Raw genomic sequence first — 57671 nt, forward strand, 5'->3', positions numbered from 1 at the left:
ACCGTTGTGGTTAATTTTGACCAAACCAACAAACTTTATTATTAACTTTAAAACGATTTTGTACCATGAAAAAACACCGACTGAAAAACTATTTGAAACTCGGAATTCTGCTATTTGGAGTTCTTATTACAACTATAAGTTGTGATAAAGATGACACTATTGGCAATAACCAAGTTCCTGTATTAAGTAACAACACCAAATTCAAACTTCAAAGAATAACAAATCCACCTGTTTCTCAAAACAAAGAACTCTCGGAAAAACTCAGTTCGTTTAAATCTAAAAGTAACCTTAATGATTTAGATTACCAAGCAAGAGAAGTCTATAACGCTGAACTCGATTTTACCATAGATACTGACATCTCAAACTATATAGAATATGGTGCATATCATTCTTATACATTTCCAATTACTAGAATAGAAGATAACGGACTAGTAGAAAATCTATTATTGAGCCTACAAATTGACGGAACGTATAAGGCGTATCTAGTTACTTATGACCTCACGGAAGATGAAAAGCTACAAATACAAAATAACGAGAATATAGATTTATCAGATAAAACAACTTTTTCAACGTTACAAGACCAAGAATGGGCAAGCTCATTGTTTGCTCGTATTGGTGATAATGGCATCTGCCATGAATGGATTACCATTACACCAAGATGTACTTTTGACGGAGAACATTCAGCAGAAGATAGAGAAACTGGTAATAATGGTGGTTTTCAATGCGCAGCCAACTTTGTTGCAGAGCCATACACTATTTCCAGTTTTACAGAATGTCCCAAAAGTGGTGGTGGCGCATTTAACCCTACTGACCCAACAGGACCATTATATGATGATTATGGTAATCCTTACATTAATCTTGGAGGTGGAAATAATGATGGTTCAACTGGCTCAAATCCTAACTCGAATGACAATAATGATAATTCTAATGATGGCAATCAAGGTGAAAATACAGATTGTTTACAAACAGATGCAAATGGTAATTGCAATGGAGATATGACTGCTGTTATTATTCGTGGAAATGATGATAATGAACCTGATTGTGAAAATGAAATCTCAGGACTCTCAGAAATTGTAAATACACCTGAAATAAAAGCTGAGCTTAACCGTTTAAAATTTAATATGGGTTTTGCTACAGAAGAAGATGGTAAACGCTTTATATACACAGGTTCTAATATAAATGCCCCTTCAACCTATAACGATGCTAATTTTAATGAGCAATTAGCAATTGATTCTGATGGAAATAGTCTAGACTTCCCTGATTTACAAAACAATACATTAGTAGGTGCACATTTCCATCCTTTTGCTGATATTGATGGCGAACCTATACGCCAAGTACCTAGTGGTACAGATATTGCAGAGCATATAAATATGATTAAAAAAGTTTATGCTACTAATCCTAATGCAGCAAACCAAGTCACCAATTTTGTTATCTCTAAAGGTAATAGTGGACGTACTTACATCTTAAGAGCCAATAATGCCCAAAATATCGTAAATAATACTTTAGATTATACAAACGACGATAATCGTGATGATATTCGGGATAAAGTAGAAGAATTAATTAAACCTTTAAGATGGGATGCATTTAATGAACACGAAAAAGCATTTAACAGCTTCTTAACCGAAAATTTTCCTGACTTAGATGTATTAAAAGCCGAATATGATGCTAACGGAAACATAACTAAATTTTGTAAACTTAAAACACAACAATAAAATGAAACTATATATTTTAAACATACTACTTTTATTTTGTCTAATAGGATTTGGACAAACCATTAAACCTGTTGAATCAGAGGGAAATCAAGAAAATATTACCGTAAGGGGAGTCTATTTTAAAGACGTTAATAACGTGCTTGATAAATTTGTTGGTACTTGGAAATACGAAAACACACTAACAAATACAGTTTTCGAAATAACCTTTTCTAAAGTAATAAATCAAGAAAGAATTTTTGACAATTATGCTGACGAACTTTCAGCTCAGTTTAAATTAAGTATTAATGGTATAGAACAATACAATACTTATACGACATCTTGTGAAGATTGTTTTATAGCTTCTGGATTTAGAAGTTACGAAGAAGGCTTTGAAAATGATGAATTTGTTTATACAGAACCAAACTCTAATATGTATGTTGGTGCTATTGCAGAACCTAATATAGAACAATATGTTTTATCCTCTAGTTTAAAATTAGAATATCAGTTTTTCCTTGGTAATCCAGCTCAATTAATCTGGACAAATAAAGCTAGTCAAAAAAAGAGAATAGCTACAGGAGAGCATATGAATGTATATCAAATGCCAATGAATATGGTTTTAATTAAACAATAAAAAACTAACCACAACAATGTATATAAAAAATAGCAGTTAAGAGCTAAACCCAAAGTTATGTTCTTTTCTGCTTATTTTGTTTAAATCTGAAAATTAACTAATTTTTATCTGCTACTTCTCATATAGGGAGACGTTGTAGCCAATTTGAGAAAAATCGTGAATAAAATAATAAACATCTTGATTTTGACAATTGTCGTTCTGACTTTTGCTTCTTGCAACAAAACGAATGAGGATAAATTGAACGTTATTTTGAACTCGGAAAATATAGAAATACAAGTAAATGTTTACGGAGGTTTACCTGGATATTCTGAATATAATCTTTTTGTTAAAAAAAATGATTTTGAATCTTTAATTATTATTGACAAAGGAACTGACTATCAAACATTTGTTACAATTAGAGATGATAGAAAATTATTGAATGAGTTTTTTATGAAATCTGTGGAAACTAATAATCCTGAAAAACAATATAGAAGCTCTTGCATCGGACCAAATAATTACGAATATATTTTTAAAAGTGGAATGACCAAACTTAAAGTAAAACCAAGCAGAGAGTGCGACTCTATTTTTAGTATAATTATGAAAGAAAAATTTTGAATAAAAACTGGCTACAACAAAATACTGTGGTAAAAAACAAGTAAAAATGTATTAATTTTTCACTAAAGTACTTTTATAGTTTCCATCATATATTAACCCTGATTTAGCTAGTGCAAAAGCCTGTTTTAGTAGTTTATTACACACGGCAATTAATGCTAATTTTTTGCTCTTTCCTTTCGCTACTATTCGCTCATAAAGTTCCCGGCAAGCTTTGTTATATTTACACGCATTAAAACTGCACATAAATAATAAACTCCGAAGCTTTTGATTTCCCATTTTACTTATTCGTGGCCGCCCTTTTACACTACTTCCACTTTGCCGGATCATAGGTGTAAGGCCAGCGTAACTACAAAGTTCACTTGCGCTCGTAAAACGATCAAATCCACCTGTTAATACCACTAACATAATTGCTGTTTTTGGTCCTATACCTGGAATGGTTTTTAAACGGGTAAATAATTCTTGATGTGATTGTTTTACTAATATTAACAGCTTATCCTCCAAAGTTTTCATCTCTTTTGTTAGTTGTCTTAAACTACGTTTTAAAGACGTAACAACAAGCTTACTTGGATTTCCCAAAACCGCTTCTCCATGTAGTTTGTTTTTTAGCATAGTGCTTTGTTTTGTATATACAGAAAGGGTTCTGACGATTTGAAGACATTCTATTTCTTCCTTAGAATTTCCTTTCCATAGCTTTAATTCTACTTGCTCTGCGTAAGCACAAATAAGTTTTGAATCGCTCTTATCTGTCTTAACTTTTGATAGTCCCATCTGTATAAAGCGTTTTACTGACAATGGATTTTCAACCGATACTTTTATACCCGATTCTAGCAAATGATACGCTAACTGATAATGATAATAGCCTGTGGCTTCCATAACGCAATGGCTCTTATTATTTAAAAGTTTCGTAAACTTTTTAAAGCCAAATTCATTGTTTTTAAACTGATAGTAATGACCATCAGAATCTGTAACATCAAAAACCTTTTGGCTGATGTCAATTTATTCATCTTTTATTATTTTATTAATAGGAATTCATGATGTGCTTCGCAGTTCAAAATATTTAATATCTTTATTCATAAGTAAATGTTTTTTTGAAAGGACAATCTACGCGAGTTTCAACGACTTAAAATCGAGGTCTAAAAGCCTCATAGAACTGTACGAAATCTGTGTAGAAAAGAGAGGGGATTTTCAATGTTGACGAAGTCTAATGCTTCTGCGTGTATATTAACCTTACTCCTCTCTTTTGTTCTTTCTAATTTATCCTTAAATTTAATGAATTGTAAACTTAAGCCGTGTATAATTAATTGCTTTGTTCTTCCCTACTTGCGAATATTCTTGCGGAATATTCTATCTGTGATTTATTTGCTAAATTAGGTGCTTAACCACGCCACTAATCATACACGCAACTCTATAGAAAGACAGGACTCGTACGTGTAAGGGATCTCTAATCTAAAACACGTTATAGTTCTCCTCTTTTTCTAGTTAAAGATATTTAATAAAACTAAAGAAACTCGTTGTGTGCAAATTGGGGAATTTGGTAATTATACCAATTTTTGGTATATTTGATTTAAATTAGTAATCAAATGAATAAAAACACATCAATATCACTCGGAAATTATTTCGACCAATTTGTGCAAAGTAGCATAAGCGAAGGAAGATTTAAAAACGTTAGCGAAGTTATTCGTGCAGGATTAAGACTTTTAGAAGAAGAAGAAAGTAAAGTCATTGCATTGAAAAAAGCAATTCAAGAAGGAATTGACAGTGGAATAGCTCACGACTTTGACCAAAAAAAACATCTTGAATCTCTAAAAGCGAAAAAGCACTCAAATGGCTGAATATAAGTTGACCAATAAAGCTGTTGAGGATTTATCAAAGATTTGGGATTATACATTTGAGATTTGGTCGGAAAAACAAGCTGATAAATATTACGCTGATCTGATTTCTAATTGTCAAGAAATTGCAGAAAACCCAGACATAGGGAAATTCTACGATGGAATATCAAAGCAACTTCTCGGAATGAATACAAATCGACATATAATATTCTACAGAACTTTGAACGAAAATTATGTTGAAATAACGAGAATATTGCACGAAAGAATGTATTTAAAGAAGCGAATAGCTGAATAAAAACGACACCACAACAAAGTACTATAGCAAAAAACAAGTAAAAACTCATTAATTTTTTACAAAAGCACTTTTATAATTTCCATAATATATTAATCCCAATTTGGCTATAGCAAAAGCCTGTTTTAATAGTTTACTACCAGTCCGTTTATATTTATTAACTTTATCCCCAACTTATTAAACATATCATCATGTCTAATTAAGTTAATTTCAAGAACATGTATCAATTAAATTACCATTCTAAATCAAAATTAGGGCTAGAACTTGAAGATTTAGACAATATCCTTGCGAAAGCCAATATTGTAAACTCGGAAAGAAATATTACAGGCTGTCTTATTTACCATAATAAAAGTTTCGTTCAAATCCTTGAAGGACATAAAAACGATGTCCTACAAGTTTTTGAAAAAATTAAAAACGATCAACGCCATCATACAATAACTTTACTTTGGGAAAACAATGTCGAAGACCGATGTTTTTCAGAATGGAACATGGCTTACCACAAACCTAATAGTGAAAGTATCAAAGAATACATTAACAACTTATTACTACTTTCTATGCTTTCGGATAAATCTAAAGCCTCATTATTAAGTTTTTGGACCTCTGTAAGAAGAATTTTAAGTGACAAATAAATCAAACCATTCAATGGGTTTGATTTACTACATTCTACCTAACTTTCGTATTAATGTAAATTATCAACAAGTTCTTCAACTTTCATAGTTCCATTATTTTTTAATTGTGTGTGCCAGCTAAAGGCTTTTTCGAGAATATGTGGAGTTTGTCCGCCTAACGCATAAGCCTCTTCAAAATAGGCTAACAATTGATATTTATATTCTGGATGTACACAATTTTCAATAATAACTCGCGCTCTTTCAACAGGTGCCAAACCTCTAATATCTGCTAACCCTTGTTCAGTTACTAAAATATCAACGTCGTGCTCTGTATGGTCCGTATGAGAGACCATAGGAACAACATGAGATATACGACCTTCTTTAGAGATCGAAGGGCAAGCAAAAATACTTAGGTAACCATTTCTTGCAAAATCACCAGAACCTCCAATGCCATTCATCATTTTAGTACCAGCGATATGTGTAGAATTTACATTTCCGTATATATCTACTTCAATCGCTGTATTAATCCCAATTACCCCCAAACGACTAATAACTTCAGCTGCATTACTAATATTCTGTGGTCGTAATAGTAATTTTTCTTTATATTTTTCAAAATTACTGAAGATCTTATTTGAGCACGATTCGGTTACCGTAATTGATGAAGCTGACGCGAATAACAATTTACCAGAATCAAAAAGCTCGAATGTACTATCTTGAAGTACTTCAGAATACATTGTGAGATTTTTAAACTTACTATCAGTAAAACCCGATAGGATAGCATTAGCCGTCTTACCAATACCTGCCTGTAGAGGCAGCAATGATTCTGTGAGTCTCCCCGCTTCTACTTCATTTTCGAGAAACTTAAGAATATGATGAGAGATAGCCTTCGTTTTTTCATCGGGGTCAGCGATTACAGCAGGACTATCTGGCACTTCTGTAAAAACAATAGCTGCCACTTTATTTGGATCAATTTTTATATAAGGATCTCCTATTCTTTTATCGGAATTTAATACAGGAATAACCTCACGATTCGGTTGCTTTTTCAATAGCTTCACATCATGAATACCGGCAAGACTCTCTGGGAACGTCGTATTAATTTCAATGATAATCTGATCTGCATTATCTGCAAAAATGGGAGAATTCCCAACCGAAGTCGTAGGTACAATATAACCGTCTTCTGTAATAGACACGGCTTCAATAATAGCGATATCAATTTTAAATTTATCAATCTTTTGAAGCATATCTGCTGTTTGACCCAAATGTTGGTCGACATAAAGCACCTCATGACTATTAATACTTTTTCGCAATGTAGGATCTGCCTGAAACGGCATTCTTTTGTATAAGGCTCCATTTTTAGCTAAATCTGCATCTGTATCATACCCCAAAGAAGCTCCACTTAATACAGTAACTTTTAAATCCTCGTGCAATGCTCTTTTTGCAAATTGAGGGAGCACTGTTTTACTATCACCTGCCTTGGTAAAACCACTAACACCTAACACATCTTTATTTTTTATCAATAAAGCCGCCTGTTCTGGAGTTTGAATTTTATCTAAATAAGGGGAATATTTTATTCTTTGTTTATTATTGATCATTTTACAAAATTTTGCTAAAAAAATTACCTTTTATATTCTTATCGCTCATTTTATTATGTTTTTAATAAAACGAAGTTGCAATTTATAGAAGATATTTATTGTCTATTTATTGAAAAAAGACAATATTTTATTAATTTAGTGCAAATAAGTTCCTGTTTAGATATATTATGAATTCTAAGTATTATTTAACCGAAGTTGATAAGAATCCACAAAGCATATTTTGCTACCATAACTTAATGGGAGAAAAATTCATAGAAACGCATAGTCACGATAAAGGCCAATTTATATATGTTGAAGGTGGTGTGGTTCATATAAAAACCAATACTAGAATGTATTATCTACCAGCACGCCATTATATGTGGATTCCGTCTGGGGTAAGACACTCCATCTATCCTAGCTCTCCAAAAGTTGTAATGCGAAATCTTTATTTCCCAGTATCATCTATCTCCTCAGTATTTTATAGTAAAGAAGGTATTTACCCTATAAATAACTTACTTATGGAAATGTTACTTTTTACAAAAACTTGGAATGGTGATATTTTAAAATCGCAAAAAAACAAGCATCTCATTGTCAGTTCATTTAAGGTGCTTTTAGAGCAAACAGTTTCAAAATCCCTGCATTTAGAACTGCCTCACCCTACTGACAACCGATTAATTAATATTACGAATTATCTTAAAGATGAAATACACCAAGAACATTTATTGCCACAATTGGCTTCAAAATTTAGCATGACAGATAAATCCCTATACCGACTTTTTAAGAAAGATGTGGGCATGTCTTTTATTAAATATTATACGCAATTACGCATATTTAAGTCTTTAGAATATTTAATGAACTCCGATTATAATATATCTGAAATTGCCCATATGGTGGGCTATAGTAGTTTACCTACTTTTAGCAATACATTTAGTAACGTAATGGGGAAACGGCCTTCAGAATACAGAAAATCGAATGAAATTTATTTAGATGCTTAATCTAAATAAATCCTATTAATTCTTATACGTTCTCTTATTGAGTTAACTAAGAAGTATTCTTATTCTATCAACATTTTAAATTAGGTTTTAGATCGTTTTTAACGCTGAAAACGCCCAGAAACGTTCCCCTCTAAAATAGATATAACATCGTCTGCATTAGCATAATTAACATCACCTTCATACGTATGTTTTAATGCACAAGCCGCACTTGCAAATTGCATGGCTTTAAAATCATCGTATTGTTGTAAACCGTGAATTAAACCTGCGGCGAAAGCATCACCTGTGCCAATTCTATCTATAACATGAGTAATATCTAAATCTTCAGATTCTTTAAATTCAACACCATTCCACATTCTTGCTCTAATGCGATGCCATGATGAATTTAAAGAAGTTCTTATTTTATCGAACACCTTTTCAATAGATGGGAAAGTTTCCATCAATTGTTTACTCGCTTTTAAAAAATCTTCATTTGAATAGCTATAATCCGTATCTAAAACTTCATTAATTTCATTAATACCACCAATAAAAATATTAGAATAGTGCAGTAATTCTATTAAAGACGATTTAGCATCTTTTCCATATTGCCATAAACCATTACGGTATGTTGGATCCGCAGAAACGGTGATTCCCATTTCTTTAGCTAAAACAAGGCCTTCTTTTAAAGTATCAAAGGCACCTTGCGTTAATGCTGGAGTAATACCAGTCCAGTGCATCCAATTCGCTTTTTTTAACGCCTTTTCCCAATCTACCATCGAAGGAACTATTTCCGAAAAAGAAGAATGAGATCTATTATAGGAAATTTTACTAGGACGCATTACGGCACCTACTTCTAAAAAATAGACTCCTAATGGTCGTTTTGAATATTCTATTGAGGAGGTACTTACACCAAATTTTCTAATGTATGCTAAAGCTGTATCTCCAATAAAATCATCGGAAACAACACCTATATGTTTCACTTTACCACCAAAATTTGCTATAGAAATACCAACATTTAATTCTGTACCACCAAAATAGAATTCAGCGATATTAGATTGCATAAACTTTTTGTTACCTCTTGGTGAAATACGCATTAAAACTTCCCCGAATGTAATAATCTGATTCATATTAGTATGTTTTGACGTTCTCAAATAAATCTTTTAATTTACTAAAGATATGGCTAAAAATTATTTTGTGATAAAAGATACGGACTAAAACTTATTTGAATGAATTAATATTATACATTGTAAAAAATTTTACACACAGAAATTAAATATTTTAAATGGATTTCATTCCGATTGAAACTAAGCGTCTCATTTTAAGATCAATCACAGAAGCTGACACACTAGATTTTTATGAATTAGACTCTAACCCAGAAGTCCATCTCTTTCTTGGAAATGAACCTGTTGTAAAAATTGAAGAATCCCATTCCATGATTAACAAAATCTTGCAACAGTATAAAACTCATGGAGTAGGCCGTTTAGCCATTATAGAGAAATCAACAAACCATTTTGTAGGTTGGTCTGGTTTAAAATATGAGAAAGATTACAGAACTCAATTCAATTATTATGATTTAGGATCCAGAATTAAAGAACAATATTGGGGAAAAGGGTATGCAACGGAAGCCGCTATTTCTTCCTTAGAATACGGCTTTAAAACGTTAAAACTTGCAGAAATTGGTGCTGTTGCAAATATAAATAATAATGCATCTAACGTCATTTTAAAAAAAATAGGGATGCATCTTACCAGTACGTTTGAATATAACACTGAGGTATTAAATTGGTACATTATAAAAAACCCATATCTATAAAATATAATGAGCAAAAAATGCCATTATGAGCAGACTAGAAATACATTTTAAACTTAATTATTAGTATTTCTCACTAGTCTCATAATGACACTTCAATCAAATTAAACTTCGTATTAGTATTGTTTAAGCGGTTTATTATTGTTGTTGCAATTTAAAGTTAATCGGAATACTGTAAGGTACACTTACATTCATATCACGTTGTCTTCCTGGTTCCATTTTTGGTAATAAATTAATGATACGTTCTGCTTCTGTTTCTAAAAGTTGGTCTGGTCCTCTACTCTTAACTTTAGTAACATTTCCATTTTTATCAATTAAAAAGAACACATACACCTTACCATCAATATTAAGTTCTGCAGCCGCTTCGGGGTATCTAAAGTGTTTTTGCAGATGTTCTTGAATTTTTCGCTCAAAACACGCTCTTAATTCTTTATTGTTTCCTGTACAACCTGGGAATTGCGGCACCTTTTCAATCAATGCAAAAGGCACTTCAATATCTTCTTCTACTTCTTCTACAGCGACGTCTTCAATACCAACTTCACGCTCATCAATAGTATCGTCTTGCCCTATCTCTGTGCTTTGTATAACACTTTCTTCAACATCTTCAACATCTTCTACAATTGTAATAACTTCAGTGACTACTTGTTGTTGCGGAGGAGGAGGTGGTGGCAACATATTGATTACTGTGATCGGAATATCTTCATCAAATTGAGCCTCTAACATTAAGACGTCAATTTTAACGGCTTCTTTATCGTAAGTCTTATGTTCTAATCCTAAATACGTTAGGAGTAACATTACGTTTAAGCCAACAGCAAAAAATAAACTGCTGTTTCGACCTACATTTGCTTTTGGGTTTTTTTTGAGTTCCATGACGTTTAATTTTGTTATATAAAAGTAGGTATCATAAAGCTTAGAAATTATGACTTATATCATGTTTACCTTATTATCAACGTCTTAAGATTTATAAGTTATCTAATTGATTATCATTTCCGTTCTCACTAATTGTCCAAAAGAATCCAATAAAGAAGAATTGATCTGCAGCAGGAGTTAATGCTCTTCTATTAAATTGGCCATTTAAGTTTGGAGTGTCTGCGTACTGATAGCCATTTACATTTTTAATACCCAACACATTATTTACAGAGACATAAAGAATCTTTTGTTTATCTAACAAATAAGCCCAGTTTAAACTCAGATTACTAAATGGTTTTGTGCGTTCATTTAGAAAGTCATTTGTATTTGGATTGGTATATGGACGACCAGAAGAAAACCCATAATCAAATCCAACTTGACTTTTCCAGCTTTCTATCCAGTACTTTCCAACAATAGAAACATTATGATTGGTCGCATAACTTGGCTGTACAGCACTTGTATAATTTCTATAATCGCGTTCGGTATCTAAATAGGAATAACTGATCCAATAATCTATGTTTTTAATACTTGTGTTATCTCGCCAAAATAAATCGAGGCCTTGCGCATAACCATCACCTGTAGATTCAAAATTAGTCCCAAAGGTTTCAAACTCACCATCAAACTTTATCAGGTTATCATAATCTTTTCTATACGCTTCGGCTCTAAATATTTTTCCATCATTTACATATTGATAATTAACTATATAATGTGATGTTTTTTGCGCTTTTAAATCGTGTTCAAATTTTAAAATAGTACTATTTGGGTTTTGAAAAAAGTTGCCATAAGCCAAAGAAAACTGTCCATTTTTAGAATTTTTATAAGCTAATGCAGCTCTTGGTGCGATATCTGTTGCATTAAATATTGAACTATGGTCTGCTCTCACTCCAAATTTTAATGCCAAATCTTTAGAAAAAAGGACATCTGCTTCTGCAAATACTGCAGTTATATTATTATTAAAACCATAGGTTTCATTAATAGTATCTTCTTTATAATTCTCATCAAAATCGGTTACAAATTGTTCGACTCCAAAACTTAACTTGAGTCTGCTATTGAATCGTTTTTTTAATTTCAACTTTACATGTGCTGAATTTTCAGTATCATTAATCTGACTGGTTTGAACACCTATATTATTTTTAGCATAGGTATAACTCACACCTGAAGTTAAAGTCCAATTGCTTCCTAAACCACCTTTGTAAGATGTGTTGAGATAGAAATTATTGTTATTCAACTTAAAATCAATACCATCTTCATAATTGATATCTTCTTGATTCAATTCAAATTTTGTAGCATCAAAAGCGGCATAAAATTTCAACATGCCATTATTCAATTTTTGTCTAAAAACAATTTCACCTTGCGCACCAACGAAAGGAGTTTTCCATTCGTTTTTATCTTCAAAAATTGCTAGATAAGGTGCCAAATTAATATAGTTGGCGTTAAAACTTAAGGACGATTTTTTCCATTTCTGTGTATTTCCTAAACTAGCGCCGACACTCATAATACCAATATCAGTTTTCTCTTGGTCTGATTCGTCAATAGTATTTAAAAGCAGTATACTCGATAATGCTTGTCCGAATTCGGAAGAATAACCTCCAGTAGAAAACGTAATACCATCAAATAAAAATGGAGAGTACCGTCCGCGCGTCGGAATGTTATTAGTCGTTGGTGTGTAGGGAGTAAAAACACGAATACCATCGATAAAGATTTGTGTTTCATCTGCATTACCTCCGCGCACAAATAAACGTCCATCTTCTGCTACATTTGACGTTCCTGGCAAAGTCTGTAACGCGCCTACATAATCACCTAAAGCACTTGCCGTAGTAACCACATCTAAAGGTTTTAAAACAGAAACCTTAGAGTTATCACTCGCCTCAAATGTACCTGCGCTGATAATTACAGCATCTAAAGATTCTACATCTTCTCGCAATTTTATTTGAAGGTTCTGCAGTTTTGAAACATCCTCTACAATCGTTTTAGTTTCAAAAGACAAAAAGGAAATGATTAAGTTTTGTGTTCCTGTTTCAGCTGTTGAAAAAGCGAATTTTCCATGGTCATCTGAAGTAGCTCCATCATAAGTGCCCTCTAAATACACATTGGCACCAATAATAACCTCCCCTTTAGTATCTGTAATTTTTCCTGCAATAGTAGTTTGTGTAAAAGCAATTGTACTTATAAAGACCGTGATGATTGTGATTAGAGTTTTACTCACAATATTTCTATTCTTCTTTTTGTGTTCGTGAATCTCTGATTTCATGATGTGATTGGTGATTAAAGGTTCGTTTTTTGTTGATGAGACAAATTTGACCTATTTTTAAATCTGCATGAATTCTATTATACTGAACTGTATAATATCAATGACGAATTGAATATATTTGGTTCTATCCATAAAGCATCGTTACTAAAAACCAACAGACATGTTATCTCATACCGAAAAACTATTCAGCATTTTATTCTTTATAATTGTACTTATTGAACTTGTAACAGGAAGTGTAGCATCGCTAAACACAATACATTACATAGCAAAACCTGCTATTGTGATTAGTCTTAGTGTTTTGTTTTTAAAAACGTCTGAGTCACTGCCTAAAACGATAAAAAACTTAACGCTTTTAGCTTTGTTTTTTTCAGTTCTAGGAGATATATTACTGATGTTTGTAGATAAATCATCTCACTTTTTTACATTGGGATTGGTTGCTTTTTTAACAGCTCATGTGATGTATGTTTTTGTCTTTTTGAAACATAGAAACAAGCAAAAATCACCTTTAGGATTTATAGCAGTATTACTCGTTTATGCAGCGATCTTATTCTATTTTTTAAATGGAAATTTAGGAGATATGTTCATTCCTGTTGTCATTTATATGCTAGTTATATTAAGCATGGCCACTGCAGCTTATTTAAGAAAAGACAAGGTAAATATATTGAGTTATGGTCTCGTCTTTTTAGGAACTATATTATTTATGATTTCTGATAGTATTTTGGCACTTAATAAGTTCTATGCCTCTCTAAACTATTCTGATTATAGCATTATGATAACCTATGCTCTAGCCCAATATTTAATTGTGATTGGGATTTTAAAGCTCAAATATGAAGTGATTCTAAAATAACAGATCGCTTTGAAGATCATAACCTTTTAGTTCCTAATCATTTAAAAGACAGTCATTATCCTACGATGACATGGCCACCTACTTTTTAAATGGCCTGATAATAAGTCGTGCTGCTTTATCAAAATTGATGTAGTTATACGTCCAGTTAAACAGTACAATAACGCGATTTCTAAAACCTACTAAAGACATCAAGTGTACAAACATCCAAATAAACCAAGCAAAAAAACCACCAAATTTATAATGTTTTAAATCCACAACGGCTTTATTTCTTCCAATCGTTGCCATGGAGCCTTTGTCTTTATAAACAAAGGGTTTCAAGGGCTTATTTTCAATTAATCGCAATAAATTTTTCCCTAATAAATTACCTTGTTGTATGGCTGGCTGCGCAACTTGAGGATGCCCTTTAGGATACGCTTCAGAAGCCATTAAAGCAATATCTCCAACAGCAAAAATATTAGCGTAATCCTCAACTTGATTAAATTGATTCACTTTATAACGGTTTGCTCCTTCTATTATAGCCTCCGCATTTAATCCTTGTACGGGAGCACCTGTAACACCAGCAGCCCAAATTAAGGTTTCAGATTCTAATTTTAATTCAGAATTAGTTGTTACCGTTGTACCATCATAATGCTTTACAAACGTGTTACAATGTATTTTGACACCTAATTTATTTAAAAATTTTGTTGCCTTTTTTGAAGCATGTTCACTCATTGGTGGCAATACACGATCTGCACCTTCCAATAAATGAATGTGCATATCATCAGGATCTAAATCATGATAATCTCGCGGTAAAATATTATTCTTCAGTTCTGCTATTGCACCAGCGAGCTCTACTCCTGTTGGTCCTGCTCCAACTATCACAAAATTAAGAAATGCTTCACGCTCACTTTTTGAATCTGCAATGGCTGCTTTTTCAAAATTCTGTAAAATAAGACTTCTTATATCTAAAGCTTGTGGTACCGTTTTCATTGGCATGCTAGAGGATTGAATCGCCTTATTACCAAAATAATTAGTTTTTGTTCCTGTAGCAAGAACCAAGTAATCATAAGCTAAATGACCAATAGACGTAATGATTTCGTTCTTTTCTGGTAGAATTTGCTCAACCTCAGTTAAACGAAAAAATGTAGTATGATGCTTTTTTATAATCTTTCGAAGTGGATACGCAATAGAATCTGGCTCTAAACCAGAACTAGATACTTGGTATAATAAAGGTTGAAACGTATGGTAGTTACGTTTGTCTATTAAGACCACTTGAACATTTTTATTAGCCAAGGATTTTACTAAATTTATACCAGCAAAACCACCGCCTATGATGACGATTCTTGGTAGATTAGACTGTGGAATATTCATTAAATATCTATTGTAATTTCGGCTACAAAAATACGAATTATCAAACCTAAAATTGTCTTTTAAAACAATTGTTGAATAAATTTGTAACAAAATAGAAACTCTTACTACTAATTAGATAACCAACTAATTTCATCAATTGAACAAAGAACTAGAACATAGTTTTGTAGAACAGTTGCAAAAGCATCAAAACATTGTGCATAAGGTGTGTAGATTATACACCAACAATGCAGATGCGCATAACGATTTGTTTCAAGAAATCACCATACAATTATGGCGAGCCTTCCCTAAATTTAGAGGAGATGCTAAATTTAGCACTTGGATGTATCGTGTAGGGTTAAATACCGCAATTACGTTATACAGAAAATCGAAAAGAAGTATAAATACGCAGGAATTTGACTCCGTTGAGTTTAAAATAAAAGCGGAAGAATATGATGATACAGAAGAGCAGCAATTAAAGCTCTTGTACCAAGCTGTACATCAATTAAATGATATTGAAAAAGCTTTAGTTTTCTTGTATTTAGAAGACAAGGATTACAGAGAAATAAGCGCGACTTTGGGGATATCTGAAGTGAATGCACGAGTGAAAATGAATCGCGTTAAAAAGAAATTAAAAACCATACTTAATCCGTAACATTATGGATGAATTAGAATTATTAAAGAAGGATTGGAATAAATCCGAGAATCAATATAAATCATTTACAGATAGTGATATCTATAAAATGAGTCATAAAAAATCGTCTAGCATTGTAAAAACCTTATTTTATATAAGTGTTGCAGAGTTAGGGTTATGGATTCTTATAAATGTTTTACCTTATTTTTCGTCTGATACTTATAAAGAGAGTTTAGATAAGAGTTATCACAACCCTGTGTTTGTTGGTATTACAATCTTTGGATTTATTGTAATCTTTATGTTTATATATTTATTGTATAAATCCTATAAATCAATTTCTACCACAGACAGTGCAAAAAAATTGATGGAGAGTATTTTAAAAACACGTAAAATTATTAAATACTATGTGATTTATAATTTAGTCGTGATTTTTATTTCTGTACCATTAACATTCTATTTTGAGTTTAATCAAAATATAGAGTTTCACGATCAAGTTGAAGCCTTTAACTCTAAACAAATGCTATTCCTTTATGGATTTACTGTTTTATTAACAGGCGTATTCATATTAGTATTTTGGTTATTTTATAAGCTAATTTACGGGATACTTCTAAAACGATTAAACAGAAACTATAATGAATTAAAGAAGATGGAAGTTTAAGGTGTTTTAAGATTTACGAAGTAACTTTCTATAATAAAAAACTGAGTTCATAACCCATTGTGATTATGAACTCAGTTTTTCTCCACGCCTTAAAATCTAAAACGTATAGCTCAATTATAGTGCTCTATATATAAGATTTACATAACTCGTAATGCTCATTATGACGACTCAAAGATTACAAAGGATAAGTATCTATCCTAATTGAAAGCATTACACTTTTGAACCATAAGATGGAATTTTATGAAGACTAAAATCTACATATCGCGCAATTCCTTATTTAAACGCTCATTTTCCTCAAGTACGTCTTGCGGAATTACTTTTAAAAATGAAGGGTGTTGCTCAATAGCATATTCAATTTTTTCAACGATAGAATCAATAGATTCATTCTCGTAATCTATTTCTAAAGGAGCTTTTATTTCAAAAGATTGAAATATATTTTTCTTTTTAACGCGTAACCCTTTTTTATCAAACGAACGCCTAAAACCATCAATAACAATTGGTATAACAATAGGTTTGTAGCGTTTAATAATATGAGCAGTTCCTTTTCTAATCGGTTTAAATGGTGTAGTTGTTCCCTGCGGAAATGTTATAACCCAACCATCATCTAAAGCTTTCCCAATACTAGAAATATCACTCATTTTTACCTGGCGGTTAACATCCTTACCTTGTGATCTCCATGTACGTTCAATACTTATAGAACCTACATAAGCTAAAACTTTTGGTAAAAGTCCAGATTTCATAGTTTCCTTTGCAGCTACATAGTACACATTAAGCTTAGGATTCCATAGATATCCTATATTCTTAATAGAATCATCACGATTACTTAAACTAGCATTAAACACATGAAACATTGCAATTACATCTGCAAAATAGGTTTGATGATTAGAAATGAATAAGACGTTATTGTCTGGAAGATTTTTAATGATTTCTGAACCTTCGATCTGTAATTCATTAAATCCTCTAAAACGACGATGCGTTAAGGCACCTAAGATTCTAATCAACCATTTTTTAACCCAAAGTATATGTCCAAAAGGATTTCTTTTAAATAATCCCATAGTAAATTTTTCAAATTTTGTCAATTACAAATGTAACCATTAAGTTAAATTATAAAACTTGTTTTAACAAGTCTTTTATTTCTCCAAGCATCATTGCGGTTGCTCCCCAAACAATATGGCCATTAAATTTAAAAGCTGGCACATCAACCTCCTCATTAAAAGATGTTGGTACTCTTGTGTTTAACATTTTATTGTCACTTAAAAAATCACTCAACGATACTTCAATAATAGCTTCTACTTCTTCATCTTGTTTGGTAAAAATTAAATATTCTTTTGAAATACCAATATAAGGATGCACCATAAAATTACTTGGAGGAATGTATAATGGTGACATTTTTTTTAAAACATCTATATGTAATGGGTTTACACCAATCTCTTCCTCTGTTTCTCTAATTGCCGTAACCATTAAATCATTATCATCCTCATCTTCATATTTACCACCAGGAAAACCTACTTGGGCAGAATGCACTCCTTTATACGTTTTGCGAAGAATGAGAACGAGATAGGTTTCATCATTAGTATTTGGGTAAAATAACGCCATAACTCCAGCCTTTCTAGCAGTTTTAGACTTCTCTTTCATTTTTTTTGCCAAGTCCAGCCGATAAGGTGGAGACATTTTTGCATGAGAGTCTTCGCCTGAAAGCTCAAGATGTTTTATTTTTACTACAGATTCTAAAAACGTATTAAAAAGCATTTATGAGATTTCAATTAGTGTTTCCAATGATTATTGGATTTGGATTATTACTTCTGAGTTGTGAAGATAAACAAACTTCAAAAAAAACAAATACAACAGTTGTAAAAGATTCTATTAAATCGAAACCAAAAGTTGAATCAAAAAAGCCAGCCACATCAGAATTCCCGTTACTTACAGATAACAACGCGATGGAATTCTTTTTAAAATATGAAAAAGAAAACAAAGAAGATAAGGTAAGAATAACCACTGATTTTGGAATTATAGAAATTCAGCTGTATGATAAAACCAAATTCCATAGAGCCAATTTCGTTTACCTAACGAAACGCCAATATTTTAATGGCACACTGTTTTATAGAGTCGTCAAAAACTTTGTTATTCAAGGAGGCAGTAGTGACGATTATAATATTGCCGAAAGACAACAGAAAATTGGTAATTACTTGTTACCACCAGATACAAAAAGAGGTTATACTCATAAACGAGGCGCGATTTCTATGCCAAGTAGCGAAATTGAAAATGCTTATAAACTAGCCTCGCCTTTTCAGTTTTTTATAATTCAACGCGACGGTGGAGCAGATTATTTAGATGGTGATTACACTGTTTTTGGTGAAGTCACGTCTGGGATGGATGTCGTAGATAAAATTGCGAATGTAAAAACCGATGACGGAGATTGGCCTCTAAGTAATGTTTATATTAGAAAGGTGGAGTTGATTGAGTGATTTTATGGTAGAGTCATAAAGTTGAAAAGACACGAAGAGTCAAAGTTATAAAGTCATATGGAAGCGTGTATTTTTTAATATAACGATTTGTATAACCGGTGACAACCTTTTTCTCTGCGAGTCTCTGTGAGCACTCCGTGAATCTCAGTGTGATTTTATTTCACTAAGGCGTAAAAGGCGCAAAGTTGAAAATCAAAAAAAAGATTCAAAGTAAAAGATTACTAAATCGTATATTTTTATATGATATGTGAAACTGGTGGCAACCTTTTTCTCTGTGAGTCGCTGTGAATACTCCATGAATCTCAGTGTAATTTTTTCCGCTAAGACGCAAAAGTCGCAAAGCTTCAATATGAAAGATAACAGATGTGTCTATTTTTATAACTCATAATTTATGATTCATTTCTTTGAAACACATTTAATTGCTGTGTAACCTGACTTAAGAATTATAAAATATTTAAGAAATATCCTCCCTATTTTCAGTACCTTGTTTTCCTTATAAAAACCACCAATTATGATATCTAAATCGATTAAGGCTACCTTAATTTGTAGCATTGTACTTTTTTCTAGCTGTAAAGAAGAAACCAAAATTCCCGAAAAAACCATGAGTGATAATGTATTAATCCAGAAATGGACAGGACCTTATAAAGGTGTTCCTGCTTTTGATAAAGTTTCAGTCGAAGCCATAAAACCAGCAATGGAAGAAGCTATGAAACTTAACCTTGCTGAGATTGAGACTATTACTAATAACCCTGAATCTGCAACTTTTGAAAACACAATTGTGGCTATGGAAAGTACAGGGAAAGAACTTAGTCGTGTGTTTACCTACTATGGAATTATGGGAAGTAATGTGTCTTCACCTGAATTTAGAGCTGTACAAGCCGAGTTAGCACCAAAACTTTCAGATTTTAGATCAGAGATCTCTCAGAACGAAAAATTATTTCAGCGTATAAAAACTGTTTATGATGCGTCTCAAGAAACACCTTTAGAATCGCAAGCACAGCGTGTAGTGGATTTAACCTACAAGCAGTTTGAAATGAATGGTGCCAATCTTAATGTTGAAAAGAAAAAGCGCTATGCTGAAATCAACAAAGAATTATCTACACTTTATACTGATTTCGCAAATAATGTACTGCATGATGAAGAAAATTATATCACGTATTTAAAAGAAGATCAATTAGGCGGTTTAGCAGATGGTTTTATAAAATCAGCGGCAAAAATAGCAACAGATAAAGGTGAAACCGGAACATATGCTATTACCAATTCACGCTCGTCAATGGATCCATTCCTTACCTACTCTACAGAACGCGAATTGCGTAAACAAGTTTGGGAAAACTATTATTCTAGAGGAGACAATGGAGATGAGTACGATAACAATAAAATTATTGCTGAAATATTAAAACTACGTAAAGAACGTGTCGGTTTAATGGGATATGACAATTATGCAGAATGGAGATTGCAAGATCGTATGGCAAAAACACCAGAAAACGCAATGGACTTAATGATGGCTGTTTGGCCAGCTGCAACTGCCAGAGTAAAAGAAGAAGTTGCCGATATGCAAACAGTGGCTAACGAACTTGGCGACAACATTACTATAGAACCATGGGATTATAGATACTACGCAGAAAAAGTACGTAAAAAGAAATACGATTTAGATAGTGACGAAGTGAAGCAGTATCTACAATTAGACAAACTAACAGAAGCTATGTTCTTTACGGCTGGCGAATTGTTTAATTATAAATTCACACCGGTTGCAGAAGGCTCAGTTCCGGTATTTCATGAGGATGTAAATGTATGGGAAGTTACCGACAAAGATTCTGGAAAACATATTGGTTTATGGTATTTAGACCCATTTGCGCGTCAAGGTAAACGTTCTGGTGCTTGGGCAACAACCTATAGAAGTTCTGATTCTTTTGAAGGAGAAAAAAATGTTTTAGCCTCTAACAATTCTAACTTTGTAAAACCAGCGCCAGGGGAAGCTGTCTTAGTATCATGGGATGATGCAACGACATTTTTTCATGAATTTGGTCATGCCCTTCACTTCTTCTCTGCCGATGTAAAATATCCAACCTTAAATGGAGGAGTTAGAGATTACACAGAGTTCCAGTCGCAACTATTAGAGCGTTGGTTATCTACAGATAAAGTCATCAATCAATTTTTGGTACATTATAAAACAGGAGAACCAATCCCAGCAGCTTTAGTTGAGAAAATAAAAAATGCTTCTACATTTAACCAAGGCTTCGGAACCACAGAATATTTAGCCTCTGCTTTAATTGATATGAAATTGCACTTAGCAGACCCAACAGATATTGACATTGATAAATTTGAACGAGAAACTTTAGACGAATTGGGTATGCCAAAAGAATTACCGATGCGTCACAGAACACCACAGTTTGGACACGTTTTCTCTGGAGAAGGTTATGCAACCGCTTATTATGGTTACATGTGGGCAGATGTTTTAACAAGTGATGCTTCTAAAGCGTTTAGAGAATCTGAAGGTGGTTTTTATGACAAAACAGTTGCTGATAAATTAGTGAAGTATTTGTTTGCACCTCGTAACGCTATGGATCCTGCAGAAGCTTATAGAAAATTTAGAGGACGTGATGCTAAGATTGAAGCCTTAATGAAAGATCGTGGATTTCCTGTTCCTGAGACTAAATAGTTAGACTTATTTCTTAGTTCAGGTATTTAAAAATGATAAAGAATAACAAAATTGCCGTTTAAAAAAAATCTTGGAATGTAACTTTGGGAAATTTATAATTTGTATTTATGCGCTATTAAACATTTAGATAGTGTCCATAAAATCAAAAAATAGAATTTATCAACTAGACTTGTTTCGGTTTTTTGCGGCTTTAATTGTTGTTCTTTATCATTATTTTTTTAGAGGCTATGCGGCAGATAATTTATCTGATTTAGACTTTAGTGAAATTAGTGATTACTTCAAATATGGTTTTTTAGGTATAAATATATTCTTCATTATTAGTGGGTTTGTGATCTCATTGTCGATCAAAGATAGATCGTTGATCAAATTTATAATTTCAAGACTATCAAGATTATATCCCATTTATTGGATATGTGTTTTAATAACTTTCGTTGTAATATTTTTATTTGGCGTTCCTAAATTTACAGCCGAATTAGTGCAGTTTATTCTAAACCTTTCGATGTTTCATAATTACCTAGGAGTTGAAAGTATTGATGGCGTTTATTGGACGCTGTTTATAGAAATGAAATTCTATATTTTCATCATTGGTTCATATTTAGTTTTAAATAAATTTAAACCAATAAAACTAGATTATTTAATTTATACCTGGCTGACGCTTTCGGTATTGTATCTCTATTTTAGTGAACTTTTTATCTTTAGAATTGGTAAATCGCTTTTCATTTTAGACTGGAGCTCTTACTTTATTGCAGGCATGATTTTATATCAGATTTATAAAAGTAAATTAAATATAAAATATGCTCTATTATTATCCATTGCATTATTTACATCCATACAACATACTATAACTGAAACGGCTAAAAAAGCAAATCATTTTAATATTGAATTCTCTCCGCTAATTGCTTGCAGCATCATTGTTATATTTTACTTACTCATATTACTTGTGGCCTGTGGTAAACTGAGAAGTATCAATTCTTCAAAATTTATAAAAATTGGAATGTTGACCTATCCTCTTTACTTAATTCATCAGAAAATTGGATACATTATTTTCGATAATTTAGGAAATGACACGAATAAATATGTCGTAGTAATTTCGACAACTTTTCTTATGATTCTGTTATCATATATTTTAAGTGAATTTTATGAACGTAGAGCCTCAAATTACTTGAAAGTTAAATTGAAACAACTAACAAGCAAATACTTAAAGTAATCAGAAAAAATAAGTGCTAAATTGTAGCTCGTATTTCACTTGTAATAAAAGCCAAATCAATTATAGACAATAAAAAAAATTAACCTAAGATTTTAACTAATAACTCCTTAAGCAAGTCTCCTTGAGGTATTGCATTAGCACCTACACCTTTGCTTTTAACATCTGTTTCGCGAAGTACACCAATAATATAGCTCACTTTTTTCATGGGGTAATTACGAGCAGCATCTAAATATTCATTAACAAAATAAGGATTCACTTTTAATGCCGAAGCCACACTACGTGGATTTTTGTCAGACATACCATGAAGATGTAATAAGTCTGAAAAGAATTTAAACAACAAAGCAACAGAAACAACTATAGGATTATCCTTTGGGTTTTCAGCAAAATACTTAGCAATTTGGTGTGCCTTTACTGCATTTCTACTACCAACGGCTTTGCGTAGTTCAAAATTATTGTAATCTTTACTTATACCAATATTTTCCTCAATATGCTCTGGTGTAATTTGAGTCCCTGCTGGTAAAACGATCTTAAGTTTATTTCCGACTATCTAATTTTTCTACGAACAAGAACATCAGAAGAGGAGATTAACAGTGTAAAATCACTTTAATCTGTAGCTATATCTCAAAAATGAGATTAAAAAAAACCTCTATATAAATAATATTTTTTTTAACACCTCCCTGACCCCCAGTATTCTATAATAAACAATTGAATAATAATTATTCGATTACGGAAACCCGTAGATAATTTCCCACAAGCTGAATTATGTTTGTAAAGCTTAAAAACTAAAATCCGAGCCTACCATAAGATGCATACGAAACCATAGAAAAATAATTTAAACTAAAACGCATACAAAAGTAGATTCAGGTTCATGTACGAGGTATTTACACAAAAAAATCACATTCAACATACACCTTTCAAAACAATTAAAAATAAACAAAGATGAAAACAAAAAAAACATTTTTATTCTATCAATTTTAATGTTCGCTATTCAAGCAGTTACGGCTCAAAAAAGTAATGTAGAAGAAAAAAATACCAAAGAAGCTCTCTTCATAATATTTTAATAGTTGGAGAAAGTTTTGAAAATTCAGATTTAGTTACTAAGAATTATGAAGCTTGGCCATTTCCAGAAAAATACAACGATCACAGGATTGAATTAAGTTCTTTTAACAGATCGGATTATACTTTGACAGATGAGGAGAGAGAGGCGCTTGGTATTAATAAAAGTGAAACTAATAAAATGATTAATAGCGCGCTATCTGGAGCTGCTTCTGATGTCACAGCCGGAGCAATTAGCAATAATTCTGAAGTACAATATGAGATTGATAAATTTATTAAAGCAAAAAAACTACCTTTTGAATTGGTTTCTAAGTGGTTTAATCTGAATCAATTTGGTCAAGAAGACTACCTCCCAATGAAACTTATTCAAGACAGAGGTATTTACAGTGCAAGTGCTCAAGAAATATCTGAGGCAGAAACAACCACTAGAGGTCTTAATGAACTTCAGAATTCAGGTAAGAATTTAATAAAAAACACATTTGTAGTTTTTACAAAAATGAATTTTGTTTCTAATGAGCCAATTGCATTAGCCATCAAACAAACAACGGATGCAGCAGCAAATGAATTGTCAAGTTTAGCTAGAGATTTAGCATTAAAGGGTTCTGAAAAAATATATAATAAAACAAAAGAAGGGTATTCTGTTTGGACAACAGCATGGCTATATCGTTTAGATTGGACAGAAAAAACGTGGTCAGAACTAGGGGAAATAATTAAGGCTAAAAGAAATGGTGAAGATGTAACCTTTGCTTCACTGGATGTTAACTTTGAATTTATTGGTACAGAAAAAGCTTCAAGTCTAGTCACATTTTCTTTAAAGGAGAAAAGAACAGAAGAACAGATCATCGAATTATCTACAATCAGGAATGTAGATCAGGTTTATGCCAAACTTCAAAAAAACCATGACGTTTTCAAGGCCAAGTCTCCTATTGTAATTGAAGATGGTGAAATTTATTCTAAAATAGGTATGAAAGAAGGTTTAGAGGGGGGTGAAAACTTTGAAGTACTTGAAGAAATATGGGACAGCGAAACAAACGAAATAACTTACAAGAAAATAGCATCTATTAAAGTGGATAAAAAACAAGTTTGGGATAATCGCTACGGTGCTTCTGAAGGAAAAGAAAAAGAGTTAGGTAAAACACTTTTTAAAGGAAAAGTAAAGAATTTAGCTTCAGGAATGTTAATTAGACAAATTAAATAATTATGAAAAAGACATTAATTTTAATTTCAATTCTATTTTTTGCAATTGGTACAGCAAATGCGCAATCTAAAAGAAACAAAAAAAGGCGGATATAGAAACTGCTAAATGGAATTATGATGTTGAATGTGTTGGAGAAGCTGCTGCAGGGACATACACTCTTAAAGTTTATTCCATATTAAGAGACGAAAGTATTGCAAGAGTACAAGCTTCTAAAAATGCTGTTCATGCTGTTATTTTTCAAGGCATTGATGGGCAAGGCACAAAGTGTACAAAAAAACCAGCTTTAGCCAGGTCTTCTAGCTTGGAAACAGAGTTTGAAGACTTTTTTAAAGAGTTTTTTGAAAGCAAAGGAAATAAAGACCTCAATAACTTTAGCAAATATGTTAATGTAATAGAGGGTGTGACAGATAGAATGAAAGTGGGTAAAAAAGAGTACAGAATAGGTACTCTAGTTACTGTTAATGTGACTCTATTAAGAAAAAAATTAGAAGAAGAAAACATTATAAAATCACTAGATAGCGGGTTTTAAAATTTATAAAAATGAAATTACAAAAACAAATATTAGTATTATTTAGTACTCTTTTGGCTATAAACTTATCGTTTTCTCAAGCAAAAAAACCGACTCTTATGGTCGTACCTGCTGATACTTGGTGTTATGAAAATGGATACTCTCAGACAATAGATAATCAAGGGGTGGTTAAAGACATCCCCTTATACCAAATGGCACTTCAACGTAATAGTGATTTAGCCTTGGTGATTACCCAAATTAATGGATTATTAAGCGAAAGAGGATTTAGTGCAAAAGACCTATCTGCCGAACTTAAAAAAGTAGAAGCAAAAAGCGCAGAACAAGAATTAAGATCATCAAAAAATACGGGGTCTGAAGTTTCGGAAACCCCTATTGATGCCCTAAAAAAAGCAGCTAAAGCCGATATTATTTTAGAAATGAGCTGGGCTATTACTGATAATGGACTTGAAAAGCAAGTTACTTTTATACTTAGAGGTTTAGACGCTTATACAGGAAAACAAATAGCAGAAACTTCAGGTACTGGAGCTCCCGATTTTTCTAGCCCATTACCTATTTTATTAGAAGAAGCTGTGAGTTCTCGAATTGATAAATTTCTAGCAAGTTTACAAACTACTTTTGAAGGATGGTTTGAAAAAGGTAGAGAAGTGAACTTAGGCATTCGCGTATGGGATGACTGGGAATACGATTTAGAATCTGATAATTTTGGTGATGATGAGTTAAGTTTTTTAATTGAAAATTGGTTAGATGCTAACAGTGTAAATGGGTCGTATACAACTATGGACGCAGAGGCTACAATGATGAATTTTGAACAAGTTAGAATACCAATGACATACGAGAGAAATGGGAAAATCAGAGGATTGGATGCTAGAAATTGGGCTAAGGGCTTAAGTGACTATCTCAAAGATCTTGGAATTGTAAATAAACTAACTATTAGAGGTTTAGGTGAAGCAACGCTTTATTTAGGGTCTAAATAATTAAACATTGACTATGAAATACTATTTAAATACACTTATTTTTATTCTGTTATTCTCTTTCTCATTCGGTCAGAACTCGCTAGGAAAAACAGATGATTTAGGTCGAATACAAATCTCTACTTATGTGTCTGATCAAATTGATGGTTTACCAGGTTCTGCTAAAAATTTATTAGAAAATAAATTAAACCAAATAGCGACCATGAATGGCATGGGTGGATCTCAAAATTCAAGATTTATAATTACACCAAATATTACGCTATTATTTAAAGAAGTTCTTCCTGGTCCTCCGAGGAAAGTAGTCATTACTCTTGAAGTCTATTTTTATATTGGAGATGGAATGAAAGGAACTTTATTCTCATCAGAAACATTAAAAGTAAAAGGCGTTGGCACAAGTGATACTAAGGCGTACATTTCAGCTATTAAACAAATTAAAGCTAAAAACCCAATTTTTAAAAATTTTGTAGATCAAGGTAAAGTGAAGATTATAGAATATTATAATTCTCAATGTGATTTTATTCTTAAAGAAGCAGAAGCAGCAAAAAGCAAAAAACACTATAATGTGGCAATTTCTAAGCTGATGGAAATCCCTCAAGTCACTAAGGAATGTTATGAAACAGCCATGGATCAAGTTGCCATTGTTTTTAAAGAAAAATTGATAACGAGTGTGAATACCATGTAACGAATGCCAATAATGAATGGAATGCAGGGTTAGACGCTAATTCCGCAAATAAAGCTTCTACTCATTTGTCTTTAATAGACCCAGATTCTAAATGTTATGAAGAAGGAGTGAAATTATCTCAACGCATCGGACAGAGAATACAAGAATTAGATCAAAGAGAATGGGATTTTAAAATGAAACAATATAAAAACAGAGAGGATAAAGAAAAAGCATTAATTGACGCTGTTAGAGATATTGGTGTTGCTCAAGCCAATAATCAACCAAAAAATGTTTATAATATAAAAGGTTGGTGGTGATATAAATGCCTATTTATAAAACTACTAACCATTGCAAAAAATCTAAAGTTATAGATTTCTAAAATCTAAACTCTTTTAATTTCTTTTTTGATCTGAATTTAAAAAAAAGATGATGAACAATCTTTAATAGACAGCCCTAGTTTATATATGCTAAATGTATTTTAAATAAATTACTCTCCTAAACATATTCTTGACAAAAGACATGCTGAAAAGTTAAATAATAATATAATTTTACATGCCAATGAAGAAGAAGAAGAAGAAGAAGAAGAAGAAGATGGACATTCTATTGTTAAACATATAAAAAGTAAAGGAGAGTTAAAATCTTTATTTATAAAGTGAAGGAAAGAAAGTTAATCTCATACTTTATAAACCATAAATAATATAAATAATTACACTACCCCAAAACTTTAACTAACAGTTCTTTAAGTAAGTCGCCTTGAGGTATTGCATTAGCACCTACACCTTTGCTTTTAACATCTGTTTCGCGAAGCACACCAATAATATAACTCACTTTTTTCATGGGGTAATTACGAGCAGCATCTAAATATTCATTAACAAAATAAGGATTCACTTTTAATGCCGAAGCCACACTACGTGGATTTTTGTCAGACATACCATGAAGATGTAATAAGTCTGAAAAGAATTTAAACAACAAAGCAACAGAAACAACTATAGGATTATCCTTTGGGTTTTCAGCAAAATACTTAGCAATTTGGTGTGCCTTTACTGCATTTCTACTACCAACTGCTTTGCGTAGTTCAAAATTATTGTAATCTTTACTTATACCAATATTTTCCTCAATATGCTCTGGTGTAATTTGAGTCCCTGCTGGTAAAACGATCTTAAGTTTCTTAAGTTCGTTATCAATTTTACTAAGATCGGTACCAAGAAATTCAACCAGCATTTGAGCTGCCTTTGGAGATATAATATAATCCTGACCAGCTAAAACCCGTCTAATCCAATCAGCTACCTGATTTTCATACATTTTCTTACTTTCGAAAACAACATTATCTTTTTTAAGCGCTTTATACAACGCCTTACGCTTATCTATTTTTTTGTACTTATAGTTAAGAACTAAAACTGTTGAAGGTTGCGGGTTAGCAGCATATTTTGCCAACTGCTCTATGGTTCTGCTTAAATCTTGTGCTTCTTTAACAATCACTACTTGGCGTTCTGCCATCATAGGGTAACGCTTAGCATTACTCACAATATCGTCTATAGACACATCGCGTCCGTAAAGCACCATTTGGTTAAAACCTTTTTCCGTTTCATCTAAAAGATGCTCTTCAATATAATCGGATATTTTATCAATATAATAGGCTTCCTCACCCATTAAAAAGTAGATAGGTTTTATATCTCCCTTTTTTATTGCAGCTACTATTTCTTTTATTTCGTCCAAATTATAAAAATACCAAGTTAAAAATTTCAAATTCTAAATGCTTAATTCAGCTTTACACTAAATTATTTCGATTTTAGTAATTGAAAATTGTGATTTGTGCTATTCTGCTTTAACTTTGAAAAAAATAAGCTATCCAAGGTGTTGCAAGAACTCAACTTTCCAAAGTTTGAATACCGTTTCAAAAGTACAGAAAATAAAGTTTCTATTTTTGATGTCATTCGGAAAAAATTTATCATTCTTCAACCCGAAGAATGGGTAAGACAACACTGCGTTCATTATCTAATTAATGAGAAAAAATTCCCAAAATCATTGATAAATGTTGAAAAAGAACTGATTATAAATGGCTTAAAAAAACGTTATGACATTGTCATTTTTAATTCCGACGGTAGTATTCATTTAATCGTAGAATGTAAATCGCACAGCATACAAATAGATCAGACTACTTTTGATCAAATTGCACGTTATAACTTAGCTTTAAATGCATCCTATTTAATGGTAACTAATGGTTTTAATCATTATTATTGTGAAATGGATTTTGAAGCAGAACGGTTTTCTTTTTTAAGAGATATTCCCAATTATACACCACACTAAATGTTACAAACCAAAGATATAGCGATTGTTATTTTAAACTGGAATGGGAAAGCCTTGCTTGAACAATTTTTACCTTCTGTTATAAACCATTCTGATGATGCTATCATTTATGTCGCTGATAATGCATCAACTGATGATTCTGTTAGTTTTGTTTCTGAGCATTTTCCAAATGTAGTATTAATTCAGAACGTTGAAAATGGTGGCTATGCAAAAGGTTATAATGAGGCTTTAAAACACGTTAAAGAACCTCTACTCTGCTTACTTAATAGTGATATTGAAGTCACAGAAAATTGGCTTCAAGCTATTATTTCAGAATTTAATAGCAATGAGAATACAGCTATCATTCAACCTAAAATTTTAGACTATAAAAATAAATCACATTTTGAATATGCTGGTGCTGCTGGTGGATTCATAGATAAGTACGGTTATCCGTATTGCAGAGGACGAATTTTTGACACCATTGAAGAAGATAACGGCCAATACAATGATACTAGAACTATTTTTTGGGCATCAGGCGCGTGTCTTTTTATAAAAAACGATGTATTTAAAAGTTTAAAAGGTTTTGATGAAGCCTATTTTGCTCACATGGAAGAGATTGATTTATGCTGGCGCGCATTTAATGCCAACTATATCACAATATATGTTGGGACTTCTACTGTCTATCATGTTGGTGGTGCGACCTTGAATAATACTAATCCCAAGAAAACCTATCTTAATTTTAGAAATAGCTTATTTACTCTAGTAAAAAATGCAGATACTAATTGGGCTTTTAGAGTTTTGTTTAGGATGCTATTAGATGGTGTTGCAGCGATGCGTTTCTTGTTTCAACTAAAACCAGCATTTCTATTTGCTATTTTAAAAGCACACCTATCTTTTTACTATAATTTACCTCGCCTCTTAAAACAACGAAAACAGCTTTCTAAGCGTTCTGGTTATTACGAAACAAACACTATTGTTTGGTCTTATTTCATAAATAAACGAACTCAGTTTTAAATATTTATAAAACTGTTAAAATTTATGTTAATCCATGGTCGGAGAACTTTTGTTTTCCATAATTTTGCTATGTTAAAATTAACGATTTAAACTAAAATTCAATTATGAAAAAATTAATGTTATTAGGTGTTTGTTCAATGTTGTTTTTAGCATCTTGTGTGTCTAAGAAAGAACATGTTGCGCTACAAGAAAAATATCAAGAAACCCAAGACTTATTAAATACTGCAACCGTTAAATTAAACAGTTGTCTCTCTGATGTTGCCGCTGCAAATGCGAGAGTAGAAACAATGAAAGATCAATTGGCTGATTTACGTAAGTCAAATCAAGATTTAATTGATACAAAAGGTGATTTAACTATCTTAACTAAGAAAGGTTCTGAAAACCTTGAGAAGTCTTTAGAGAGCTTAAAAGAACGTGATTTAAAAATTACAAGATTACAAGATGCGTTAACTAAAAAGGATAGTGTAACACTTGCTGTTGTAACTAGTCTTAAGAAAGCTGTTGGTATCAATGATCCAGATATCGAAATTAATGTAGAAAAAGGGGTTGTATTTATTTCTATCGCAGATAAGTTATTATTCCAAAGTGGAAGCTATACTGTAACAACTAGAGCTAACGAAATATTAGCTAAAGTTGCTAAAGTTATAAATAGCAAACCGGATTTTGAAGCTATGGTTGAATCTCATACAGATAATTTATCTTACAACAAGCCACCATTAGTTGACAACTGGGATTTAAGTGTAAAACGTGCAACTTCTGTTGTTAGAGTTTTAGAGAGCTTAGATGTTAATCCACAACAATTAATTGCTGCTGGTCGTAGTTCTTACGTTCCTTTAGTAGAAAACGATTCTGCTGAAAATAGAGCGAAAAACAGACGTACTCGTATTGTGGTAATGCCTAAAATTGACCAATTCTATGAAATGGTTGAAAATGAAATGAAAAATTTATCTGAAGGAAAATAATCCGAATAGATTTTAATATAGAAAAGCCCAATGCGTTTGCATTGGGCTTTTTATTTTCTGTTAGCTTTTAGTTTAAAATATCATAAGATTTTACCAATCTAATAAACTCAGCTCTATACCCATCTTTGTCCTCTCCTCTTCCATTATTGGCTAATGCAATCACTTTAGATGATGAAGCACTATTGAAATATTTAGAGTGTCTTAATTGCATTCCGAATAAAGCTACAGCAGAAGCAAAATTCATATCATCAGATGCTTCAGTTATTATATCATTTTGAACGTGCACCATTTCTATACTCTTATCCTCATTTGGTTTTTTATACCTGAATTTTACAGTAAATAATTCATCTTCATAATTTGAAGCCACTTCAGATTTGGTATACTTTAAATCTGATACTTTTTTAAGATAATCACTTTTAATTCCAACAGGAATAATTTCATACAAAGCTGTAACCGTATGTCCACTTCCTAATTCACCAGCATCTTTAGTATCATCTATAAATTCCTCGTCTGCCAATAACCTATTTTCATAACCAATCAATCGATATGCCTGAACTTTTCTGGGATTAAATTCTACTTGAATTTTAACATCCTTTGCTATTGTAAAAAGTGTGCCGCCAAACTCTTTACCAAATACTTTTTGTGCTTCTTGCATATTATCTATATATGCATGATTCCCATTACCTTTATCTGCCAGTGTTTCTAATTTTGAATCTTTATAGTTGCCATAACCAAAGCCTAGAACAGATAAGAATACACCTGATTTTCGTTTCTCTTCAATTAAGGTTTGCATGTCATTATCGCTAGAAGCTCCTACATTAAAATCTCCATCAGTTGCTAAGATGACACGATTGTTTCCTGTTTTTTTAAAATTCTTTTCGGCTAATTGATAAGCTAATTCAATGCCTGCACCACCAGCTGTAGAACCACCATAATTCAATTTATCTAAAGCTGATAATATCGTTTCTTTTTCATTACCAGAGGTTGGTTCTAAAACAACACCGGCGGCACCAGCATATACTACAATCGATACTTTATCTTTTTCTCTAAGTTGATTAACTAAAAGTTTAAACGCACTCTTTAATAAAGGTAATTTATTCTGCGACCCCATAGATCCTGATACATCTATTAAAAATGTTAAATTAGAAGCTGGCAATTCAGCATTTTCATACGTCTTACCTTGTAACCCGATTCTAACCAATTGTGTGTCTTTGTGCCATGGTGTTGTTACCACCTCTGTATTAATAGAAAATGGATGCTCATCTGTAGGTTGCGGATAATTGTAATTGAAGTAATTCACCATTTCTTCGAGCTTTACAGCATTTGGAGGAATGGTTTCTCCATTGTTAATCATGCGTCTAACGTTGCTGTAACCTGCTTTATCAACATCTATTGAGAACGTAGAAAGCGCAGCAAGATTGGTTCGCTTAAAACTATTCTCTTCAATTTGAGTATAAGTTTCATTCAGAAAATTATCAATATCTTCAAAATTAATATTGTTTTTATATCCTTTTGTTCTTAAAACAATAACTCCTTTTGTCCCTTCATAACCATAAATAGCATGACCTTGAAGCGCATTCAAGATTTCAATATGCTTAATTTTATCTGTTTTAATATTTCTGAATTCGCTTTCAGAAATCGGCTTCCCATTTAAAATATAAAGTGCTTCTTTTGAATTTACTGAAGCACTATCCCTGATAACAATATTTGATGATGTTCTTGGTGTTCCGTTTGAATTTGTAACTAAAACTCCTGAAACCTTTCCCGAAAGTTTTGAAGCTATAGTTGGTTTTAGCTTGGAGTAATTTGTGTAACCATGTCTAGTTGAGACACCATAAGCAACAACAACTATTTCATCTAAACTACTTTGATCTTCCTTGAGAATTACATCATAGATTAGGATGGCTCCAATAATTAGTTGCTGAGTTTGCATACCAACATAAGACACTTCTATAATATCACCAACATTAGCATTTAATTTAAAGTTACCGTCAAAATCGGTTTGGGCGCCAACAGTGCTTCCTTTTATAATAATACTGGCACCGGGCAACGGTAAACCATCAATAGCAGTTGTTACTGTTCCTGTAATTATTTTTTCTTGAGCTATCATGCATCCTGAGGACAACATAAAGCATAAAATGAATACTTGATTTTTCATAATAGTTGATTTATAAGTTTATGTAAACCTATAAACAAACACTATGATTTAAAACTAGCAATGAGTAAAGTACGTGTTTGAATGAGTTAACTCCCTAAAACAGCTTTTATCGTTTTTTTACGTTGAATTTTTCCGTTTACAGTTTCTGAAAACTTTTCTAGAGTATAGATTTCCTTAGGGACTTCAAACTTTCCTAAAGTTTTTAGCTCTTTTATAGCCTTTCTAATATCATCTTTAGAATCTGTCGGATTTTCAACAATAAGAATCAATTTTTCGCCTAAAGTAACATCGTCTTCACCTGCCACAATAAAACGCTGTTTTATAGCGGGTTGTAATTTATCTTCTATTTGTTCTGGAAACAATTTTACTCCACCAGAATTAATAACATTATCGTAACGACCGAATAACTGAAAGCTAGTTTCTGACTGTAATTCGACAATATCATTAGTAATTAAGGCTTCTTCAACCAGTTTTGGAGCGTGTATAACTAAACAATTTCTATCGTCTTGTTCAAAAGTAACATGCTCTAAAGCTTTAAAATACGGTTCTTTTTCAGCAGATTTAGATTGTAACTGTCTTACAGCAATGTGTGTTACGGTTTCTGTCATTCCGTAAGTTTCAAAAAACTTAGGCTCACAGTTTTTAATTTTTCTAAAAGCGGTTTAGTGACTTTAGAACCACCAACAATAATCGATTTGATATTCTCAATATAATTAATGGTATGCTTTAATTGTATCGGAACCATAGCACAGAAATCATAAGTCTTGTCGTAATCAAAAATTGGCTGTGCAGAAGGTTCAACAAAATCAATTTCTAATCCTAAAACCAAGGCACGAACAAACATCATTTTACCTGCAATAAAGTGACTTGGTAAACAATGTAAAGCTTTATCTCCTGGTTCTAAACCGAAAAAATTACCTGTAGCTATGGCAGAGTTAACCATCGCTTGTTTCATTAATTTAATTTCTTTTGGCTGACCTGTAGAGCCTGAAGTCGTTACATATAAAAAGTCTTTATTATTTAACCAATCGATTAAAAAATTACCTGTTACTTTTTCGTAAGCCTCTCCTTCTTTGATAAGACTATAAGCAACTTCTTTTAGATCTTCGTGACTAAAATGAAGTCCATTAAACTTAAAACGGTTGTGTACTTTGTTATATTCTGGTGTCATATTCTACTCAATTATTTTATAATTTTCCTTTGGTGGCTCTTCTACTTTTCCGAATAATTTATCTTTCCAGTTGGTCCATCCATATTTTTTTGAAAGTATGAATAGCATTAAAGGATAAACGATTAAAACGGGTAATATAATTTCTGAAATTGATCCTAATTCTGGTTCAGACATATCTTTAAAAAGTGCATCGGTTTGCAATGCTGTCCAATCTGCTGTTACTAATAGTGAAGCAATTAAATTATTACCTAAATGAAAGCCTAAAGCTAACTCTAAGCCTTCATCCATTAACGTCATAATTCCTAAAAGTAATCCCGTTCCGATATAAAATATCATCATTTGCCAAAATCCAATAGCCCCTACCTCTGGATTTGCGCTATGCGCAACACCAAATAATATCGAGGTAAAAATTAGAGGGAACCATTTGTTCTTAACCAAAACACCTATATGCTGCATTAAATAACCTCTAAAGAGATACTCTTCCAACCCTATTTGAAACGGAAATAAAATAATACTTATTATAAATAGTATGGAAAATTTAACAGGATTAAACTGAAACACAATTTCAGATGAATCTATGGAATACATGATAAAAAACGTAACAATGGTATAAATTGTAATCATTAAAAATGAAAACAAAATGCGTTTATAATCTACCTTAAGTCTCGATGTTGTTAATGATAAGAGGCTTCTTTGGTGTATAAATTTAACCAAAACAAATAACAGTCCTAGCAAAAACACAAAGGGCAATAAATTAATGATTAATAATACACTTGATGGTAAATTCCAACTCTTCATGGCATCCATTGCAGCATCTAAATCACTTGGATCTGACGCTAAATAAAACACAAAATTACTAATAAAAATACCTGCTACTAAGATTGTTGTTAGGATAAACATCCAAAGTTCGCGTTGTCCTTTATAGGCTTGTTGTATATAATTCATGTTATAAATTAAATTTCCAGTGTTGTTTTAAATCGTAATGCAAAGTACCGTTTTTTACGCTTAATGGAGAAATAAAATTGTTAGTAAATAAACTTCCTGTTCCTAAACCTTGAGGCATGTTATTTTTTAATGTATACGTCCATTGTGCTATGGCATTCAATCCAATATTACTTTCTAAAGCGCTGGTTATCCACCATTTTATATTTAAATTTTCTGCGGTGTCAATCCACTGTTGACTCCCTGTAAAACCACCAACCAAACTTGGTTTTAAAATGATATACTGTGGTTTTATAGTTTGAAGTAATTCTTGCTGATTTTCGTTTGAAAACACCCCAATTAATTCTTCGTCTAAAGCAATAGGTAATGGAGTTTCCTTACAAAGCCGAGCCATTACTTCAAACTGCTTTGGTTTTATAGGTTGCTCAATGGAATGTAATTGGTATTCTGATAATCGTTTTAACTTTTCTAAAGCATCCTTAGGTGAAAAAGCACCATTTGCATCTACACGTAATTCAATATCTGAAACTAAAAATTCATTACGTATCGATTTTAAGATGTCCAATTCCGTTTGAAAATCTATAGCTCCAATTTTTAATTTAATACAACTGAAACCTGCTTCAATTTTATCCTTAATTTGAGATCGCATAAAGTCTTCCTTGCCCATCCAAACTAAGCCGTTAATTGGTATACTGTCTTCTCCCTTTGAAAATTGAGAAGGAAATAATTGAAACTGATCTGTACCTTCTAATGATTTAAAAGCGGTTTCCAATCCGAATTGAATACTTGGATACTCTATTAACTCAGCTAAAAGTATTTCTAACCCAAGATGAATGTTACGACACGTCCATTTTAATTTTTCTTCAAAATCTGGCCGATCATCAATAGATAAGCCTCTTAAAATACCGCACTCGCCAACCCCCGTTTTATTTTCATTTTCTAAAATTATAAACCAGGTTTCCTTTGTTGTCATAACTCCTCGCGATGTGCCACTGGGACGTTTAAATTTTAAAACATAATGTTTGTATTCTGCTCTCATCATAGTAATCAAAAATACTTAATTATTTTCGTAAATTAGAGCTCAATTAACAATACAAAATGCCAAATTTTCCTAATATTATTCTTTATGCTATCCCGTTTTTTGTGCTGGCAATGGTATTAGAATTATATGTAACTACTAAACAACATATTAAGACTTACGAATCTAAAGATGCCTTCACCTCTATTGCTATGGGCTTGGGAAACGTGTTTTTGGGTTTTGCGAGTAAAGTTTTGGTATTATTGGTTTTCTTTTTGGTTTATGATAACTTTAGATTGTTTACTATTCCTGTGGCTTGGTGGTCCTTTTTAATTCTATTTTTTGCGGATGACTTTGCTTATTATTGGTTTCATCGCGTCTCGCATGAATGTCGCTTATTTTGGGCTTCACACGTCGTTCATCATTCATCAGAACATTACAATTTAAGTACAGCACTTAGACAAACATGGTCTGGCGGTTTTTACACCTTTATCTTTTGGTTATGGTTACCGTTGTTAGGCTTTCATCCAGCTATGATTTTATTACAAATGTCTATTAGCTTGTTGTATCAATTTTGGATTCATACAGAAGCCATAAATAAGATGTCAAAATGGTTTGAAGCAATTTTTAACACTCCATCGCATCATAGAGTGCATCATGGAAGTAATCCTATTTATCTAGATCGGAACCATGCAGGAATTCTAATTATTTGGGATAAACTATTTGGAACGTTTCAACCGGAGTTAAGCGATGAAAAAGTAAGATATGGTTTGGTCACAAATATTAAAACATACAACCCAATTAAAATTGCATTTATTGAGTGGTGGTTATTATTAAAAGATGCGTCTTCCGGACGAAAATCATTAAAAAATAGACTACTATACCTTTTTAAACCTCCGGGTTGGAAACATGATGGTACTGGTAAAGTCAGTGATGATTTGAGAAATGAATGGTTAATGCGAAAGAAATAATCCTTTTACCTTTAACAAATATGATTTTAACTTATGTCGTTAAATTGTAAACTTCAAGCATTTTGTCAACCATTACGTCTTCAGAAAAATGATTAACAACATGTTTATATGCATTTTCTCCCAATACAGTTAAAGACTTAGGATCTAATGCAATAGTTGTGATTATGGCTGCTAATTGTGCGATATTTTCGGATTCAAAAAGAAATCCATTTTCACCATCAATAATTTGATCATTAGCTCCTTCAATATTAGATCTAATCACAGGTTTTTTCATCACCATTGCCTCTAAAGGCACCAATGGAAAGCCTTCTACCCTAGATGGTAAAATTAGCATATCTATCATCGTATAAATCTCTCTTGGGTCTCTAAAAGGAATTAACGTGACAAGATGGTTTATCTGATATTCTTTTAGACACTGGTTTAGCCAATCTATATTTCCATTACCCAAAATAATAGCATGAATTTTTAGATGTTTGCATCGGTTAATCGCTTCAATTAAGATATCTACTCCTTTACGATGACCTATTGTACCCACGAAACCAATAATAACCCTATCAATAGGTATATTATTTATTCTCTTTAAATTCAAAATACCGTCTTTATCTAGGGCATACTTATGATCTTTAACCCCGTTAAAAATAAGTTTAACCTCACTTTTTTTATAGTTGTAATCTGACACTAAATTGATCTCTAATTCTCTACTAATTGCGATAGCGTAGTCTCCTTTTCTATTGAAAATATGCTTTGGGATATTCATGTTGTGATGTGTCACAATAAACTGTTTGCCTGTTATAAATTTATATATAGCAGCTAAATATGTAGTTACTGGATAATGGGCATGTATGACATCTGGCTTAAGCTTGTATAAATAATACAAGCCAAACGGAATTGAAAAAAGATATGATACTAACTGATATAACCTTGTACGAAAATTAATCTTGTTATAAATAGGAAAAGGCAATTTAATAAATTTTACACCATTCCTTTTTGTTTTCTCGAATAATGTAATAGCACTTGGATGGCCTCCATGACCACCAGATAGGATATAAACAGAATGACCTCTTCTTATAAGGTTCTCAGCTACAGAATACATGTGCGTTGTAGAACCCTCTGCAGGTAAATATCTTGCTAAGTAAACAATTATCATAACTATAAAAAAAGAGTCTAATGATTTATGTAAATTTCAACCTTTCATTCATCAAATTAACACGCTATACTATGAGGCAAAAGCATCCTTACTTTTTAAAAAAAGTACATCCATACCATAAGATTGTATACTCCTTCTAAACTGTCACGTAGTTAACACAATGTATTTCGCTATGAATCAAACCGATATAAAGATATGTTTTTTAACTGAATTCTCTAATAAATAATTATAAATTTGAAGTGTATATCATAAGACGATTGAAGTTATCTCATATCTTTTCATAGAAAACTATGAATCATGCCTTACGTGTTTAAATACCTATTAGAAATATGAAGGACAAGGCAAATTTAGCAATGATGATCAGAATTTCTTATCAATTAAGTTTATTGGATTCAGAGAGTAATTCATAATAATTTCAAAATCAACTACACCTATGATCAACTCTTCTTCGGTAATTACTTCAACTTTCCACAACCCTGGCATCGTATTATTTTTGTAAGTGTAGCCACGATACCCATAATTTCTGCCACCTTTTATAGTATAACCTATATCTTCAATAGTTTCCCACTCTTCAGTTTGATTATTATACCATTTCCAACGGTGATAAATTGATTTTTCGATATCAGTAGGAGCAAATATGGATGTAAAAACATAAACAGTTTCTTCAGGCTCTGAAATAAACTTTAACCGATGATCTCGCCAAAATATATACCAGTCGTCTGTTTCATATGTCACTGTATACGTATTGTTTTCAACTTTAATATTATGTGCTACTAAACCATTTTCTAAAGCCAAAGGCACAGGCGGAATAAGATTAAAAACATAGAATAGATTAATCATGGCGTAAAGTCCTGATACAATTCCTATAACCTTTCCTAGTTTAATTTCGGCTCTTGTACTAGGGCTTTTTATATAAATTATGCTAATCAATGTCAACGTTAGGATGAAACTAATAAGACCCGATAAAATAAATACATTCGTATTCATTACTTTAATGAGCACAGGGATAATGAAAGAGAAAAACGTGAAGTTGATAAAAAAGTAAACACTGAATTGCAAGTACTTATTAGAAATTCGTTTTTTTAGAAGCTCGTTTGCAAAGAGAAGAACTAGTAAGATGATAAAGAATGACATCGTCTTAGATAGTGAAACACTTCTAGAAAAATAAATAACATACGCGCTTGAAAGTGCTCCAAAGAAAAATTGGATGGCCAACGGATAATAGTCTCTTAATTTTAGTAAAAACCTATTTTTCCATTTAAAGTCGTCTGCCAAATTAAACAAGTAAATCGTTACTGTTAACGATGTCATATGCAGACTTAAAACAATTAAATCGTACAAACGATCAACACGACCAAGCGTTAATGTATCGAAGATAAATCCACCGATAAAGAAGATTATAGGTGCATATTTTTCGTGCTTACGAATGAATTTTCGAAAAGCACTACTCCTAAATTTAACTAATATCCTTTTCATATAAATTTTAGAAACATCCGATTATCATAGGTTATAACTAACGAAAGGTTATCTTTTACCAAACTGATTTAATTTAATCCATCCTTAGCATCCGCATTTAATATCCAGATTAAAGCTTTTTCTTTTGTCGCTCTAAAAATAGTGTTATGCTGTTCTTTTGGTTCATCTGAGTATTTCCATAGTAATTCTTTAGGTGCATTAGTCTCTAACGTCCTAGCTAAGTTATTAGCGTGAATTGAAATCGTTTCGGCATCAGAACCAGCAAACCAAAGTCTAGTAACTTTACTTGGTGAATTCTCTAAATAACGTTTAGAATTACGTTCTAAGTAATGATCATTCCACCATAATGACGGATCCATAGCAATATAAAAATCAAAAGTATCTGGATTAAGAAGAAACGTTTCCATTACAAACAAGCCAGCTAGAGATTCTCCAATTATACCTGTTTCATTCATCGTTCTATATTTACTATTAATGTCTACCATTAATTCTTCTTTAATAAAGGCTCTAAAATCTTTAGCGCCATCCGTTAATGGGCAATACTCTTCATCTGCTTTTACTTCAGAAGCACCAGATAAATCTTTTCTTCTATCTATGTTTTCTATGCCAACAAGGATAATTGGATCTATACTTTTATTTTCAACAAGTTTAGAAATCGTATTTGCAATATGTGGAAAATCCTCCATTACAATACCACCATCTGGCATATAAATTACCGGTAAAGAATCAGTACTCGTTTTATAATTTGGAGGTGTCCAAACGTTAATAACACGCGTTTCGTTTAGAATTGTAGATTCTATCTTAAAATTATCATGTGGAGGAATAGGATCGTTATACTGTGGTGCATTTGAGCAGCTATAAACAACAACACTAATTAGAAAACAACATATTAGATTTTTCATATTTTGAGTTTTTATTAATAGATTCTAAAATTTATTAAAAAATTGACTGTAAAACAATTAGCTAATAAAATGCACTAACTCTAGTATAAATTTGGTTATAGTTTAATGCTTAAAAACGATTAAGCTTATAATTCTATACGTTCCCCAATCTCTAACAACATTAAGTCCTTACCTTTATCGAAGAATTTACGTTTAGCCTCTTCATGATTAATCTCAATATACCCAAAGGTATCGAAATGATAACCTAGAATTTTATCACATTCAACAAAATCACTTGCTAAAATAGCATCATCAATTCCCATGGTAAAATTATCCCCAATCGGTAAAATAGCTAGATCGAGTTTGGTTTGCATCGGAATTAATTTCATGTCCATTGTCAAAGCGGTATCACCAGCGATGTAAATCGTTTTATGCTCACCTTCAATAATGAACCCACCAGGTTGTCCGCCATAGGAACCATCAGGAAATGACGAGGTGTGAATGGCATTGACATATTTAAGGTTCCCAAATTCAAAATCCCATGATCCACCATGATTCATAGGATGACCTTCTAAATCTTTGTTTTGGAAATGCGTTACAATTTCAAAATTAGAAATAATAATAGCACCTGTACGCTTAGCAATGGCTTCTACATCTAAAATATGATCTTGATGCGCATGTGTTACGAGAATATAATCGGCCTTAAGCGTATCTATATCTATCGCTGAAGCTTTGTCATTTCCTGTAATAAAAGGATCGACTAAAATATAAATATCTTTAATTTGAATACCTAAAGCGGCATGACCGTAAAATGTGATTTTCATAATTATATATTTACGTTATTGTAAAATCATAAATTGTCTTTTCTTTCCACCAGAACTCATCATAATAAATTTTCCATCTTGATAAGTTCCGTAAAAAGGTTGATAATAGGTTTTACCTTTATTATCCTGAATCTTGCTATATACGACTTCTCCAGAGCTGTTGTAAACAATATCGTAGAGTGATGACGATTCAAACCACCCTTTAGAAACTTTAGTTCTGCCATCATCCTTTTCGAGAAGATTTTTACCTGAATTTAAAAGAACATGCAATTCATCATTCTTTAAAAATGCATTATAGGAGGGTGAATTTGAGCGTTTGAAGATACTTCTTCCCCAATCTAAATTTCCAGAGACTCCAAATTTAAAAATAAGGATATCATCGTAATGATAGACGGTTTGCCAATAACCATTATTCATACCTGTAGAAACATAAGTTTGTGTGATATAAAACTCTTCAGCCAATAAATAGGTGTTTCCTTGTGAATCTTTTAAAACATAATCTATGTAAAAATTAGTCAGTTCTTTACCTTTTTCTTTTTTCTTGAGCCTTTTTTATCTCCATACAAATCTTCATATACATCTAAAGGTAACTCATAATTATTTTTACTAGTAACTGAGAAATTATCAGAATCAATGATAAAGTTACAGCCCCCTTTAATCTTACCAGTTCTTTTTTCTGAATAGAAACCAATGAGGTGCAGTTTATTATCAACTATTGAAATCCTTAAGTTTCTAATATGCTGATCATCGAGACTTATAGATATTTCTTCGTTAGCTTTTTCGGTAATTTTATTTAAAATAAAACTATAGTTAGCTTCTCCTTTTTTCTTTCTTTTTTACCATTTTCGTAAAGTTTTCCTAATACAAATACCACACCTTCGTCATTTATAGAAATATCATTATGTTGAAAGTATTTTTCTTCATGCTTTTGATAACTCTTAGTGTATATGTGCTCTAAGGTAGTGGCATCGAACACTCTTATGGCATAATCATTTACATCTTTATAAATATTATCTGTAGCCATTGCTAAATATTTTCCATTTGGAGATATATCTATACTGGTTTGACGATCTTTTCGATTACCAAATAAGAATCTTTTTTTTGCTACTGTAGCTTCGAATAATTTCTTTTTGCTATGTAATCCGCTTTTTATATTAAATGTATGACAGTAAACCAAACGCTCTTTTGCCTTAGGCGAAAACACCGTAAACACCTTAATCTCATATCCATAGACAACTTCGCCTATATACCTTTCCTTTTTGTCACTTTTTACTACTAGGTTGTGTGTTTTATTAAGGTCATTGTCAAAAACATCAAATAGTATATCATGCTTACTCTCTCTAACGATGCCTGTTAAACCATTTTCAGTAGTATGAATAGTTAATACATCTATAGCTTTTTCTTTATCCTTGTATTCTGCGCTTTCGCTAACATTTAAGGTTGTGTTTTGAGCATTAATAATTGTAAATGCAATTAATAGGATTAACGCAAATAGCTTTTTCATATAATTTATTTAGAATTACTAATTAAAGTGTTAAAATAAAAAACTTAAGCATCTATGCGCTTAAGTTTTATAATAATTTTTAATAATAACTATGTTTAAATCATCTAATACAAAATATAACCAACTCCTAAAAGTATTGACATTAGGAATGTAGATAATGCCAAAACCTTTAATTGACTATCGAAATCATTAGGTGTCTTTGCCGATTTTATCTTTTTAACATGAATTAATAAGGGTATAAAAGCAATTAAATACAGGAAATTATATGGCTCTACATAATACAATATTGAAAACAAAATGGTAACCAACATAGCGCCTAGAATAACCGCAAAGTGATAACGTTTGGCACCTTCTTTTCCTAACTTGATTGCTAATGTAATTTTCCCTGCATTGGTATCGGATTCAATATCTCTCATATTGTTTAAATTCAAGACTCCCACACTTAATAAACCGATCGAAATAGCAGGTAAAACAACAACATGATCTAAGGTATGTACAAAAAGTAAGTAGCTCCCAAACGTACTAACCAATCCAAAAAACACAAATACAAATACATCACCTAAGGCACGGTAGCCGTATGGAGAATCTCCCATTGTATAATTTAAAGCGGCATAAACTGAAAGTCCAGCAAGTAATAAAAATAATAAAATATATAAAATACTGCCAGAATCAAAGGCGCTCCAAATAAGGACCATTGTTAATATGATAACGATAATGATATTAAGTTTAATACCATCCATCATTTCATCTGGAGTAATGGCACCACTCTGTAGGGCACGCTGTGGACCTACACGCTCATCATTATCCGTTCCACGCATACCATCACCATAATCATTAGCTAAGTTTGATAGTATTTGTAAAGCAATTGTTGTGAATATCGCAAGAGCAAAAACCCATGGATTAAATTTTCCATTATAAAATGCAAAACAACCTCCAAGAATAATTCCAGAAACAGAAAGTGGTAACGTTCTTAATCTCATGGCAGAAAGCCACGGTTTAATTTTATTCATTTAATTACGTTTAGATTAAGGAATCCATTTTTTCGGAAAGTTAGGCTTCCTTTTTTCTAAAAAGGCATCTCTACCTTCTTTGGCTTCATCTGTCATATAAGCTAATCGTGTGGCTTCACCTGCAAATACTTGTTGACCAACCATGCCGTCATCGGTAAGATTCATCGCAAATTTCAACATTTTTATAGATGTTGGCGATTTGGCTAATATTTCTTGTGCCCATTCGTATGCGGTATCTTCTAATTCTTCATGAGGAATAACGGCATTTACCATGCCCATATCGTAAGCTTCTTGGGCAGAATAATTTCGTCCTAAGAAAAAGATTTCTCTTGCTCTTTTTTGGCCTACCATTTTTGCTAGATATGCAGAACCATAGCCTCCGTCAAAACTAGTGACATCGGCGTCTGTTTGTTTAAAAATAGCATGTTCTTTACTCGCTAGAGTTAAATCGCAAACCACGTGTAAACTATGGCCTCCACCTACAGCCCAACCTGGCACAACAGCAATAACGGCTTTTGGCATAAAACGAATTAAGCGTTGAACTTCTAATATGTTTAAACGATGGTAACCATCCTCTCCAACATATCCTTGATGTCCTCTAGCCTTTTGATCGCCTCCTGAACAGAAACTCCATATACCATCTTTGGTAGAAGGACCTTCTGCACTTAAAAGAACAACTCCAATATTTACATCTTCACCTGCATCATAGAAGGCGTCATAAAGTTCAGAAGTGGTCTTTGGACGAAATGCATTGCGTATATCTGGTCTATTAAATGCAATTCTGGCAACTCCATTGCATTTATGATAGGTTATATCTTCATAAGACTTGGCAACTTTCCAATCTATATGGCTCATATTTATCAGTATTTTAAGCGCAAAAGTAAGAAATTAATAATAATATGCTTGAGAGAATTTTCTTCTTGATTTTACTATGCAGGCATAGTATATTTGCGGCCAAAATATTAATATACAATGAATTATAATCCTAACCTACATAATGAAGCTTTTAAGGTCTACAAATTAAAGTTAGGAACCGTATATATTTACTCGAATTTTTTGGTATCAGAGTTTGATGAAGGTGCAGATATAACTTTCAAAAACTTTGATGAACTCGCATTTATAATAAAAACACATTTTGAGGATAGACCTTTTGGTTTTATAGCTAACAGAAAAAATTCTTATTCTATAAACCTTAGTGACGCCAAAGTATTTAACGAAACATTCAAGAACCTAAAAGCTTACGCCATAATTGTTTATAGCGACCTTACTGAACGTATTATTGAAATTGAAAGTCACTTCTTTAAATTCAACCGAAAAGTATTTAAAGATTTTGAAAACGCTATAGATTGGATTGAAGATTCCTTATCTAACCAAGAAAACGATTCTTATAATAAATAAATACCGTCTTCTTTTATTTCTATCTGGCGCTCTTTATATAACGAACCAACCGCTTTTTTAAAGCTCTTTTTACTCATCTGTAATAAGTCTTTAATCACTTCAGGATTCGATTTATCATGCACAGGTAAAAAGCCTCCATTGTCATGTAATTCGTTTAGAATATGCTCCGCATTTGGTTCAATATTTCTATAACCGATTTGATTTAATGAAATATCTAGCTTATTATCCTCACGGACTTTTTTAATCATTCCCTTAAATCTATCCCCTACACTAATATCTCTATAGATATCATCATTAAAAACCAGACCTAAGTGTGTTTTATTTACAATAACATTCATTCCTAACTCTGAAGGATGAGACACAATAAGGTCTACCTCGTCAAATTGAGCAACGGTCAGTTCTTTATTATCTAAAAAACGATTGGTTTTACTAGAGGCAACAAGTCGTTGAGATTCTTCATCTAAATAACAATGCACTAAATACCAACCACCAGATTTCATTTTAAAAGCTTGTTCTCTAAAAGGGCAAAATAATTCCTTCACCAAACCCCAATCTAAAAAAGCTCCGTAATCTGTAACTTGGTTACAACGCAACAAAGCAAAATCACCTTTTTTAATATAAGGTTGATCTGTTGTAGCAACTGGTCGTTCTTCGTTATCTAAATAAACAAAGACTTCAATTTTGTCACCTAATTCAAATACTTTAGGCACATATCTGTTAGGTAAAAGGACTTCACCATCTGCACCATCTCCCAAAAACAATCCTGGTTCGGTATCTCTTAAAATTTCTAACGTATTGTATTCTCCTAAATATATCATGTTGCAAAGGTAAATATATTTTAATGAGATTTTAAAAAGAAGTTGAATGTATAATTAATTATTTCGGCAAAAAAAAGCGTCATAATTAAAAAATTATAACGCTCAATCGTATTTTAAATTTTATCTATGAATAAACAGACTCTTTTTTGAAATGTACTGCTAATAAGTAATACACTACTACTCTATATTTTGATCTATTAGAACGCCCATATGTTTCCATTACAGAATCAATGGCTTTATCTAATTCAGCACCATCTTTTAATCCTAATTTTTTAATTAAAAAGTTATTCTTTACCGTTGCTAATTCTTTCTCATCAGAACCAGAAACTGTAGATGAATCTGCATTGTAAATTGAAGGACCTAAACCTATAGTTACTTTAGTTAATAAATCCATATCAGCATTAACACCACATTTATCTTTTAAATCCGCCGCATACTTTACGATTAAATCATCTCTTTTACTCATGTTTCTATTTGTTTTAAGTTATTAAATTAACAATGAAATTATACCATTTAAAGGTAACAATTTTTAGACACAATAAAAATCAAATAGTCACATCTTTACTGTTTTACATCATTTATTTAATATATTTAAAAAAATCTAAGAGAATCTTATCATTAAGACGCGATGGTGTAAAGATCTCCAACAATTTTGGCTTCCTAGCTCCTTTATAAAAGGATTCTAATTGCAGATCTAGCTCCTTTTCATTTTTAGCAACAACATATTCAAACCCATACATTTCAGATAATTGTTTGGCAGTTAAATGATGTTTGGTTTCAAAAAAACGATCGAAATTCTCTGTGTTTTTATCACCTGGTAAGATTCTAAAAATTCCACCTCCTTCATTATTAATCACAATAATTCTGAAGGTTTTTGGAATATAATTGTTCCAAAGTGCATTACTATCGTAAAAGAAACTTAAATCCCCTGTAACCAATGTGGTTCGTTTATCTGAGGCCACTGCAGCACCTATTGCTGTGCTTGTACTACCATCAATTCCGCTTGTGCCTCTATTACAAAACACATCAATACTTTTAGTTAATTGAAACAGTTGCGTGTAGCGTATAGCAGAGCTATTACCTACCTGTAGTTGACTTTGCTTCGGAATACTCTTTAAAACAGAATTGAAGGCCTTAAAATCCGAAAATGGAAGAGTTTGCAAATAATCCTCTTGTAATTTTCGTCGTTTTTGGCGCACCGCAAGCCACTGACTTTTATACGTGCTTTTTGTATGGTGTGTGACTTGAGGTAAGAATGAACTTAAAAATGTATCTGGACGTAGCTTAATATGCTTTTCTAAACAGAAAAAGGTATCATTTGCTCTTGTTAAACCAACATGGCAATGCAACTCTGGCTTATAGGTTCTTAAAAATATTTTTATTTTTTTGAAACAATTAAACCTCCAAATGTGATTAATATATCTGGTTGAAGAGCTTTTAAATCTTCTTCATCTAAGGGGGCAATTAACTTGTCAATGCCAGGAAAAAAATCAGCATGATTTAAATTAGAAGTCGTTTCAGTTAAGACTATAATACTATCATCATCCGCTATTTCCTGTATCCATTGTGCTTCAATAGAATTGGGTTCTAAAACACCAACCAAAATCATTTTCCGTTTAGCACTGTGCCAAACATCTAATAAGCTTTTAATTTCAAAACGATCTACCTTATCCTCTCTACTTTTAATTTTAAAAGGCTTTGGGTTTATAACTAATTCCTCTGTAGTTTCGTACAAAGGCTCATCAAATGGGCAATTAATATGAACTGGTCCTGAATTTAATTTTGAAACCGTAAGTGCATCATGAATTTCAGATTCATTATGTGTTTGTATATCTTTTTGAAGTCCTAAAAAACGCTCTAGCTTATTCTCTATACTTTTAAAAATTGCTCTTTCACTATCTATATGAGCATTTTCTCCTTCTTTTAAATCTAGTTTTAAATTGGCACTATACAACACATGTTCTCCATAGACATTTTTTTGTTTTATAGTTTGTCCATCACCAATATCTATCAAATGCTTTGGTCTGTCTGCAGATATAACAACTAATGGAACATTGCTATAATAGGCTTCTGAAACCGCTGGATAATAATTTAGTAATGCACTACCAGAAGTACAAACCACAGCAACTGGTTCTTGTAGTTGCTGGGCAATTCCTAATGCAAAAAATGCAGCACAACGTTCGTCAACTATACTGTAACACTTAAAAAAATCATCGTTAGTAAAACCAATAGTTAAAGGTGCATTTCTACTACCTGGAGAAATTATAATATGTTTTACATTATGCGTTTTGCATAAGGTAACTACGGTTTGGGATAAAGGTATTTTTGAGTACTTCATATAAATACAAAATTACCTAATAAAAGGAGATAATAAAATAGAGCTTCGACTAAAAATATAACTAATTATAAGTACATATTGTATTTAATTAAGTACGGTATTGATTGTGCCTGTTTTATTCACGGTTTCTTCCCATTCGTTATCTGGGTTAGAATCTTTGGTAATACCTCCACCTACATAGATATTTGCTTTGGCATCTTTGAGTTGCATACAGCGTAAATTCACGTAAAAATTAGACTGTGTTTTTACAACGGCGTAAGCATTATTTTCTACATTACGTCTATTGGTGTTACGGGTTCTACTTTGTTTTAGGTTTAATTCCCCTAAAAAACCAGTGTAATATTCTCGATTATAGTTTTCATTATTAAGAATGAAATCCTTTGCTTTAGCTTTAGAAAATCCACAAACCGCTGGAGTTGGATGTAAGGCTTCGATTATAGATTTTAAATCGGCACCATCTTTTAAAACACTGATAATTCTCGTTTTAAGATGTAATAAGTTTCCGGCTCTTACGGTATCTACTTCTGATACATTTATGTTTGAAGTATATGGTTTTAATTGTTCCGTAATATAATCCGTAACAATTTTCTGCTCTTCAAACTCTTTGTTTGTCCAAGTCGGTTCAGACTCTCTTTGGTAAGGCTGGGTTCCTGCTAAAGAAATTGTGGTGAGTCGTTTGCCTTCAACTTTTAATAATAACTCTGGTGTGGCGCCAATCCATAACCCTACTATAGGGTGATACCAACAGTACACCATTGCATTTGTATAGGTATTAAAAAGACGTTTAAAAATGGTTAATGGATTAGTATCTTGAAGTGATTTTGTTTCACAGCGTGATAACACTACTTTTTGTAAATCCTGATTTTTAATACTTTCAATACCTTTAGAAACTAAATCGATATGTTGAATTTTCTCAGTTTCACTTTGAAGAATCTCAGTAGGTTCAAAATCTTCAACTTCTAAATTACTAGTTGTTATTTCAGAATACAAACAATGCTCTTTTGGTAAAAGAATACTGTTTTGTTTAATATCAAAAGGAGCAAATAAAAATCCACTCTCTGTAAATGTTTCTGATTTATAAACAGAATCGTCCTCTTGCAACCAACATTTAATTATTGAATTAATTGGTCTACTGTAAACTACAAAAGGTAAATTATTTTTGTATTGCTGCTCTAAAGCATCAAAAAAGGATATAGCATCCATTACTTATTTCTTTTTTGGAAGTGAAATAGTAGATAACCTACATATTGAAATTAGATTATCTGCTTCGTCTGTCACTCTAATATCTAATAATTGCGTGGTACGTCCTTTATGTAAAAATGTCGCTTTAGCATAGATATAACCTTTAGTTACACTTTTTAAATGATTCGCTGTAATTTCTAAACCACGAACAAACATATTCTCCGTATCTATAAAAATATGCGAAGCAAAACTACCAACACTTTCTGCTAAAGCGGCAGTCGCTCCACCATGTAATACACCATCTGGTTGATATACTTTGGATGTTACAGGCATTCTGGCCACTAAAAAATCATCTCCAAAGTCCACCATTTCAATATCTAGGGTTTCCATTAAGGTGTTTTTGCTTGCTGAATTAGCTTTTGCTAAGAAATCCTCTTTAGTCATTTGCATATAAAAACAGTATTTTTGAATCGATTACAAAGATACAGAAACCGCCTAGAAAAATGAATTCACAAGAGAAAGAAATCTCATATACAAGTACCAACTCCTACTCTACTTTAAATACACTTACTGAGCGTACAAAAACGGTTTGGTTGGTGTGTCATGGCATGGGATATATGAGTCGTTATTTTCTTAAATACTTTAAAGGCTTAAATGCCGAAGACAATTATATTATTGCTCCACAAGCTCCGAGCAAATTTTATATACAACCAAAAATGCATGTTGGTGCTAATTGGCTAACACGCGATAATACCGAAACCGGAATGGAGAATATTCTAAACTATTTTGATGCCGTGTTAGAGGTTGAAAAAATTCCTGAAGATGTTAATTTTATCGTTTTCGGCTATTCACAAGGAGTCAGTGTCGCTATGCGATATATAGCAAAACGACAGCTACAATGTCAACAGCTTGTCCTCCATTCTGGCGGAATTCCGAAAGAATTAACTGCAGAAGATTATAAGTACCTAGCTAAAGACACCAAGGTAAAGTTGATTTATGGCACTGAAGATGACTATTTGGATGAACAAAGAATTCAACTAGAATCAGCACGTGCTACAAATCTATTTGGAGATAAGGTTTCTATTATGCCTTTTAAAGGAACACATGTGGTTAATATTGGGTTTATTAATAAATTAGTCTAAGAAAAATTTAAGCCACAAACCTCCTTTTAAAGATTATTCATAATTTCTTGCAATTGTCCTGCCTTTATAGGCTTTATAATATAGTCGGATATGTCGCTAATGTTCTTAGCTCTTTCTATATCTACAGGATCAACAGAAGAAGACACCATATAGATCGTGATTTTCTTGCTTAATTTAGGTTTTATTTTCACGTATTCTTCCATAAATTGAAAACCATCCATAATAGGCATATTAATATCTAAAAATATGATATCCGGAAGTTCTTCATTATTATAGAGGTTATCTATTAAAAACTCTAAGGCCTCTTCCCCATCTGAAAAAAGACTTATTTTTTTTCTAAATCAATGGACTTAAGTATTTTAACAATTGTAAATTGATAGATGTCGTCATCATCAATTACACATATATTGTAATTACTATTCATAATTAAAAAATTATTGTAAACGTTGTCCCTTTATTTACTTTACTCGATACATTAATAGCTCCACCCATAGCTTCAACTTGTGTTTTGGTCATATATAAACCCACTCCTTTAGCATCTGGATGTCTGTGAAATACTTTATTTAAACCAAAAATTTTATTACCATGTCTCTCTAAGTTTATACCTAAACCGTTATCCGTTATTGTTAATTTTATTTTCCCGTTGTGGTTTTCAGATTCTATACTAATGTGTGGGTCTCTATCTTTAGACCTGTATTTTATAGCATTTCCTATCAAATTAAGGAAAATACTTTCTAAATAAATTTTATCATAATTTATTAATGGCAATTTAGAAAAATCCGCTTTAATTATAGCACTAGTTTTTAATATTTCTCCACTTAAAATGTCCGTTGTGGTTCTCAACACGTCTTCAAACCTAATATCTTCTTTATTTCTAGAGTTATCACTTCTAATTTTTAATGCTTCTACTAATGTATTTAAGGTTACGGTAAGGTGATTAATAACGGCTTCGAATTTTTTAAACAAAAAGTCTTTTTCTTCAGTATCATCCGATTCTACATAAAACCCTAAAAGAGAATTCAAATTACTTACTGGCGCGCGAAGGTTATGAGACGTAATCTGTGCAAAATCTGCAAGTTGGCTGTTTTGAATAATCAACTTTTGTGCTAAGACTTCTAAATCATTTTTAGCATTTATTATTTTAGCTTGTGCTGATTTTTGTACTGTTATATCTCGTATAGCTGCCGAAACTAATAGGCCTTCTTCTGTTTGAAGCGGACTCAAACTTATTTGTATTGGTATTTCTATGCCGCTTTTATTAATGGCAAATAGTTCTTTTTCATTTCCTACTCCCATGGCTCTCACATTTCGGTTAGAGAAAAAGCCTTCACTATGAGATACATCTCCTTTAGGAGATTGTTTAGGAATCAGGATTTCAACTGATTTATTGATTAATTCTTCTGCTGAATAACCGAATAATTTTTCAGCTTGTTTATTAATAAGTTGAATATTTCTTTCTGCATTCACAATTACCATGGCATCTGGTGCGGACTCTAACAATCCTCTAAATTTGTTTTCTGCCATTCGCTGTGCCGTTACATCTTGGCAGGTCCCAATCATTTCAACTACATTACCTAAACTATCTAAAATAACTTCGGCCAAAAGCTGTATGGTTTTTACCGTTCCATCTACTAGTGTAATACGATGCATTAAATCAATAACTTCTTTATCGTTAATTGACTTCTCTACATGTGCTGTTACTCTTTCTTTATCAGCTGTATGAACAAAACTAAAATAGGTGTCATATGATACCGTTGTGTTTTCTTCAACTCCAAATATACTATAAAGGTTGGCGGACCATTCTACAGCATTTGTTATAAGATTCCATTGCCAATTCCCCATCATCGTTATCTTCTCTGCAAAAGTTAATAACTGATTCTTACGTAAAATTTCATTCTCCGCTTGTTTTTGAGCTGTTATATCTCTTATTGCTGCAGATAACAATAGTCCTTGTTCTGTTTGAAGTGGACTAAGACTTACTTGAATAGGAATTTCTTTACCGTCTTTATTTAAACCATATAATTCATTTCTTGCTGTTGTTAAACGTTTCTCAGGATCATTACTAAAAAAACTAGCACGATGTTCCGTATGCATGCCTTCAAATCTTTTAGGAATAAGCATTTCTACCTTCTTACCTATCAATTCGTCAATATGGTAGCCAAATAATTTTTCAGCTTCTTTATTAATTAATTGAATTTCATCATTTTCATCTACAATTACCATAGCATCTGGAGCGGATTCTAATAAGCCTCTAAACTTATTTTCCTCCATCTTTTGTTCGGTAATGTCTTGGCAAGTTCCCATCATTTCAAGAACTTCACCTTGCTCATTGAGTATAACTTCCCCTAAAAAATGAACTGTTTTTATTTTTCCACTACCTGTTACAATACGGTGTATAAAATTACTAGGAAACTTTTTTTCTAAGAACGAATCAGCTACATACTTAGCAATATACTCTTTATCGTCTGGATGAACATAACTGTAAAATGTATCATACCTTAGATTAGTTATACTTTCATCATGCTCAAATATTTTATACAAATTAGAAGACCATTTCAAGGTATCAGTTACAACGTCCCATTGCCAATTCCCCATCATGGTTATCCGTTCTGCAAAACTTAAAAAGTGGTTTTTACGGATAAGTTCTATTTCAGCCATTTTCTGAGCTGTTACATCTTGGCATGTACCTATAACTTCTGTAACATCACCAAAATCATTTGTAGTCACCTGAGCTAAAAGTTGAACAATTTTTATCGTACCATCTTTTAATTGAATTCGATGTGTTATATCCGTAAACGCCTTATCTTCAATAGTCTTTCGCATGTGTTCTGCTACACGATCCTTATCTTCTGGGTGCGAAAAATTAAGATATGTCTCTAGTGTTGTATGCGTATTTTCATCCAATTGAAAAATACGATAAAGGTTCGTTGACCATTTAACGGTATCATTTGCAATATCTACTTGCCAATTCCCCATCAGCGTAATTTCCTCTGCAAAATTTAGTATCTGATTTTTGCGTAACAGTTCATTTTGCGTAATTTTTCTGTCAGAAATATCATTTGCTACAGCTAAAAATCCTATTTTTTCTCCTTCATTATTTTTTATAGCCGTTAATGTTAATTCAACAGGAAACGTTGAGCCATCTTTTCTGCGATAGGTCCACTCTCTTGTATCGTACGCATTATGCTTTGATAATTCTAAATAAGGACTAAAACCATTGAGATCTTTGTTGTATTTATTAGCGATATCTTTCTTAAAATCTAAGAGTTCTTCCTCTAAATGATATATTTCTGGTTTCTTTAATCCAATCATTTCTGAAGCGGAATACCCTAGTAAAAATTCTGCGCCACTATTAAAATGGCTAATAACCCCATCATTATCAACCGATACAATGGCTAATGGCCCAGAATTAAATATGGCTTTTAATTGGGTGTGGGCATCAAATAATTCTCTTTCGGCAACATAAGCCGCTGTAACATCTTGGCAAGTACCAATCATTTCAATAATATTACCAAATATATCAGTAATGACTTCACCTAAAAGTTGTATTATTTTTACTTCTCCATTACCTGCTATTATACGATGTGTAAAACGTTTAAGGTTTTTCTCTGCTCGTGTTTGATCAAAATAATCGGTTACAATACCTTTATCTTCAGGATGTACAAAATTAAAATACGTATCAAAACTTAAATTCTCTATTTCTTTATCGAGTCCAAAAATATTATACATATTATTAGACCACTCTACCTTATTGGCAACCGTATCCCACTGCCAATTCCCTAATAAGGTAATCTCTTCTGCAAAATTTAATAATTGATTTTTTCGTATGAGTTCATTTTTAGCGACTTTTCTTTCGGAAATGTCAAATGCGACCCCTAAAAATCCTATTTTTTCACCTTGTTCATTTTTAATTGCAGTTAACGTTAATTCTACAGGAAACGTAGAACCATCTTTTCTTTTATACGTCCACTCACGTGTATCATATTCGTTTCTGTTTGCTAATTCTAAATAAGGATTAACACCCTCAGGATCTAAACCATACTTATCTGCTATATCAATTCTAAATTGGTTTAGTTCTTCTTCTAAATGATAAATCTCTGGTTCTTTTAATCCAATCATTTCAGAAGCAGAATAGCCTAATAAAAGTTCTGCTCCACTATTAAAATGGTTCAATACTCCATTATTGTCAGTAGACACAATAGCTATAGGGCCAGAATTAAAGATTGCCTTTAACTGCATGTGCGCTCTATTCAATTCTATTTCAGCAAGTTTAGCTGCAGTAATATCTTGGCTCGTACCGTTTATTTTGATAACCTCTCCATTATTGTTCATAATAACTTCACCTAGAGCCTCAATAGTTTTTATAACTCCATCTGCAGTTATAATTCGATGTGTAAACTTATGAAACGTCTTCTCTTCTATTATTTTATTTAAACATTTACTTACAAAATCTTGATCATCTGGATGAACTAAATTAAAATAAGTATCAAAATTTAAAAGGTCAGTATTTTTATCAAGGTTAAAAATGTTATATAAATTATTAGAACTTTCGATATTGCCAGTAACGATATCCCATTGCCAATTACCAAGTAAAGTGACCTCCTCTGCAAAATTTAAAAGTTGATTTTTTTGTAAGAGTTCGTTTTGGGCCATTCTTTTTTCTGAAACATCTGTAGAGACTCCTAAAAAACCAATAACTTTTCCTTTCTCGTCTTTTATGGATGTTAAGGTTAATTGAACAGGTATAATTGATCCATCTTTTTTAAGGTAGTGCCATTCTCGAGTATCGTAAGCATTATATTTTGCTAATTCTTCTTGCGCACTAAAACCGGTAAGACTTTTTCCATATTGTTTTGCAATATCCGCTTTAAATGTATCTAATTCTTCTCTGAAATGATACAAGATTGGTCTTTCTAAACCTATCATTTCATCTGCAGAATAACCTGTTAAGACTTCTGCGCCAGGATTAAACTTACTAATAACACCATCTCTAGTCGTCGCAACAATAGCGATCGCTTTAGAATTGAAAATGGCTTCTAACTCTGTATGCGCCTTATTTAAAGCTATTTGAGAAAGCTTCTTCTCATTTATATCTTGAAACACTCCAAAAACACGTACACATTTGCCATCTACAATCTCTGCCTGACCGATAGCGCGTGTCCAAACAATATTACCCTTTAATGTTACCAACTCTACTTCTACATCATAAGATGTACCATTTTCCATAGCGTCATTTACTGCTTTTTCAATAGTGTCTCTACTTTTTCCTTCTTTAAAAAATTGAATTGCAGTATCTAAATCTGGTTGAAAACCTTCAGATGCTTCGTGTATTTCGTAAACGATTTTACTCCAAAAAATGGTATTTTTTATTAAATCGATATCCCATGTTCCTATACGAGACACTTCATTGGATTTTTCTAATATTTTTTCTATACGAATTTTTTCATCTTCCTTTTCTTTTAAGTGTGTTATATCACCTGTATACATTAGCAAGCCTCCAATCTTACCTTCAGAAATATACCAAGGGCGTACATCCCAAAAAATCCACTGTACCGTTCCATCTGCGCGGATAAAGGGCGCTTCATCGCAAGTATCAATGGCTCCATTTAAACACTTTTGGTTATTCATCTTCCACTCCTCACCTATTTCTGGAAAAATATCATAATGGCTACGACCAATAATCTCTTCATTCTCCATTTTATAATCAGTGATCCAACGCTGAGATACCGCAATATATCTCATATCATTATCTAACATGGCAATAGCTGTTGGTGCTTGCTCAATAAATACTTTATTGTAAGCCTCTCTTTTTTCTAAATCTATTTTAAGACTTGTTAGCTCTAATAAATTATCTTTTATCTTGGTTTCAGATTTAGCTAGTTCACTATTTACTTCTACAAGCTTATCATTTTGTTCAAATAATTGCTTTAGTGCAGGAACTAAAACAAATAGGAATTCCCCCAATAATATTAATATCGCAATAAATGCGAGGATATAAATCGTTTGTAAAAGATTTTGAAGATTTTTATCAGCACTCTTTTGATATTCTCTAATTACAGACTGC

At 32.1% G+C, this 57671-nt stretch carries 53 protein-coding genes and 2 pseudogenes (1 of these 55 running past the window's edge); 25 read left to right on the forward strand and 30 right to left on the reverse strand.

Annotated elements, in window-relative coordinates:
- The first annotated feature begins 65 nt into the window (after positions 1 to 65).
- From ADIWIN_RS15695 to ADIWIN_RS15705, 3 genes are all read left to right on the forward strand, one after another.
- Positions 66 to 1712 carry a hypothetical protein gene (locus tag ADIWIN_RS15695; protein ID WP_020894503.1) on the forward strand — a complete coding sequence of 549 codons (1647 nt, stop codon included), beginning with the start codon at positions 66 to 68 and terminating at the stop codon, positions 1710 to 1712.
- A gap of 1 nt (position 1713) precedes the next feature.
- Complete coding sequence (locus ADIWIN_RS15700) at positions 1714 to 2322, forward strand: DUF6705 family protein (protein WP_020894504.1); 609 nt, start codon at positions 1714 to 1716, stop codon at positions 2320 to 2322.
- A gap of 156 nt (positions 2323 to 2478) precedes the next feature.
- Entirely contained in the window at positions 2479 to 2916 is a 438-nt protein-coding gene (locus ADIWIN_RS15705; protein WP_152487280.1) for a hypothetical protein, read from the forward strand.
- Positions 2917 to 2967: 51 nt separating this feature from the next.
- On the opposite strand, the gene ADIWIN_RS15710 is transcribed toward ADIWIN_RS15705, so the two are convergent.
- Complete coding sequence (locus tag ADIWIN_RS15710; protein WP_040757608.1) at positions 2968 to 3912, reverse strand: IS110 family RNA-guided transposase; 945 nt, start codon at positions 3910 to 3912, stop codon at positions 2968 to 2970.
- 584 nt (positions 3913 to 4496) lie between these two features.
- Between ADIWIN_RS15710 and ADIWIN_RS15715 the strand changes: the two genes are divergently transcribed.
- The 3 genes from ADIWIN_RS15715 (at position 4497) to ADIWIN_RS19750 (ending at position 5666) form a co-directional block, all read left to right on the forward strand.
- Positions 4497 to 4748, forward strand: coding sequence for a type II toxin-antitoxin system ParD family antitoxin (locus ADIWIN_RS15715; RefSeq protein ID WP_020894507.1), 252 nt, complete (start codon positions 4497 to 4499; stop codon positions 4746 to 4748).
- Entirely contained in the window at positions 4741 to 5040 is a 300-nt protein-coding gene (locus tag ADIWIN_RS15720; RefSeq protein WP_040757609.1) for a type II toxin-antitoxin system RelE/ParE family toxin, read from the forward strand. Before ADIWIN_RS15715 ends, ADIWIN_RS15720 begins: the two co-directional genes overlap by 8 nt.
- A gap of 215 nt (positions 5041 to 5255) precedes the next feature.
- Positions 5256 to 5666, forward strand: a complete 411-nt coding sequence (locus ADIWIN_RS19750; RefSeq protein ID WP_020894508.1) for a BLUF domain-containing protein — start codon at positions 5256 to 5258, stop codon at positions 5664 to 5666.
- A 50-nt stretch (positions 5667 to 5716) separates the two neighbouring features.
- Here the strand turns inward: ADIWIN_RS19750 and scpC are convergent, their stop codons facing one another.
- Positions 5717 to 7237: a succinyl-CoA:acetate CoA-transferase ScpC gene (gene scpC, locus ADIWIN_RS15730; protein ID WP_020894509.1), complete on the reverse strand. Its 1521-nt coding sequence runs from the start codon at positions 7235 to 7237 to the stop codon at positions 5717 to 5719.
- A gap of 167 nt (positions 7238 to 7404) precedes the next feature.
- Between scpC and ADIWIN_RS15735 the strand changes: the two genes are divergently transcribed.
- Positions 7405 to 8211: an AraC family transcriptional regulator gene (locus ADIWIN_RS15735; RefSeq protein WP_020894510.1), complete on the forward strand. Its 807-nt coding sequence runs from the start codon at positions 7405 to 7407 to the stop codon at positions 8209 to 8211.
- 98 nt (positions 8212 to 8309) lie between these two features.
- Here ADIWIN_RS15735 and ADIWIN_RS15740 read toward each other — a convergent pair whose 3' ends face one another.
- Positions 8310 to 9314, reverse strand: coding sequence for a sugar kinase (locus ADIWIN_RS15740; RefSeq protein WP_020894511.1), 1005 nt, complete (start codon positions 9312 to 9314; stop codon positions 8310 to 8312).
- A 155-nt stretch (positions 9315 to 9469) separates the two neighbouring features.
- On the opposite strand from ADIWIN_RS15740, the gene ADIWIN_RS15745 reads away from it, so the two are divergent.
- The gene (locus ADIWIN_RS15745; RefSeq protein WP_020894512.1) at positions 9470 to 9997 is read left to right on the forward strand and encodes a GNAT family N-acetyltransferase; all 528 of its coding nucleotides are present in this window, start codon (positions 9470 to 9472) and stop codon (positions 9995 to 9997) included.
- Positions 9998 to 10132: 135 nt separating this feature from the next.
- Here the strand turns inward: ADIWIN_RS15745 and ADIWIN_RS15750 are convergent, their stop codons facing one another.
- Positions 10133 to 10864 carry an energy transducer TonB gene (locus ADIWIN_RS15750; RefSeq protein ID WP_020894513.1) on the reverse strand — a complete coding sequence of 244 codons (732 nt, stop codon included), beginning with the start codon at positions 10862 to 10864 and terminating at the stop codon, positions 10133 to 10135.
- A 91-nt stretch (positions 10865 to 10955) separates the two neighbouring features.
- The gene (locus ADIWIN_RS15755) at positions 10956 to 13154 is read right to left on the reverse strand and encodes a TonB-dependent receptor (protein ID WP_020894514.1); all 2199 of its coding nucleotides are present in this window, start codon (positions 13152 to 13154) and stop codon (positions 10956 to 10958) included.
- 160 nt (positions 13155 to 13314) lie between these two features.
- On the opposite strand from ADIWIN_RS15755, the gene ADIWIN_RS15760 reads away from it, so the two are divergent.
- Entirely contained in the window at positions 13315 to 14001 is a 687-nt protein-coding gene (locus tag ADIWIN_RS15760; protein WP_020894515.1) for a lysoplasmalogenase, read from the forward strand.
- A 78-nt stretch (positions 14002 to 14079) separates the two neighbouring features.
- On the opposite strand, the gene ADIWIN_RS15765 is transcribed toward ADIWIN_RS15760, so the two are convergent.
- Positions 14080 to 15351 carry an NAD(P)/FAD-dependent oxidoreductase gene (locus ADIWIN_RS15765; RefSeq protein ID WP_020894516.1) on the reverse strand — a complete coding sequence of 424 codons (1272 nt, stop codon included), beginning with the start codon at positions 15349 to 15351 and terminating at the stop codon, positions 14080 to 14082.
- A gap of 136 nt (positions 15352 to 15487) precedes the next feature.
- Between ADIWIN_RS15765 and ADIWIN_RS15770 the strand changes: the two genes are divergently transcribed.
- Both ADIWIN_RS15770 and ADIWIN_RS15775 read left to right on the forward strand, forming a co-directional pair.
- Entirely contained in the window at positions 15488 to 15982 is a 495-nt protein-coding gene (locus ADIWIN_RS15770) for an RNA polymerase sigma factor (protein WP_020894517.1), read from the forward strand.
- A 4-nt stretch (positions 15983 to 15986) separates the two neighbouring features.
- Positions 15987 to 16619: a DUF8845 family protein gene (locus ADIWIN_RS15775; protein WP_020894518.1), complete on the forward strand. Its 633-nt coding sequence runs from the start codon at positions 15987 to 15989 to the stop codon at positions 16617 to 16619.
- 254 nt (positions 16620 to 16873) lie between these two features.
- On the opposite strand, the gene ADIWIN_RS15780 is transcribed toward ADIWIN_RS15775, so the two are convergent.
- Both ADIWIN_RS15780 and ADIWIN_RS15785 read right to left on the reverse strand, forming a co-directional pair.
- Entirely contained in the window at positions 16874 to 17674 is an 801-nt protein-coding gene (locus tag ADIWIN_RS15780) for a lysophospholipid acyltransferase family protein (protein ID WP_020894519.1), read from the reverse strand.
- 49 nt (positions 17675 to 17723) lie between these two features.
- Positions 17724 to 18368, reverse strand: a complete 645-nt coding sequence (locus tag ADIWIN_RS15785; protein WP_020894520.1) for an NUDIX hydrolase — start codon at positions 18366 to 18368, stop codon at positions 17724 to 17726.
- Between the two features lie 2 nt (positions 18369 to 18370).
- Here ADIWIN_RS15785 and ADIWIN_RS15790 point away from each other — a divergent pair, with 2 nt between their 5' ends.
- The 3 genes from ADIWIN_RS15790 (at position 18371) to ADIWIN_RS15800 (ending at position 22950) form a co-directional block, all read left to right on the forward strand.
- Positions 18371 to 19084 carry a peptidylprolyl isomerase gene (locus tag ADIWIN_RS15790; RefSeq protein WP_020894521.1) on the forward strand — a complete coding sequence of 238 codons (714 nt, stop codon included), beginning with the start codon at positions 18371 to 18373 and terminating at the stop codon, positions 19082 to 19084.
- A 511-nt stretch (positions 19085 to 19595) separates the two neighbouring features.
- Entirely contained in the window at positions 19596 to 21743 is a 2148-nt protein-coding gene (locus ADIWIN_RS15795; RefSeq protein WP_020894522.1) for a M3 family metallopeptidase, read from the forward strand.
- 130 nt (positions 21744 to 21873) lie between these two features.
- The gene (locus tag ADIWIN_RS15800; protein WP_020894523.1) at positions 21874 to 22950 is read left to right on the forward strand and encodes an acyltransferase family protein; all 1077 of its coding nucleotides are present in this window, start codon (positions 21874 to 21876) and stop codon (positions 22948 to 22950) included.
- Positions 22951 to 23029: 79 nt separating this feature from the next.
- On the opposite strand, the pseudogene holA (ADIWIN_RS15805) reads toward ADIWIN_RS15800, so the two are convergent.
- Positions 23030 to 23485 (reverse strand): annotated as a pseudogene (holA, locus tag ADIWIN_RS15805) (DNA polymerase III subunit delta); the annotation flags it as partial.
- Positions 23486 to 24133: 648 nt separating this feature from the next.
- Here holA (ADIWIN_RS15805) and ADIWIN_RS15810 point away from each other — a divergent pair.
- The 5 genes from ADIWIN_RS15810 to ADIWIN_RS15830 all read left to right on the forward strand — a co-directional run bounded on the left by ADIWIN_RS15810 (position 24134) and on the right by ADIWIN_RS15830 (position 27682).
- On the forward strand, positions 24134 to 25204 hold the full coding sequence (locus tag ADIWIN_RS15810; RefSeq protein ID WP_020894525.1) for a hypothetical protein: 1071 nt from the start codon (positions 24134 to 24136) through the stop codon (positions 25202 to 25204).
- 301 nt (positions 25205 to 25505) lie between these two features.
- Positions 25506 to 25733 carry a hypothetical protein gene (locus ADIWIN_RS15815; protein ID WP_020894526.1) on the forward strand — a complete coding sequence of 76 codons (228 nt, stop codon included), beginning with the start codon at positions 25506 to 25508 and terminating at the stop codon, positions 25731 to 25733.
- Positions 25734 to 25744: 11 nt separating this feature from the next.
- The gene (locus tag ADIWIN_RS15820; protein WP_020894527.1) at positions 25745 to 26707 is read left to right on the forward strand and encodes a DUF6175 family protein; all 963 of its coding nucleotides are present in this window, start codon (positions 25745 to 25747) and stop codon (positions 26705 to 26707) included.
- A gap of 13 nt (positions 26708 to 26720) precedes the next feature.
- A complete protein-coding gene (locus tag ADIWIN_RS15825) occupies positions 26721 to 27386 on the forward strand; it encodes a hypothetical protein (RefSeq protein WP_020894528.1) in 666 nt (221 codons plus the stop codon).
- A 65-nt stretch (positions 27387 to 27451) separates the two neighbouring features.
- The gene (locus tag ADIWIN_RS15830) at positions 27452 to 27682 is read left to right on the forward strand and encodes a hypothetical protein (protein WP_020894529.1); all 231 of its coding nucleotides are present in this window, start codon (positions 27452 to 27454) and stop codon (positions 27680 to 27682) included.
- A 394-nt stretch (positions 27683 to 28076) separates the two neighbouring features.
- Here ADIWIN_RS15830 and holA (ADIWIN_RS15835) read toward each other — a convergent pair whose 3' ends face one another.
- Positions 28077 to 29081 carry a DNA polymerase III subunit delta gene (holA, locus tag ADIWIN_RS15835; protein ID WP_040757610.1) on the reverse strand — a complete coding sequence of 335 codons (1005 nt, stop codon included), beginning with the start codon at positions 29079 to 29081 and terminating at the stop codon, positions 28077 to 28079.
- A 141-nt stretch (positions 29082 to 29222) separates the two neighbouring features.
- Between holA (ADIWIN_RS15835) and ADIWIN_RS15840 the strand changes: the two genes are divergently transcribed.
- The 3 genes from ADIWIN_RS15840 (at position 29223) to ADIWIN_RS15850 (ending at position 31627) form a co-directional block, all read left to right on the forward strand.
- A complete protein-coding gene (locus tag ADIWIN_RS15840) occupies positions 29223 to 29672 on the forward strand; it encodes a type I restriction enzyme HsdR N-terminal domain-containing protein (protein WP_040757627.1) in 450 nt (149 codons plus the stop codon).
- Complete coding sequence (locus ADIWIN_RS15845) at positions 29673 to 30665, forward strand: glycosyltransferase family 2 protein (RefSeq protein ID WP_020894532.1); 993 nt, start codon at positions 29673 to 29675, stop codon at positions 30663 to 30665. It abuts the gene before it with no gap.
- Between the two features lie 104 nt (positions 30666 to 30769).
- Complete coding sequence (locus ADIWIN_RS15850; protein ID WP_020894533.1) at positions 30770 to 31627, forward strand: OmpA/MotB family protein; 858 nt, start codon at positions 30770 to 30772, stop codon at positions 31625 to 31627.
- Between the two features lie 67 nt (positions 31628 to 31694).
- On the opposite strand, the gene ADIWIN_RS15855 is transcribed toward ADIWIN_RS15850, so the two are convergent.
- The 5 genes from ADIWIN_RS15855 to ADIWIN_RS15870 all read right to left on the reverse strand — a co-directional run bounded on the left by ADIWIN_RS15855 (position 31695) and on the right by ADIWIN_RS15870 (position 36937).
- A complete protein-coding gene (locus ADIWIN_RS15855; RefSeq protein ID WP_040757611.1) occupies positions 31695 to 33785 on the reverse strand; it encodes a vWA domain-containing protein in 2091 nt (696 codons plus the stop codon).
- Between the two features lie 86 nt (positions 33786 to 33871).
- On the reverse strand, positions 33872 to 34393 hold the full coding sequence (locus ADIWIN_RS21975) for an acyl-CoA synthetase family protein (protein ID WP_020894535.1): 522 nt from the start codon (positions 34391 to 34393) through the stop codon (positions 33872 to 33874).
- Positions 34390 to 34956, reverse strand: a complete 567-nt coding sequence (locus ADIWIN_RS21980) for an AMP-binding protein (protein ID WP_020894536.1) — start codon at positions 34954 to 34956, stop codon at positions 34390 to 34392. The genes ADIWIN_RS21975 and ADIWIN_RS21980 overlap by 4 nt, the downstream gene beginning before the upstream one ends.
- A gap of 3 nt (positions 34957 to 34959) precedes the next feature.
- Complete coding sequence (locus tag ADIWIN_RS20400) at positions 34960 to 35901, reverse strand: CPBP family intramembrane glutamic endopeptidase (RefSeq protein WP_020894537.1); 942 nt, start codon at positions 35899 to 35901, stop codon at positions 34960 to 34962.
- A 1-nt stretch (position 35902) separates the two neighbouring features.
- Positions 35903 to 36937: an o-succinylbenzoate synthase gene (locus ADIWIN_RS15870; RefSeq protein ID WP_040757612.1), complete on the reverse strand. Its 1035-nt coding sequence runs from the start codon at positions 36935 to 36937 to the stop codon at positions 35903 to 35905.
- A 59-nt stretch (positions 36938 to 36996) separates the two neighbouring features.
- Between ADIWIN_RS15870 and ADIWIN_RS15875 the strand changes: the two genes are divergently transcribed.
- A complete protein-coding gene (locus ADIWIN_RS15875; protein WP_020894539.1) occupies positions 36997 to 37887 on the forward strand; it encodes a sterol desaturase family protein in 891 nt (296 codons plus the stop codon).
- A gap of 31 nt (positions 37888 to 37918) precedes the next feature.
- On the opposite strand, the gene ADIWIN_RS15880 is transcribed toward ADIWIN_RS15875, so the two are convergent.
- The 8 genes from ADIWIN_RS15880 to ADIWIN_RS15915 form a co-directional block, all read right to left on the reverse strand.
- Positions 37919 to 39034, reverse strand: coding sequence for a glycosyltransferase family 4 protein (locus tag ADIWIN_RS15880; protein ID WP_020894540.1), 1116 nt, complete (start codon positions 39032 to 39034; stop codon positions 37919 to 37921).
- A gap of 360 nt (positions 39035 to 39394) precedes the next feature.
- Positions 39395 to 40510: a DUF2914 domain-containing protein gene (locus ADIWIN_RS15885; protein WP_020894541.1), complete on the reverse strand. Its 1116-nt coding sequence runs from the start codon at positions 40508 to 40510 to the stop codon at positions 39395 to 39397.
- Between the two features lie 68 nt (positions 40511 to 40578).
- Positions 40579 to 41412, reverse strand: coding sequence for an alpha/beta hydrolase (locus tag ADIWIN_RS15890; protein ID WP_020894542.1), 834 nt, complete (start codon positions 41410 to 41412; stop codon positions 40579 to 40581).
- A 125-nt stretch (positions 41413 to 41537) separates the two neighbouring features.
- A complete protein-coding gene (locus ADIWIN_RS15895; protein ID WP_020894543.1) occupies positions 41538 to 42215 on the reverse strand; it encodes a metal-dependent hydrolase in 678 nt (225 codons plus the stop codon).
- 15 nt (positions 42216 to 42230) lie between these two features.
- Complete coding sequence (locus ADIWIN_RS15900) at positions 42231 to 42677, reverse strand: hypothetical protein (protein ID WP_020894544.1); 447 nt, start codon at positions 42675 to 42677, stop codon at positions 42231 to 42233.
- A gap of 331 nt (positions 42678 to 43008) precedes the next feature.
- Positions 43009 to 43719: a hypothetical protein gene (locus tag ADIWIN_RS15905; protein WP_020894545.1), complete on the reverse strand. Its 711-nt coding sequence runs from the start codon at positions 43717 to 43719 to the stop codon at positions 43009 to 43011.
- Between the two features lie 104 nt (positions 43720 to 43823).
- On the reverse strand, positions 43824 to 44729 hold the full coding sequence (menA, locus tag ADIWIN_RS15910) for a 1,4-dihydroxy-2-naphthoate octaprenyltransferase (RefSeq protein WP_020894546.1): 906 nt from the start codon (positions 44727 to 44729) through the stop codon (positions 43824 to 43826).
- A 15-nt stretch (positions 44730 to 44744) separates the two neighbouring features.
- On the reverse strand, positions 44745 to 45584 hold the full coding sequence (locus tag ADIWIN_RS15915; RefSeq protein WP_020894547.1) for a 1,4-dihydroxy-2-naphthoyl-CoA synthase: 840 nt from the start codon (positions 45582 to 45584) through the stop codon (positions 44745 to 44747).
- Positions 45585 to 45701: 117 nt separating this feature from the next.
- Here ADIWIN_RS15915 and ADIWIN_RS15920 point away from each other — a divergent pair, with 117 nt between their 5' ends.
- Entirely contained in the window at positions 45702 to 46127 is a 426-nt protein-coding gene (locus ADIWIN_RS15920; protein WP_040757613.1) for an STAS/SEC14 domain-containing protein, read from the forward strand.
- Here ADIWIN_RS15920 and ADIWIN_RS15925 read toward each other — a convergent pair.
- The 5 genes and pseudogenes from ADIWIN_RS15925 to ADIWIN_RS15945 all read right to left on the reverse strand — a co-directional run bounded on the left by ADIWIN_RS15925 (position 46115) and on the right by ADIWIN_RS15945 (position 50915).
- Positions 46115 to 46945 (reverse strand): CvfB family protein, encoded by an 831-nt coding sequence (locus ADIWIN_RS15925; RefSeq protein ID WP_020894549.1) that lies wholly within the window; start codon positions 46943 to 46945, stop codon positions 46115 to 46117. The two genes, ADIWIN_RS15920 and ADIWIN_RS15925, sit on opposite strands and share 13 nt — an antisense overlap.
- Before the next feature lie 124 nt (positions 46946 to 47069).
- Positions 47070 to 47411, reverse strand: coding sequence for a DUF2853 family protein (locus ADIWIN_RS15930; protein WP_020894550.1), 342 nt, complete (start codon positions 47409 to 47411; stop codon positions 47070 to 47072).
- A 112-nt stretch (positions 47412 to 47523) separates the two neighbouring features.
- A pseudogene (gene menD, locus ADIWIN_RS15935) lies at positions 47524 to 49283 on the reverse strand (2-succinyl-5-enolpyruvyl-6-hydroxy-3-cyclohexene-1-carboxylic-acid synthase).
- Between the two features lie 84 nt (positions 49284 to 49367).
- Positions 49368 to 50486 (reverse strand): chorismate-binding protein, encoded by a 1119-nt coding sequence (locus ADIWIN_RS15940; RefSeq protein WP_020894553.1) that lies wholly within the window; start codon positions 50484 to 50486, stop codon positions 49368 to 49370.
- A 3-nt stretch (positions 50487 to 50489) separates the two neighbouring features.
- Complete coding sequence (locus tag ADIWIN_RS15945; RefSeq protein WP_020894554.1) at positions 50490 to 50915, reverse strand: PaaI family thioesterase; 426 nt, start codon at positions 50913 to 50915, stop codon at positions 50490 to 50492.
- 53 nt (positions 50916 to 50968) lie between these two features.
- On the opposite strand from ADIWIN_RS15945, the gene ADIWIN_RS15950 reads away from it, so the two are divergent.
- Entirely contained in the window at positions 50969 to 51607 is a 639-nt protein-coding gene (locus tag ADIWIN_RS15950; protein ID WP_020894555.1) for an alpha/beta hydrolase, read from the forward strand.
- A 26-nt stretch (positions 51608 to 51633) separates the two neighbouring features.
- On the opposite strand, the gene ADIWIN_RS15955 is transcribed toward ADIWIN_RS15950, so the two are convergent.
- A complete protein-coding gene (locus ADIWIN_RS15955) occupies positions 51634 to 51936 on the reverse strand; it encodes a response regulator (protein ID WP_316929659.1) in 303 nt (100 codons plus the stop codon).
- 97 nt (positions 51937 to 52033) lie between these two features.
- Positions 52034 to 57671 carry the 3' portion of a PAS domain-containing sensor histidine kinase gene (locus ADIWIN_RS15960; protein ID WP_040757614.1) on the reverse strand. It continues 464 nt past the right edge of the window, so 5638 of the gene's 6102 nt are visible here — the last part of the coding sequence; the start codon falls outside the window, past its right edge; its stop codon occupies positions 52034 to 52036.

Origin of the sequence: Winogradskyella psychrotolerans RS-3 (genome assembly GCF_000427335.1) — a bacterium.
Classification (GTDB): domain Bacteria; phylum Bacteroidota; class Bacteroidia; order Flavobacteriales; family Flavobacteriaceae; genus Winogradskyella; species Winogradskyella psychrotolerans.

Excerpts from the sequence above, each read along its gene's own strand:
- ADIWIN_RS15945 (WP_020894554.1), bottom strand. The coding sequence starts at position 50,915 with ATGCAAATGACTAAAGAGGATTTCTTAGCAAAAGCTAATTCAGCAAGC.
- ADIWIN_RS15750 (WP_020894513.1), bottom strand. The coding sequence starts at position 10,864 with ATGGAACTCAAAAAAAACCCAAAAGCAAATGTAGGTCGAAACAGCAGT.
- ADIWIN_RS21980 (WP_020894536.1), bottom strand. The coding sequence starts at position 34,956 with ATGACACCAGAATATAACAAAGTACACAACCGTTTTAAGTTTAATGGA.
- ADIWIN_RS15695 (WP_020894503.1), top strand. The coding sequence starts at position 66 with ATGAAAAAACACCGACTGAAAAACTATTTGAAACTCGGAATTCTGCTA.
- ADIWIN_RS15890 (WP_020894542.1), bottom strand. The coding sequence starts at position 41,412 with ATGAAAAATCTAATATGTTGTTTTCTAATTAGTGTTGTTGTTTATAGC.
- ADIWIN_RS20400 (WP_020894537.1), bottom strand. The coding sequence starts at position 35,901 with ATGAATTATATACAACAAGCCTATAAAGGACAACGCGAACTTTGGATG.
- menA (WP_020894546.1), bottom strand. The coding sequence starts at position 44,729 with ATGAATAAAATTAAACCGTGGCTTTCTGCCATGAGATTAAGAACGTTA.
- ADIWIN_RS15920 (WP_040757613.1), top strand. The coding sequence starts at position 45,702 with ATGAATTATAATCCTAACCTACATAATGAAGCTTTTAAGGTCTACAAA.
- ADIWIN_RS15885 (WP_020894541.1), bottom strand. The coding sequence starts at position 40,510 with ATGAAAAGGATATTAGTTAAATTTAGGAGTAGTGCTTTTCGAAAATTC.
- ADIWIN_RS15925 (WP_020894549.1), bottom strand. The coding sequence starts at position 46,945 with ATGATATATTTAGGAGAATACAATACGTTAGAAATTTTAAGAGATACC.
- ADIWIN_RS15700 (WP_020894504.1), top strand. The coding sequence starts at position 1,714 with ATGAAACTATATATTTTAAACATACTACTTTTATTTTGTCTAATAGGA.
- ADIWIN_RS15790 (WP_020894521.1), top strand. The coding sequence starts at position 18,371 with ATGAGATTTCAATTAGTGTTTCCAATGATTATTGGATTTGGATTATTA.
- ADIWIN_RS15755 (WP_020894514.1), bottom strand. The coding sequence starts at position 13,154 with ATGAAATCAGAGATTCACGAACACAAAAAGAAGAATAGAAATATTGTG.
- ADIWIN_RS15735 (WP_020894510.1), top strand. The coding sequence starts at position 7,405 with ATGAATTCTAAGTATTATTTAACCGAAGTTGATAAGAATCCACAAAGC.
- ADIWIN_RS15760 (WP_020894515.1), top strand. The coding sequence starts at position 13,315 with ATGTTATCTCATACCGAAAAACTATTCAGCATTTTATTCTTTATAATT.
- ADIWIN_RS15855 (WP_040757611.1), bottom strand. The coding sequence starts at position 33,785 with ATGAAAAATCAAGTATTCATTTTATGCTTTATGTTGTCCTCAGGATGC.
- ADIWIN_RS15715 (WP_020894507.1), top strand. The coding sequence starts at position 4,497 with ATGAATAAAAACACATCAATATCACTCGGAAATTATTTCGACCAATTT.
- ADIWIN_RS15795 (WP_020894522.1), top strand. The coding sequence starts at position 19,596 with ATGATATCTAAATCGATTAAGGCTACCTTAATTTGTAGCATTGTACTT.
- ADIWIN_RS19750 (WP_020894508.1), top strand. The coding sequence starts at position 5,256 with ATGTATCAATTAAATTACCATTCTAAATCAAAATTAGGGCTAGAACTT.
- ADIWIN_RS15905 (WP_020894545.1), bottom strand. The coding sequence starts at position 43,719 with ATGAAAAAGCTATTTGCGTTAATCCTATTAATTGCATTTACAATTATT.
- ADIWIN_RS15820 (WP_020894527.1), top strand. The coding sequence starts at position 25,745 with ATGAAATTACAAAAACAAATATTAGTATTATTTAGTACTCTTTTGGCT.
- ADIWIN_RS15870 (WP_040757612.1), bottom strand. The coding sequence starts at position 36,937 with ATGAGAGCAGAATACAAACATTATGTTTTAAAATTTAAACGTCCCAGT.
- ADIWIN_RS15940 (WP_020894553.1), bottom strand. The coding sequence starts at position 50,486 with ATGGATGCTATATCCTTTTTTGATGCTTTAGAGCAGCAATACAAAAAT.
- ADIWIN_RS15825 (WP_020894528.1), top strand. The coding sequence starts at position 26,721 with ATGAAATACTATTTAAATACACTTATTTTTATTCTGTTATTCTCTTTC.
- ADIWIN_RS15775 (WP_020894518.1), top strand. The coding sequence starts at position 15,987 with ATGGATGAATTAGAATTATTAAAGAAGGATTGGAATAAATCCGAGAAT.
- ADIWIN_RS15845 (WP_020894532.1), top strand. The coding sequence starts at position 29,673 with ATGTTACAAACCAAAGATATAGCGATTGTTATTTTAAACTGGAATGGG.
- ADIWIN_RS15745 (WP_020894512.1), top strand. The coding sequence starts at position 9,470 with ATGGATTTCATTCCGATTGAAACTAAGCGTCTCATTTTAAGATCAATC.
- ADIWIN_RS15930 (WP_020894550.1), bottom strand. The coding sequence starts at position 47,411 with ATGAGTAAAAGAGATGATTTAATCGTAAAGTATGCGGCGGATTTAAAA.
- ADIWIN_RS15915 (WP_020894547.1), bottom strand. The coding sequence starts at position 45,584 with ATGAGCCATATAGATTGGAAAGTTGCCAAGTCTTATGAAGATATAACC.
- ADIWIN_RS15765 (WP_020894516.1), bottom strand. The coding sequence starts at position 15,351 with ATGAATATTCCACAGTCTAATCTACCAAGAATCGTCATCATAGGCGGT.
- ADIWIN_RS15950 (WP_020894555.1), top strand. The coding sequence starts at position 50,969 with ATGAATTCACAAGAGAAAGAAATCTCATATACAAGTACCAACTCCTAC.
- ADIWIN_RS15880 (WP_020894540.1), bottom strand. The coding sequence starts at position 39,034 with ATGATAATTGTTTACTTAGCAAGATATTTACCTGCAGAGGGTTCTACA.
- ADIWIN_RS15850 (WP_020894533.1), top strand. The coding sequence starts at position 30,770 with ATGAAAAAATTAATGTTATTAGGTGTTTGTTCAATGTTGTTTTTAGCA.
- ADIWIN_RS15720 (WP_040757609.1), top strand. The coding sequence starts at position 4,741 with ATGGCTGAATATAAGTTGACCAATAAAGCTGTTGAGGATTTATCAAAG.
- scpC (WP_020894509.1), bottom strand. The coding sequence starts at position 7,237 with ATGATCAATAATAAACAAAGAATAAAATATTCCCCTTATTTAGATAAA.
- ADIWIN_RS15785 (WP_020894520.1), bottom strand. The coding sequence starts at position 18,368 with ATGCTTTTTAATACGTTTTTAGAATCTGTAGTAAAAATAAAACATCTT.
- ADIWIN_RS15780 (WP_020894519.1), bottom strand. The coding sequence starts at position 17,674 with ATGGGATTATTTAAAAGAAATCCTTTTGGACATATACTTTGGGTTAAA.
- ADIWIN_RS15875 (WP_020894539.1), top strand. The coding sequence starts at position 36,997 with ATGCCAAATTTTCCTAATATTATTCTTTATGCTATCCCGTTTTTTGTG.
- ADIWIN_RS15895 (WP_020894543.1), bottom strand. The coding sequence starts at position 42,215 with ATGAAAATCACATTTTACGGTCATGCCGCTTTAGGTATTCAAATTAAA.
- ADIWIN_RS15740 (WP_020894511.1), bottom strand. The coding sequence starts at position 9,314 with ATGAATCAGATTATTACATTCGGGGAAGTTTTAATGCGTATTTCACCA.
- ADIWIN_RS21975 (WP_020894535.1), bottom strand. The coding sequence starts at position 34,393 with ATGACAGAAACCGTAACACACATTGCTGTAAGACAGTTACAATCTAAA.